The organism is Francisella sp. SYW-2, assembly GCF_008711475.1.
GTDB lineage: Bacteria > Pseudomonadota > Gammaproteobacteria > Francisellales > Francisellaceae > Francisella > Francisella salimarina.
Genome location: NZ_VXKO01000007.1, coordinates 1 through 57,671, shown reverse-complemented (window position 1 = coordinate 57,671; position 57,671 = coordinate 1). Strand labels below are relative to the sequence as shown.

Here is a 57,671-nt window from a genome sequence, read left to right as displayed (position 1 = left end):
TGAAGCTGGTGCAAGCGTTGTTGTATTTGGTCTAGGTGGGATTGGATTGAATGTGATTCAAGGAGCTAAACTGGTTGGAGCAGGGCAAATTGTTGGTGTAGATATTAATAATGATAAAAAAGAATTGGCTGAAAAATATGGTATGACAGACTTTGTTAATCCAAATGAGATTGATGAAGATTTGGTGCAACACCTTATTAGATTGACTGGTGGTGGTGCTGATTATAGTTTTGAGTGTATTGGTAACACTGAAGTAATGCGCCAAGCTCTTGAATGTGCTCACAAAGGCTGGGGTGAAAGTATAATTATAGGTGTTGCTGGATCTGGACAAGAGATTTCTACTCGACCATTCCAGCTTGTGACAGGCCGTACTTGGAAAGGCTCAGCTTTTGGTGGTATGCGTGGTAGAACAGATGTACCAATGATTGTTGACTGGTATATGGATGGTCGTATTGATATTGATAACCTCATTACTTCAAATATTAAGATAGAAGATATTAATAAAGGTTTTGAAGAAATGCATAATAATATAAGAACAGTAGTTACTTTTTAGATTATTTATATATTTAGTTGCTTTGACCAATCTCGCAAATGCTAGAATTTCTTGGCTTATCAGTAAGTTAATTGCTCAGGTACTACTTTAGGTATAGTAGGCTATATTTATAAGTTAGAGAAATATTTAGGTTAATTCATTATCAATATTGATAATGAATTTATTAAGTAAGGAATTATAGGATAAGAAGAATTTAGAGAATAAATTATTTATTGTTATAAACTTTAATAGCTTTGTCTAGAAGTTCTAGAGCTCTTTTAAGAGCCTTTTCTTCTAAGATGTATGCAATTCTTATTTCGTCTTTACCAAGACCTTTAGTCGCATAGAAATCTGCAGCAGGAGAGACCATAACAGTCTCTTTATTATCATCAAAGTCTGTTAATAACCATAATGCAAACTTCTCAGCGTCATCAATAGGTAGTTTTGCAATTACATAAAAAGCACCTGTAGGCTTTTCACAAACTACATTATCCATTTTTGAAAGAGCTTCAAAAGTGATGTCTCTTCTTTTTTGGTATTCTGTGTTTACTTCTTTTAAGTAATCTTCTGATACTTCATAAAGAGCAGCTGAACCTATTTGTTCAAGAGTTGGTACGCATAGTCTAGTTTGGCACAGTTTTGTAACTTCTTTGATGAAGTCTTTGTTTTTTGTACAAAGAGAGCCGATTCTAGCACCACAGGCGCTATATCTCTTAGATACAGAGTCAACGATGATTACGCGATCTTCAACACCTTTGATATTGCCAAAAGATGTACAAGTAAGACCATCATAAGTGAACTCTCTATAAACTTCGTCACTTATTATAAATAAGTCTTTTTCTTTAGCTACTTCTGCTAGTGTTTCTAACTCTTCTTTGGAGTATACAACACCAGTAGGGTTGCCAGGGTTAGAGATCATAATAGCACGAGTTTTGTCAGTTACACATGCAAGTATTTCTTCTTTTGAAGGTAAATGAAAGCCTTCCTCAGCTTTTGTAGTGATTGGCTTAATTGCCACGTCAACAGCAGTTGTAAAACCGTTATAGTTTGTATAAAAAGGTTCTGGTACAAGTATTTCATCACCAGCGTTACAAATTGCAATAGCAGCAAATATCAGAGCCTCTGAACCACCGTTTGTGATAAGGATTTCATCTTCAGTGAAGTCCATGTCAAATCTTTTGTAGTATTTTGATATAGCCTTGATTAAGCTAGGCTCGCCGTTAGCTACTGAGTATGCGATAGTCTCTTCATCAAAAGCTCTGATAGCATCCATAAACTCACTAGGAGTTTTGATATCAGGTTGGCCTATATTTAGGTGATAAACCTTTTTGCCTTGCTTTTGAGCGGCTATAGAATATGGCACTAACTTACGTACAGGAGAGGCTTGCATAGCCTTAACTCTTCTTGATAATTGCATTTAGTAAATCCTTTTTGTTTGATATTGGTTTAAGATATACAAGTTGATTATAATATATTTTCAAAGCTTAAAAAATTATAAATTAGTAAAAATAAGCTAATTATTCAACCTTTTTACTTATTGTTGATTTTACATCAAGTTTAACTTGTTTACCGGAACTATTTGTTGCTTTGATTTCATAAGCGCCGTCATCATACTCTATTTTTGATATTCCATGATATCCTTCACTTTCTAATCTTTTGAGTATACTTATCAATGTATTAATACTATTTCGATATTAAATGTTTAAATATAGTCTTGCAAGTGGTTTGATATTAATCGATTTAGAATTCTTACAAAAGCATATATAATAATTAAGTTACAATATTTCGAGTGATATTAGTATGCTACAACATCTGGCTATTAAAAATTTTGCGATCATAAAATCTACAGAAATTGACTTTAGAGAAGGTATGACTGTCCTGACTGGAGAAACAGGGGCTGGTAAGTCAATTTTGCTTGATGCTTTGAGCTTTGTGCTTGGTGCAAGGTTAGAAAAAACTTTTTTACAAGATGGTAATGTAACCGAAGTTTCGGCAACATTCTGTATCAAAGATAATAAAAAGGCAAAAAAACTTTTAGATGAGCTTTTTATTGATTATGAGAATGATGAGTGTACATTTCGGCGAGTAGTTAATAAATCTAAACAAAGTCGCTTATTTATAAATGGTAGTGTTGCCAAATCTACTGATGTCAAAAAAATCTCAGATAAGCTTATAAACATTTATAGTCAAAACTCTCATCAGGATTTGCTTGATCCCAAGTCACAACTAAGTTTGCTGGATAGTTTCGCAAATAATGATGATATATTGAGAAAAGTTTCAACGGTGTTTTATCAACTGCAAAAAGTAAATTCTGAGATATCAGAACTTCAGGAGTATGTTGATGGACAAAATAGCCAAAGAGAGTTATTGGAGTATAAGCTTGATGAGCTTGTAGCTCTAGAGCTTGAAGAAAATGAGTTCGAAGAGTTATCTAAGCATCAAAAGAATCTCTCGAGTGTTGATGATATTGGCTATAGTCTTAATCATATCTCTAATTTGATGTATGATTCAGATACTAATATTATAGCAATGCTAACAGAACTTGAAAAAGAAGTGTTAAAGTTAGATGAAACATCTTTCAAAAGTCTTCAGGAGCTGATTTCTCAAACTAAGGTGTATGCTCAAGAAAGTTATGATGAAGCACAAAATAGACTAGAATCCTTGGAGCAAGATCCAGAAGCACTATCAAGAGTCGAGCAGAGAATGGGTGAGATATATGATTTTGCACGTAAACATAAAGTTGAGCCAAACTATATGTATCAGTATATCCAAGAGCTTCATGGTGAGTTAGAGAGTTTTAGTCAAGACGGTGAAAGGTTGGCTCAACTAAATGAACAAAAGCAAAAGCTTGAGCAAGAATATGATAGCTATGCACAAGAGCTAAGCCAAGCACGCCAAGCCACAGCAAAAGAATTTTCTAAGCAAGTTGAGAAAAATATTCGCTCCCTAAATATACCGAAAGGTAGCTTTGTTGCGCAGATTCTATCATCTCAGAATAAGACATCTAAAGGTATAGATGAGTGTCAATTTATGATTAACTTTAATCTAGGTGAACAGCTTGCACCAGTTAGAAAAGTTGCTTCGGGTGGGGAGCTAAGTAGAATAGGGTTATCAATACAAGCAGTATCGGCTGCTAAGAGATCTTATCCAACTTTAGTATTTGATGAGGTTGATGTCGGTATATCAGGAGCTACGGCAGAGATTGTTGGTAAGTTACTAAAGAAGCTCTCAGAGAGACTGCAGGTGTTGTGTATAACACACCAGCCACAGGTAGCAGCTCAAGGTCATACACATTTGCATGTTACCAAGAAATATCTCAAAGATACTACAGAATCAAAAATTATCGAGCTAAATCAGCAACAGCGTATTGAAGAAATAGCTAAAATAGTAGGGGGAGTAGATATTTCAGAAAATACTCTATCACATGCTAGAGAGCTTTTGGGTTTATGATTGCCACCGGTCTTATTTTGATCTTTTGGATTATCTTTACAAAACAAGCAGACATTCCCAATTAGGTGTGAATCTTTGGGTTTTATTTACCCCATTTTTTATTGATGTTTGCACCACCACTTTTTTAGATTTATATAAACAGGTATATACATGATTTGTAGCAATGTTATATTTGAGTTATTAGAACATAGATACAAAGTGCAGTATAATTAGGGTTAGTAGTATTAAAATTTTAACTTCTAATTTGATTATACTGCCAAGAGCTATATTTATCAGAAGTTTGAGTAAAAGCACTTGGAGATATGTTTTCAGCTTGGTTAGTATCTAGTCTTTCAACATTTACTGAATTATTGACACTAGATTGCAATGAATCCATGGCACTATTATATTGCTCATAAGAGCCATTATAGTCACTATCGAACCCTTGACTTTCAATGCCATTAATTGAACTAGATACGTTTCTTTGTTCATTTTGAAGCTCTAAAGATCTTGCATTTGCATCTTGCCTATTTGTGTCATATATGTCTCTTTGTTGGTTGAAGTATTCAGCAGCTTCTGTAGCATTGTTATAGTTGCTACCTGCTTGGCTAGACATAGTCGCTTGTGTACTATCAATTCTACCTTGGTAGTAGTCGACACTATTTTGCCAAGATGTTGTATCAACACCATCTGCAGCATTATCAATTAGTCCTTGATAGTAGTCTAAATTAGACTGATTACTTTGTATGTTTTGATATTTTTGGTAATCACTGAAAGCAGTATCTGCATTGCTTTCAGCTGAGCTCATAGCACTTATAAGGTCATTGTATTGACTATCTTGTACTAAGGCTTCTGTTGTTCTATTTTGCCATGCTGTGACAGCGTTGCTATGAGCATTCATTAAGGCACTATCAAAATTTGCTCTTTGCGATTTATATGCTTCATAATCACTATCTTGATTTTCACTAGATGCATTGCAACCGCTTGGTAAGATACTACTGCTAGGAGCCACATAGGAACCACTATTGTTATAAAATTCAAAATTAAGCCCAAAATAGCCATCATTAATACTAGACTCTTCTTCAACTATAGATACTGAACAAGTCCATTTAAAAGTATTGTTTTCAATACTCGGTGAAAGAGCTATCTGATAGGTTTTTCCATTGATATTGCTTACACCTACGATTCTACCATTATGCCCAACTATATCACTCATAACATTGGCATTTTCATTACCAATGTCAGTATAATCTGTGATATCAAAACTTTGTAACTGCTGTTCAGTTGATACGCCATGGCTGATAAAAAAATCTTGAACATCTTTTTTATAATTATCTAAATTAGCAAGCGCTTCTGTAAGCTTAGCTCTAGTTACATAAATTGAATATGCTGGTATTGCTACAGCTGCTAAGATTGCGATAATTGCGATTACAACCATCAACTCAACCAATGAGAATCCTTTTTTGATATTATGGCTTGTCACGGTGATTAGATTAATAAAAAATTAATTTAATTATATATTATAAAAGTATAAATTCAATTGCATAATTTATATCAATATGCCAAATTTGAAATTATGAGATCGTTTGGTATCAATTTGTACCTGAGAGATATTTTGAAATAATACAGAATCAAAAATTATCGAACTAAATCAGCAACAGCGTATTGAAGAAATAGCTAAGATAGTAGGGGGAGTAGATATCTCAGAAAATACTCTATCATATGCTAGAGAGCTTTTGGGGCTAATAAAATAAATTAAAAAACACTATCTATTTTATTGTGGGCACAATGGTGTTGGTAGCTGGTTAGCTTGGAAGCCTAAGCTAGTGCATTCCCAAGTCATAGACTGGGCAGCAGTGTTGTAATATGGTGTAAGGGTAATGCTACCGCTGACAGGGGCTGTGAAGTCAATGATTATAGAGCTACTTGAAACAGAGGTTGTGTAGCTTAGAGAAGATGTCGATTCTGATGGAAGCGTTTTGCTATTAAAACTAGCATTAGCACCGCTGCCAGTAGAGTTGATGTTAGTCATATCTCCAGAATGCATTACTATTTCGGCTATATCCATTTTGGTTGAGCCTATGGCTGTTACAGCAGCCCCAACTTTTGAACGAATTACATAGTTTGAATATATTGGAAAAGCTACTGCAGCCAAGATTGCAATAATTGCAATCACAACCATCAGCTCAACCAAGGAAAATCCTTTTTGAAATTTAAGCATATTGTACAAAAATAGTTAGTCATTACATCAAGTATAAACTAAATATTTTTCTTTGTAGAGATAAACCAAATAAATTAATTGGATAAGGTGAAAGAATAAAGTATAAAGAAGAATATAAGAGAGAAATTATGCACCTTCACAAGGGCTTGGTAATAAAGCTTGCTCAATCTGTGCTTGTGCAGTTGTACCACCTAGTTCAGGAGAATTCGCATTAACCGCAGAACCACTTGCAGATATTGCAGCAGTTGTTGAGATACAGTTCCAAGTTACAGAACCACCGTTATCATTCGGAGAAAGTATAACACTTCCTGATACTGGACTTGTAAATGTAAGTGTAATATCACCAGCAGCGTTAACACCAGTACCATAAGCCATTCCACTCTTACTTTCACCAACATAAGTAAGGTTTGAATCACCACTAACACCGTTTGCTAAGTTCTCAGCTACTTGAGCTTTAAGACCACCAACTGATGCTAATGCAGTACCGATCTTAGCACGAGTAGTGTAGTTAGAGTACATAGGGATAGCAACTGCTGCCAAGATTGCGATAATTGCGATCACAACCATTAACTCAACAAGTGAGAAACCTTTTTGGATTTTTCTTTTCATAACTTATTTTCCTTTTAGTTTTTGTTTAAATTTTAACAACCCAGCAAATTAAACCTAATTAACTGTAAGCTACATTATATTCTCTAGATTATATTATGCAAGTATTTTCATTATTATTGCATTAATTTAATATTCCAAAATTTAATTTTAACTAAACTAATGATTTTCATTATCACTTAACAGCAATTGTCGTAATATTTAACTTGATAGTCTAGGTTTTATACAGCAATATACGATTTATTTATAACCTAACAAAATATGTTAGCGATATGATATTCTGCTATAATTAAAAGTTCTAATAAATATTGATTGTTGAGCTCTTATGCTTAAAGATGTACTAAAAACTAATTTCCAAAGTTTAAAAGAAACTTTCAAAAGACCGAAACAACATAACTATCAGCTACCTAATTATTTACAGCTCAGATACTTATTTGTACCTATATTAATCTTAGTGGTCTTTGCATTCTACAACTTGGATACTCCTGTTGAAAATTATATTAAGCATTCTATGCCAAAGGCTATTGACACCGCTTTTAGGCATATTACTGATGTAGGTAAGGCTGAATATATCTTGATAATATGTGGTCTGATAGTTTTAGTAAGACTATTTACCAATATTGATAAGCTTTCTGAAAGTGTCAAAGCTTCTTTTAATAAGATTTGTGTTTATTCAGGGTTTATTTTAGCAACTGTGGCGATTAGCGGTATTGTGGGGCAAGTGCTTAAAGTTATAATTGGTAGAGCTAGGCCAGAATTTTTCTTGGAGTATGGGTCACACTATTTCCAGCACTTTCATGCACCAGGTTATGATTTTGCGAGTATGCCTTCGGGGCATTCAATCACTGTTGGGGCTATGTTTATAGCGTTTTTTTATATTTTTCCAAAATTTAGATATTTATGGTACGTGCTTATAATTGTGTTTGCAGGTAGTAGAATTATAGTTGGCTCTCATTACCCAAGTGATGTGATTTTTGGAGTGGCTTTAGGCTGTTACTGTACTGCATATATATACTACTGGATGTTAAATAGAGATCTATTTCCCAACAAATTGTGATAGCTGATTTTGGTTAACTATATGTTAATTTAAGTTTATAAAAAGATTTCTAAAAAAGCTCCAAAGATTCTGATAAATTTGGTATCATATTGCATATCATTTTTATTCATTAAGCTAAGTAATCAAAAAATGACTTTAATCGATGGCAAAAAGCTTTCTATAGATCTAAAAGAGAGATTAGCAGAGCAACTTCAAGAGTATAAAGATCAAACAGGTATAGTTCCCAAATTAGTCGCAATAATAGTAGGTGATGATCCTGCAAGTAAGACTTATGTGGGCTCAAAAGAAAAGGCTTGTAAAAAAGTTGGAATAAATTCAGAAGTTATAACACTTCCTGATGCGACAACTGAGCAAGAGTTGCTTGAGCTTATAGACAAGCTCAACAATGACTCTAGCGTGCATGCAATTTTGGTACAGCTTCCGCTACCAACTCATATTAATAAGCAAAAAGTTATTTATGCAATCAAACCAGAAAAAGATGTTGATGGTTTTCATCCGACAAATGTTGGTAGGTTGCAACTTAGAGATAAGAAATGCCTAGAATCTTGTACACCCAAGGGAATCTTAACTATGCTCAAAGAATATGGCATACAGACAGAGGGAGCTCATGCTGTTGTTGTAGGGGCTAGTAATATTGTTGGTAAACCAGTTTCTCAATTATTATTAAATGCTAAGGCAACAGTTACAACATGTCATAGATTTACTCAAGATCTTAAATCTCATACTACTAAAGCTGATATACTAGTAGTAGCTGTAGGTAAACCAAACTTTATCACAGCAGATATGGTCAAAGATGGTGCTGTGGTCATAGATGTTGGTATTAACCACATTGATGGTAAAATAGTTGGTGATGTTGATTTTAAAGCAGTGAAAGATAAAGTTGCGGCAATCACTCCAGTACCAGGTGGTGTTGGTCCTATGACTATTACAGAACTTCTTTATAACACTTTTCAATGTGCTCAGGAATTAAACAGGTAGTATCTAGCAAAGATTTGGAGTTGTTAAGAGATTTTTATAGTAAAACTTAGTATAACCAGTTCATTAAAAAAGGAAGAAAAATGGCAGGCTTAAAATATGAAGATGCTGGTGTAAATATCGAAGCTGGGAATCAGGCTGTAGATAGAATGAAAAATCATGTGAAAAAAACATTCACAAAAGATGTCTTAACTGGTTTAGGAAGTTTTGGATCACTTTACTCACTAAAGAGTGTCATAAATAACTATGATGATCCAGTGCTAGTCCAATCAATTGATGGGGTTGGTACAAAAACAAAAGTTGCTGTTATGTGTGGCAAGTTTGAGAATCTTGGTTATGATCTTTTCTCAGCAGCGACAAATGATATTGTTGTAATGGGCGCTAAACCAATCACTTTTTTAGATTATGTTGCTCACGATAAGCTTGATCCTGTTATTATGGAAGAGCTTGTCAAAGGTATGTCAAAAGCATGTGCTGAATGTGGAGTATCTCTGGTAGGTGGTGAAACTGCTGAGATGCCAGGGGTGTATCAATCGGGTGAGATTGACATGGTAGGTGTCGTCACAGGTATCGTTGATAAGAATAAAGTCATCAATGGCGAGAATATCAAAGAAGGCGATGTGGTATTTGGTCTTAGTTCATCAGGTCTGCATACGAATGGATATTCATTCGCGCGTAAATTATTCTTTGATGTCGCTGGTAACAAACATACTGATACATATCCAGAGCTAGATGGCAAAACTATTGGCGATGTATTGTTAGAGCCGCATATTAATTATACTAATATTATCCATGATTTCTTAGATAATGGTGTTGATATCAAAGGTATTGCACATATTACAGGTGGTGGTTTTATAGAGAATATTCCAAGAGTGCTACCACAAGGATTAGGTGCTGAGATTGTTAAAGATAGCTTTGAAACTCCTGCTATCTTTAGAGTTATGCAAAGAATTGGCGATATTAGTGAGTTTGAAATGTATCGCTCATTTAATATGGGTATAGGTATGACTATAGTAGCTAGCCAAGATCAATTTGATAAGATGAAAGAGTTAGCCAGAAAGCATACAAATACCAAACTATATCAAATAGGTAAGATTACAAATACAGGCAAGGTGGAAATTATCTAATGATTGATAAACAAATCATCATCAATAATATACAAAATGTTTTAAAATCAACTGATCTTAATATCAAAGATAAATACACTGGTAAAGTTAGAGATATGTACTTTACTGATGATAAAAGTATTTTGATATCAACTGATAGACAGTCAGCTTTTGATAGGTCGTTAGGGTTTATTCCATTTAAGGGTCAGATTCTTGCTCAATCATCAGTTTGGTGGTTCAAAGAAACTGCTCATATTGTCAAAAATCATTTTATAGCTTCTCCAGATGCAAATGTCGTAATAGCAAGAAAGGCAAAGGTGTTGCCAATTGAGTTTGTAGTCAGAGGCTATATAACTGGCTCAACTTCGACATCATTGTGGACTCACTACAAAAATGGTAGTCGTGATTATTGTGGCAATATTCTCCCAGAGGGTTTGAAAAAGAATCAAAAGCTACCTCAAAATATCCTAACTCCAACGACAAAAGAGCAAGACCATGATAGACCGATTTCTGCCGAAGATATCGTCAAGGAGGGATGGTTAACTCAAGAGCAATGGGATTATGCTTCACAAAAAGCTTTAGAGTTATTTGAATTTGGTCAGCAAAAAGCCCTAGAACATGGTTTGATATTAGCAGATACAAAGTATGAGTTTGGAGTTGATGAAAAGACTGGCGAAATTATTCTGATAGATGAAATTCATACACCTGATAGCTCAAGATTTTGGCTAAAAAATAGCTATGCTGAGAGATTTAAAAATGGTCAAGAACCAGAAAATATTGACAAAGAATTTTTTAGATTATGGTTTGCAAAAAACTGTGATCCATACAATGATGATATCTTACCTCAAGCACCACAGGAGTTAGTGGTAGAGCTGTCTCAAAAATATATAACTCTCTTTGAGATGATAACTGGGCAGAAGTTTGAAGTGCCAGAGGATATAGAAAATATTAATTATAGAATTGCAAAAAATGTTACAGATTATTTAAATACGGAGAGTCAAGTGAATATTCTTCTAGTGGGTTCAGGAAGTAGAGAGCATGCAATAGCTGAAGCAGTTAAAAGAAGTGCTATTAAGAATCAGCTTTTTTGTATAAGTACAGCGGTAAATCCTGGTATTGATAGAATAGCTCAAGGATATAGAGTTGGTGATATTTGTAACTGTGAGGCAGTTCTTGAGTATGCAAAAGCAGAGAGTATTGATATAGCTATTATTGGTCCAGAGGCGCCACTTGAAGTGGGTCTTGCCGATATTCTTAAAGCAAATGGTATAGGTGTAGTTGGCCCAACTAAGAAACTTGCTCAACTTGAAACATCAAAAGGTTTTACAAGAGACCTAATCCGTGACTATGATATAGGAGCAAACCCTTTCTTTAGGAAGTTCTCAACTATGGATGGTGTGGAAGAGACTCTCAAGGAGTATAGAAATCAGTTCGTCATAAAAGCAGATGGTTTGATGGGTGGTAAAGGAGTTCTTGTATGGGGAGATCATTTACATACAATGAGTGATGCTCTTAAACATTGTCAGTCATTGATAGATTCAGGCAAGGAATTTGTGATTGAAGAGAAGCTTGTCGGTCAAGAGTTCTCTTTGATATCTTTCACTGATGGTGAGCATTTTATTCATATGCCAGCTGTACAAGATCACAAACGTGCACATGAAGGTGATAAAGGTCCAAATACAGGTGGTATGGGTACTTACTCAGATGCTAATCATAGCTTACCATTTTTATCAGATTCTGATATAGCTAGAGCAAAAGAGATAAATGAGAAAGTTGCAAAAGCATTAGCTGATAAATTCGGCGAACCTTATCAAGGTATCTTATATGGTGGTTTTATGGCTACCAAAGATGATACAAAAGTTATTGAGTATAATGCTCGTTTTGGGGATCCTGAGGCTATGAACTTACTGACTTTACTAGAAACAGATTTTGTTGAGATAGTACAAGCAATAACTAATGGTACTCTTGATAAGATACAAGCTGAATTTAAAAATAAAGCAAGTGTATGTAAATATTTAGTACCATTAGGGTATCCAAATCAGTCAGTCAAAAACTTTGAGATAGATATATCAAAATGCCCTGATAATGTAGAAATTTTCTTAGGAGCTGTAGATTTTAGAGGTGGTAAACTAATTGGTACAGGTTCTAGAGCAATAGCAGTATTAGGCTTAGGTGATACGATAGCAGAAGCAGAACAAAAAGCAGAAAATGCTGTCAAAAATATTTATGGTAAGCTATTTCACCGTCCTGATATAGGTACCAAAGAGCTTATTAATAAGCGTATTAAGCATATGAATTTATTGCGTGGTAATAAGTATCAGGAGCTATAGAAGTGTCTAGGCTAAAACTTGTTGTATTGGGTTCTACACGTGGGACTAATATGCAGGCTATAATAGATGCTATAGCTGATAGGCAAATAGATGCTGATATAAGTTTGGTTATCTCTAATAAGCAAGATTCTTATATTTTACAAAGAGCAAAAGATCGAAATATAGCTAATAAATTCATAGCTTCAAAAGGTCTATCAAGAGAGGCTTATGATAAGCTTCTTGTCGAAGAAATCCAGAAATATAATCCAGATTTGATTTTACTAATTGGTTTTATGCGTATTTTAAGTCCAGTCTTTATAAAGGCTTTTGAGGGTAAAATTCTAAATATTCATCCATCACTATTACCAAAGCATGCAGGATTAATGGATTTGGCAGTGCATCAATCAGTTATTGACGCTGGAGATAGTGTATCTGGATGTACTATCCATCAAGTAAGTGAAGAGGTTGATGGTGGTGATATAGTTTTGCAGTTGAAATGTGATGTAAGAAAAGATGATATTGCTGAAAGCTTAAAAGAAAAAGTACAAGCTCTCGAGAGTAAAGCTTGGATAGAGGTTATTAAGAATTGGAAGCAAATAATTCAGTAGTGTCATTCTACGACTTGATCGTAGAATCTAAGTAAGGTGTTGAGCATCATTATAAATGGATCCTATGGTCAAGCCATAAGATGACATATAAGGGAGAAAAAGAGATGAGTATAGATGTTGGTGTAATCATGGGCTCTAAATCTGATTGGAGCACAATGAAAGAGTGTTGTGATATTTTAGAGAATCTAGGCATTAGCTATGAATGTGAGGTTGTTTCAGCTCATAGAACCCCTGACAAAATGTTCGGTTATGCTGAGACAGCCAAGTCTAGAGGCCTAAAAGTCATAATTGCAGGTGCTGGCGGTGCAGCCCATCTACCTGGTATGGTTGCTGCAAAAACAGACCTGCCAGTCTTAGGCGTACCTGTGAAGTCTAGCACATTAAGTGGCAAAGATAGTTTATTATCTATTGTACAAATGCCAGCGGGTATTCCGGTTGCTACTTTTGCAATTGGTGTGGCAGGGGCTAAAAATGCCGCTCTTTTTGCTGCAAGTATTTTGCAACTTGTAGATTCTAAAGTAGGTCAAGCTCTTGCTAAGTTTAGAGCAGATCAAACTCAATCAGTACTAGATAATCCTAATCCGAGGGAACAGTAATATGAAAATAGGTATTATTGGAGCAGGTCAACTTGCAAGGATGCTAAGTATAGCTGGTACGCCTTTAGGTCTAGAGTTTCACTGTCTTGGTAAAACAGATGATTGCGCCGAAGAGGTTGTAAAAAGTGTAACAGATATTGATTTAGAACAAGTTAATGATGTTGTTGTATGGGCAAAACAGTTTGATGTGATAACTTTTGAGAATGAAAATATATCTCACGAGCTTATTAAAGCAATTAACCATGAGGTGAATGTATATCCATCTGCGAAAGCCATTGCTATCTCTCAAGATAGATTACTTGAGAAATCTTTTATGCAAGATCATGGTATAGCTACTGCTAAATTTGTAAATATTGATAGTCTAGATAAGCTTGAAAAAGCTGTACTAGATTATGGGTTACCGGCTATAGTCAAAACACGTAGATTTGGCTATGATGGTAAAGGTCAATTTATGCTAAAATCTCAAGAAGATGTATCAAAAGCTTGGGATGCTCTTAAAAATGCTCCAGACGGTCTTATTTATGAGGCTTTTGTCGACTTTGATTATGAAGTTTCACAAATATGTACGGCTGATATTAAAGGAAATATAGCTTTTTATCCATTAGCTAAAAATATTCATAAACAAGGTATTATAGTTGAATCAGAAGCACCTTTTGAAAATCTAGTGTTAGCTGAAAAAGCACAGCAGATAGCTAAAATATTGGTCAAAGAGTTTGCCTATGTTGGTACTTTAGCCATAGAGTTCTTTGTCAAAGGCGATGAGTTAATAGTCAATGAGATAGCTCCTAGAGTGCATAATAGTGGACACTGGAGTATTGATGGCTCAATTACTTCACAGTTTGAAAATCATGTTAGAGCTATCGCAGGTTTGATCTTGGGAGATACAACAAGTCGTAAAACTGTGATGTTGAACTTTATTGGAGGTATGCCAGCTACAAAAGATTTAGCAGCACTTGATAGAGTTAAGATTCATAGCTATAACAAGGAGCCGCGTAAGGGCAGAAAAGTAGGGCATCTAAATCTTAATTTAAATGATGAAACCGATGCTTATCAGCTATTACAAGCTAAAAAGCTTATAGAACTTTCTCAAGAGCTTTAATTTAAGATAAAAGCATTTTTTATCCAGTTAATATTTTTTTTGTTAATTGCTATTAAATCAAATCTACATTCGTAGTTTTCAAGCTTAGGATTCTTTTGTAAGAAAATATTTGCTGAATTAATAATTTTTTGCTGTTTACTGTAAGTTAGCATTTCTTCTGCTTTAGCAAATTTTGTTTTGCTACGATATTTTACTTCGATAAATACAAGAGTGCTTTGCTCTAAAGCAATAATATCAATTTCACCATAAGGTAAGGCTTTAAAATTTTGAGCTAGAATTTCTAGATTTTTAGCTTGCAAGAATTTAGAGGCTTGTTCTTCAGCTTTATTACCTATTTCAATTGTTTTCATATTTTTAGAAGTTTTTATAACTGTGGTATATGTTGTAGGAATAAATGTTGCTGGTAGATTAAAGATCTATAGCCACATTTAGCTTTGTTACTTTAATTAATCCCACTGTGTCGAAGTAGAGCTTCTTCATTTGGTTTACGCCCCATAAATGCTATAAAGTTATCCATAGCATCACGTGAAGAGCCCTTTGAAATTATGTTTTCTAACAAGTCATTACCAACTTTATTACTAAGGATTCCTTCATTTTCAAAACGTGAAAACACATCTGAAGAAAGTATTTCAGCCCATTTGTAACTGTAGTATCCAGCAGCATAACCTCCAGCAAAAATATGCGAAAATCCATTCTGGAATCTATTGTAGCTAGGAGTTTTAAGTAAGTTGACTCTTTCTCTAATGCTATCTAATTCATTTTGGACTTCAGTCGCGGTAGTTAATTTTTTGTAGTGGATATTCATATCAAATATAGCAAATTCAAGTTGTCTAACCATCATTAATGCAGACTGAAAATGTCTCGTACCTACAAGTTTATCAATTTGTTTGTTACTAAGGGCTTTACCATCGCGTGATCCGGATATAAGTGCTAGTCCTTCTTCGCACCAGCAGAAATTCTCCATGAATTGGCTAGGTAATTCCACAGCGTCCCATTCAACTCCATTGGTTCCAGAAATTGAAGCAACAGTTACACGTGATAAGATGTGATGAAGAGCATGACCAAACTCGTGAAATAATGTTACAACATCATTATGAGTTAGGTTTGCACCATCTTTCGATGGTGGTAAGAAGTTGCAATTAACATAAGCTACAGGTTTTTGAGCTAAGCCATTCGGCTGGATAAACGCTGTGCGTGAGCCATCCATCCATGCGCCACCACGTTTATTATCACGAGCAAAAAAATCACAAATTATACTGCCAATATATTCTCCATCCTTGAAAAAATCAAAAGTTTGTTGTTCATCTATATATTTTGAATAGCTTGAATTTTCTTTTATTTCTAAGTTATAGATTTTATTAAGTATCTTGAATAGTCCTTCCAAAACTCTCTCTAATGGGAAATATTCTCTAAGTTCTTCTTCTGTAAAGTCAAATTTAGCTTTTTTGAGTTTTTCAGAATAATATGCTGTATCCCATGGTTGAAGGCCATCTACAAGCCCAGCATCTTCAGCAAATCTGCGCAATTCATTAATTTCTTTTTTTGCTTGAGGCAATGATTTTTCAAGAAGGCTATTAAGTAGTTCAAGTACTTGGGTTGGTGTTTCTGCCATTTTGGTAAATAGAGAATTCTCTGCATAATTATCAAAACCCAATATTTGCGATTTTTCAGCACGTAGCTTTAGGATTTTTTCAATATTGTCATCATTATCGAAGTTTTTGTTATCTGCCTCTTTTGATGCTCTAGTACAGTATGCTTTATAGAGTTTCTCACGTAATTTGCGATTATCAGCTTGTTGCAACACTGCTAGGTATGTTGGAATATCTATTCCTAATGCATATTTTTCAGAAATATTTTTTTGTTTTGCTTTATTTATTGCTGATTCAATAGTATTTTGGGATAGTCCTTTTAGCTCTTTCTCATCATTTGTGGTGTAGAGCCAGTCCATAGTAGCATCTAATACATTATTCTCAAATTTTGTAGTTAGTTGAGCTAACTCTTGCGAGATCTCTTGCAATCTTTTTCTTTTTGATTCGTCAAGATTTACGCCTGATTGCTCAAATCCGACAATAGCTTTTTTTATAGCTTGTGCTTGTTCAGCATTAAGCTCGTGATTTTGAATTTGTTTATATAAATTGTATAAATCTTTATTTTGTCCAAGCTTGGTATAGTAATCGGTAAGTTTGCTTACAGCGTACTCGTAGCTCTCGCGTAATTCTTTAGAATTGCAAACAGCATTCATGTGAGCAATTGTAGAAAATGCTTGGCTTATTTTCTCATCATCTACTTCTAGTTGTAGGAGAGTTTGCCAGCTAGGATTTTGTTCTTGCAGTGCCTTTTGTAGATTGATTTCAGCATGTTCAAAAAGATAGTCTATTGCTGGCTTGACTTCATCAGTTTTAAATTCAGCAAGTTTCGGTAAATTAGATTCTTCTAGTATTGAATTCATGGTAGCCTCAAAATAATGTTTAGATATAATATTGATAAGTTATAATTTATATATGTTAGCTATATTATTATAATCAAGGTTTTTTTGCTATGATGACTTTACAAGAAGAAAAAATTCAAGCTCCAGTTTTTTTTAAAGAATATATAAATGGGCGAATTATTCTTAATATTGGTGAATATAATCATCCTTTGATTTTATCCTCTACAGAGGTACTAGAGTATCAAGATGAAATTAGTGACATAAATAGTATTAACAAGAGTCATCTTGATCTTGTGTTATCAACTGGCCCAGAAATTATCATTATTGGAACAGGCAAAAAACAGTTATTGCCTCCCATAGAAATAATTAATGAGTTAGCAAAAGCGGGTAGAAGTGTTGATTTTATGGCGAGTGATACTGCTTGTAAAACATACAATTTGCTTGTTAATGAGAATCGTAGTGTTAGCTGTATAATCATTTGATAAACAGCTGTTTATTTGGTGCAAATTAATGTTATAATCGATTTTGAGTGTATAACTTGTAAAAGGAGTAATTTGTATGAAAAAAATAATTAAACTTAGTCTATTGTCTTTATCAATCGCCGGTCTTGCTAGTTGTTCGACTGTTGCAGGTGAAAATTCTGCTGCTCAGGATCAAGCACCACAAGCTTCAGATGCTACAGCTGTTCAAGATTCTGCTACTAGTACAGCGCCTACAGCTAAGATAAAGTTAAAGAAAACTAACCAAGATGATATCAAAGCTACTATCTATACTACTTACAATAACAATCCTCAAGGAAGTGTAAGATTGCAATGGCAAGCTCCTGAGGGATCTAAGTGTTATGATACTAGTTTCCCTATCACTAAGTATGCTGAGAAAAATGATAAAACATGGGCAACTGTAGAAATTAAACAGGGTAATAAATATTGTAGCGGTAAATGGACAGCAAATGTTCTGTTTGATAAGCAAGTAATTGCTACTGATTCAATCACTGTATAGTCATTGTAAAAAACACAATATACTCTTTTCTAGAAAGCCTATTCTTTAAATTATAAAATCAGATTATTATTAAATAGCAGTTTTTGCTATACTAATTATTTATAAATAATTAAGGTAGTAGTTTTATGAAAAAGATTTTAATAGTATCAGTAGCTCTGTCGGCTATATTAAGTCTTAGTTCTTGTGGATCTAGTACTGCAGAGCAAATTCAGCAGCTTCAGCAAACTCAAAAACAATTAAGTGAACAAGCATCTCAGAATCTTGCCAATATTGATAGTCTACAGACTAAAATAGCTAAATATAGATTGCAAGCTGATGATCTGCAAAAAAAATCAGATAAGCTAGGTAGTGATATTGATGATCTGAAGAAAGCGTATAGTAACTTTAGTGATCCAAATAATGATAGTGCAATAGCAGTTAACAAAGAGCTGGTTCAGAAGACTCTTCAAAAAGCTAAAATTGATGAAAAAATAAATGAGTATCGAACTCTTGCAAATGGGTATCAATCTCAGATAAATAATCTAAAAGCTACTTCACAAACTCAGGCCAATCAGGCATCTAAAATATCTCAACAAATAGCGGAACTTAAATCTCATACAAAATAATGAGGTATTTTATTATCTTGATTTGTTAATCTTCTTTACTTAAAGCTTCTAGCTGATAAAATATATGCTTATGAATACTGTAGAGATAGATTTAACTTATGAAGAAAATTATATCTGTTCTGCTGATATGTGTGATTTCTGTATCAGCTTTAATGTTAACAAGTTGTGCTGCTGATAGTGAAAAGATGGCAAATTTACAAGATAATCAGCGACAGCTAGAGCAACAAACGCAAGTGCTTCAAAAAGAAGCTCAGGAAGCTGAGCAAAGAGCTGAAAAATATGAAAAACTATCGCAAAAATATAAAGGTCTATTAGACCAAAAAGTGCAGGAGCTCAATCAGCTTCAAACTGAATACTCTAAACTTAGTGAAGAACGTAATGAACAAGTAGCAGCTAAAAAACAAGAGATAAAAGACAAGCTCTTAAAATCTGCACAAGATTCGACGGTTCTTAAGAAGAGATTTAAACGATATACTAAAAAAGCGAGTGTATATAAAGAAAAGTCTTTGAAGCTTGAAGAGCAAGCAAAGCAGACGCAAGATAATCTTGAAAAAACAACTCAAGAGATAGAGCAACTTAAAGGTCAATCAGTGGTTGAGAACAAAGCAAACTAAAAGTGATAGGTAACAATATAATGAAAAAATTTTTACTATTAATATTAATAGCTACGGGATTAGCAAGTTGTAGTACATATAATAACTTTATTGATAAGCTATATAGCTCAGATGATTCAATACAAGTTAATCCAGATGATAATCTTGATAATCCTGATCAAGAAGATCGTCAAGATAGCTCCGAAGATAAACCAACAGCTTCTCTAAATATGACTTATAAGCCTGAATCTCATGAAATAGAAGCTAAGATTATAACTAATTGGAATGGTGCTCCTCAGGGTACTATCTACTTGACATGGAGAGCTCCTAAAGATACAAACTGTTATAGCACTTCTTTCCCTATTACTAAATTTAAAGATGCTCAAGACTATACTGTTGATAATCAGAGTGTTCTTAGTGATGATAAAGTTTGTGATGGTACTTGGACTGCTACGGTTGTTAATAAATCTGATAATTCAGAACTAGCTAAGTCTACAATTGAGATTAAATAAATTTTTCTAGTAATTTCAAATACTACAATATTTCTTATTAATATGAATTTCTAACACGAGAATTAATTGTGAAAAACTTTGTCAAAAAGATTAATTTTAACGACTATATATTTTATTTTCTTGCTATTTCACTATTTTGGGTATTTTTAATGCCTTTTATGAAATATACTCCACTAAATTTAGTGCCGGTATCATCAGGGGGTAAGATTACTCATTATTTTAATGATACTTTTAGTGCGAATATTTATCTATTTTTAGATAGATATTATATTTTTTTCTATACGCTTTGTATTGCTAGTGTCGCTATTTTGCTAAATAAGCAAAGTCTTTCTAAACTTATACAAGTATTCTTGAGCTTTGGCAATCTAGTAAGATATTCAATTTTCATGTTTTTTATATTCGGCATTGTATCTTCGGCTTTTGCTATTTCTCCTTCAATTGCATTCAAAGGTGTTAGCGTAACATTTTTACAATTTATCTGCGTATTGTTTATTGCAGGTTATGTGAAAGATAATTTTAAGTCTATACAATATTTTTATGTGATTATATTGCTCTCTTTGATTTTCTTCGGAGGAGCATTATTTTTACAGCTATCATTGGCTAATTATTCGGTCTATGGAGCTGTGGTTGCAGGTAGCATCCAAAAAGTTTTATTATTCATATATAACTGTCTAAATCCAAGATTTTTGGATAATTACTTTAGTTGGTTTTTACCTTTGTTATTATTACCATGGTTTATTGATTTAAGACCTATTTACAAGATAGGTTCTTTTATAGCGTTAACTATAGTTTGGTTCGTATTGATAAATCATGCTTTTAGAACAATATTCGCTGAGTATATTGTAATAATACCTTTGCTTTTTATTTTTGCTCGTAAGTATTTTAAGATAGTTGTCTTGATACTTGGCTTAACTCTGGTTTGTGGAGGTTTGCTAGACTTGTTCTATACTCATTTTATATCAGCGGTTGATAATACTAATATTAAGTCATCAGCAGATCTTATTAGAGGAGGTTTTAGTGGCAGGATTCCTCTATGGAATGAAGCATTCTGGATAGGTGTAGAACATCCTCTTACTGGAGTAGGGCAATGGAATTACCTTGCAATTACTAAGCGACCAGATGGATATCCTCATAATTTACTACTAGAAATATGGTCGCAATGGGGTATTCCAGCTTTTATTGCTGCGATTATAGTTATTATTACAGCGGTTAAAAATTTACTTAAAAAACGTATAGATATTTGTGTTAACCCTTATCACTGTATGTTTGTGATGATGCTAACAGCTGGAATGATAGATGGCATGTTAAATGCTATGTTTAAAACATCGCTAGGATTATTTGGTTGTGTGTTTGTATTTGGCTTTTGCGTATCTATTTTTGTAAAACAATCTAAGCAGAGTACTGATGTGTCAGTTGTAAGCTATATAGTAGTTGGAACATTAATATTTGCTAGTATATTTTGTATAACAATATTACCTCTTATATTTCCACCTATGTGGATTTAGGTCTTGGCTTAATTAATATTATTGAAACTATATTTTAAAATTTAAAAGGATTAATTATTTTTATCATGTTGAAATAAATTCAAGATGGCAAGGTATACTGCTTATACATAATAGGCTAACAATATTTTCTATTTAAGGGGGTTTATTTATACAAATTATTAATTATCTTCTTCCCAAGGTACAGCGTAATCACATTCTGTATTTGGGCATGCTTTTTGTTCACCATCTTTTTTAGTTGTTTTATGTAAAAGTATTGGTGATTTACATTTTGGACATTCTTCTTTTATTGGTGGATACCAGTAAGCATTTTTACATTTAGGGAAGCCTGAGCAAGCATAAAATACTTTGCCTTTGCGAGATTTTTTCTCAACAATGTGATTTTTATTGCATTTTGGACACACTACGCCTGTATCTTTTGGCTTCTCAAGTGGCTCCATGTGCTTACAAGTTGGATAGTTTGAGCAACCAATAAATTTACCATAACGTCCTTGCTTGATATGTAAATCTGATCCGCACTCTGGGCACTTTCTATCTTCGACAACAGTAGGTTCTTCTTTTTCTATTTCTTTGCCGTCACTGTCGACACGACGAGTATATTTACAGGTTGGGTAGTTTGTGCAGCCTATAAATCTACCATTTTTGCCTAAGCGAGATGATAGTTTGCTGCCGCATTCAGGACAGTCTTCGTCAAGCTCTTCAGTAACTACATCTTTACGAGATACATCTTCAGCAATTTTGTTTATTCTCTCAATGAAAGGCTTCCAGAAGCTGTTTAATACGCTAAGGTAATCATTTTTATGATGCGCAATTTCATCTAATTCTTTTTCTAAACCAGCAGTATAAGAGTATTCAACATATTTTTTGAAATATTCTGTCAAAAATTTATTTACGACACGACCTTTATCGGTAGGTATGAAGCGACGTTTTTCAACTTCAACATAGTCTCTTTGTTGGAGTGTTGAGATTATAGTCGCATAAGTCGAAGGTCTACCAATGCCATACTTCTCTAGGGCTTTGACTAGAGATGCTTCAGTGTATCGAGGTGGAGGTTCAGTTGAATGAGCTTTTGTTATAATATCTTTAAGAGGAACTTTTTCACCTTTTTCAAATTTTGGTAAAGTTTGTTCATCATTAGACTCTTTTTCATCTTCATCTTTTTCGACATTGTAGATTTTTAAGAATCCTGCATCGACAATTACGGTACCAGTTACTCTAAACTTGTGTTTTTCATTTTCTGTGATTAAATCAACAGATGTGCTATTCAATGTTGCGTGCTTCATCTGACAAGCAATTGTTCTGTTATATATTAGGCTATATAACTTAAATTCATCAGTAGTTAAATAAGGTTTCATAGACTCAGGAGTTCTACTAGCAGAAGTTACACGAATTGCTTCATGAGCCTCTTGAGCGTTTTGTGATTTTTTACCAAACACTCTTGGTTTAGATGGCAACATATCCTTATCAAACTTAGATTCAATGAAACTTCTGATATCATTAAGAGCGTCATTAGATAAGTTGGTTGAGTCTGTTCTCATGTATGAGATAAGACCAACAGATTCGCCATTGCCTAAGTCCATACCTTCATAAAGCTTTTGAGCCGTAGACATTGTTCTCTTAGCAGTGAAGCCTAGCTTTTTTGAAGCTTCCTGTTGTAATGTTGATGTTATAAATGGAGGGTATGGGTTTCTTCTAGTTTTTTTCTCAGTAATACCTTCTACTATCAAAAAACCATTAGCATCTTTTGTGATGGTTACTTTTGCATTTTCAGCATCTTTTTCTGCTGTGAAAGTGAACTGTTCAACTTTAGTGCCGTCAAACTCAGTCAGATTTGCAAAAATTTGTTTTTGCTTGAATATATCAGCAGTCAAGCTCCAGTAATCTTTTTTAACGAAATTCTCACGCTCAATTTCACGTTCAACTATCATTCTAAGAGCAGGGCTTTGAACTCTTCCAGCAGATAAACCACTAGTTATTTTACGCCATAGTAGAGGTGAAAGGTTAAATCCTACAAGAAAGTCTAATGCCTGACGAGCTTTTTGAGCATTAACTAAGTCCATAGATAGTTCTTTTGGATTTTCTATAGCATTCGTTACAGCTGATTTTGTGATCTCATTAAATGTAACACGATAAACATTTTTATCCTTCAGTAAACGTGCATTTTTAAGTATTTCTTGTACGTGCCAAGATATGGCCTCTCCTTCTCTATCTGGATCGGTAGCAAGATATATATTTTCTGCATTTTTTGCAGATTTTTTTATTGCATCTAAATGTTTCTTGCTCTTTTCACTTGTTGTAAATTTGATTTTAAAATTATCGTTTACATCAATTGATGTATCTTTAGAGGGTATTTCTCGAACATGACCAAATGAAGCCAAGATATCAAAATCGTTGCCAAGATATTTTTTTATAGTCTTCGTTTTGGCAGGAGACTCAACAATTACTAAATTTTTTGCCATTTTAAACCTTTGAAATAATTTTGTATAAAAAGAGTATTTTTGCGAATACTCGCGAATGAATTAATAAAATATAAGAAAACACTCAGCTTATCAATAGCTAATGTATAAAAGTTGGTTTTATAGCAGGCAAATATAGACTATAATTTCCTAAGTACTCTATATAATAAGTTAATTTATATATTTTAAGGTTTTTTTAAAATGAATCAAAAATGTGCAAAAGTTGTGTCTTTGTTGCAACAAAAAGGTGGCTCGGGAAAAACAACAACGGCAATTAATATTGCGTGTGGCCTAAAAGAGCAAGGCTATAAAGTTGCTATAGTTGATATGGATAAAGATAAGCCTGATGCATACATGTGGATGACAAAAAATAATGATGCTGGTGATTTTGTTTATAACCTTGACGAGAAGAATGTAAGAGAAAAGGTTATAGAATTAAAACAAAACTTAGACTTTGTTGTTATTGATACTCCACCTAATTTCCAAACTGCAGCCCTAAAGTCAGCTTTGCTCTCTGACTTGGTGGTTATACCATGTTCTCCAAGTGGAATGGACTTATCAGGTCTGATAGAGGCTAAGGATTTGGCTTTAACAGCTGAAAAGCCATACAAGTTTTTTGCAAATAGAGTGCAGATGCAATCGAATATGGCAAAGAGTTTACTAGAGTTTTTTGAAGAGGATGGAAATTATTTTGAAGCTTATGTATCTCAAAGTGTTAAGTTTATAGAAGCTGAAGCTGAGGGTGTATATGTGGGTGAGTATGCAAAGCAAAGTAAAGTACATATTCAAGTTAAAAAATTAGCTAGAGAAATAGTTGAGTTTTTTGGGGAAGAAAAATAATGGCCAAGAAAGTTTCTTTAATGAATCGTAAAACTAATTCTAAAGTTCATGATGCAGTAGCTCAAGAAAAAAAAGATATTCTCAGAGCTATGCAACTACAAGAGCTTAGTGATCAAGCAAGTAAAGTGGGCCAGCTTTTTGAATTACCTTTGAATCTTGTTAAACCTGATGCTAATCAGCCAAGAAAGACATTTAAAAACATTGATTCTCTTGCGGGAAGTATCCGAGAAAATGGTGTTATTCAGCCAATTATTGTTACTGCTAAAAAAAATGATGGAGCACATCATATCATTGCTGGAGAGAGAAGATATTTAGCAAGTCAAAAAGCGGGATTGACAACTATACCGTGTATTGTAAGGCAAGAAGAGTCTGATGCAAGTATTATTTTATTACAGCTTTTAGAAAATGATCAAAGAGAGAATGTATCACCATTTGAAGAAGCAGATGCATTAAGAGATCTGATCGAAAATAAGAATGTCAAAAAATCTGATATAGCTAAGGTTTTAGGTCGAGATAATAGTTGGATATCGATGCGTCTAAAAATAGCTGATGCAGAAGATAATATCCGTGAATTATCAAATAAAGGTATTATTGAGGATGTAAGGACTCTATATGAGCTTAAAAAGTTCGCGGAAGAAATACCTCAAGGGGCTGAAGAGTTTGTAAAGAAAGCTTTAGAAAATAAAATATCAGGCTCGTATCGTAGTGCTATTACTAGATATAGAGATAACTGGAAGCGTAAAGCTGAGGTCCTAGATAGTGAAAAAATTGATGTGATAAATATCAAAAACATTTCTAAGGATGGTAATCTTTTAACTATAAAAGGTGCTCGTGGTGGATCTAAGAATCATAGCTATACTTTTGAAATGACAGAAGAGTTTAAAAAAATACTATTTGATGCACTAATAAACTAATGTAAATATAAGATGAAAATAGCAATATTACAAACAGATCACATTCCAGAGCATCGACGTGGAGTTGCAGGTGGTAATTATCCTGATATGTTTGCCAATCTTTTTTTTAAGTTATCAGTGGTTGTTGATTTTGATATTTATGATGTAACTATCCAAGAATATCCCGATAATTATGATGAATATGATGGTTTTATTATTACAGGCAGTAAAGCTACAGCTTTTGATAATCTTTCATGGATAGTTAAGCTAAAAACAGAGATAAAGAATCTCTATCAGCAAAACAAAAAAATGATAGGTATATGTTTTGGACATCAAATTTTGGCTCAAGCCTTAGGTGGTAGAGTCGAGAGAGGGCCTATGGGGTTTGCTGTAGGGGTACGTAATGTTGAAGTTCTTACAAAAAAACCATGGATGAGTCCATTTCATAATTATTTGAGTCTATTGTTTTATCATCAGGATATGATAGTCGAGTTGCCTGAGGATGCAGAGCTAATAAGCACAAGTGACTACTGCAAGGTACAAATGTTTTGTATTAATAATCATGTTTTGGGGATACAAGCACACCCTGAGATGCTAAAAGTGCATAATCATGCTCTTATAAAAGAATATCAAGATGATATAAAAAATGAGTTTCATCATGCTTTAGAAAGTTTGAGGATTAGGGATAATAGTTTGATAATAGCCCATTGGATGGCTAATTTTTTTGAGTATAAGGATTAGATATGCAACAAATAGGTAGAATTGTAGTCTTCGGGGACAGCCTTTTAGATAATGGTAATCTTATGAAGACACTAGATATACCGGGTAAACCATATCATAATGGAAGATTTTCAAATGGTCTTGTTTCGACTGAGGTACTGGCCGATATTTTAGCTAAAGATCAAAAAGTGCAAGAAATTAAACATAAAAGTTATGCAATATGTGGAGCGTTGACTCATGGCGGTAATCCTTCATCTCTATTGCGATATCATTCGTTTGCAGTATCTGATCAGGTTGCTAGATTTGAGAATGAAGAAGGTCGTTTTGCTAATGATGACTTGGTTATTGTGAATGGTGGAGCAAATAACTTCATGTTCATGGTATACAATGAAATACCATATATAAATTTGATGCCGAAGTTCAGAGTAGCAAGAGATTTGAGTAAAATCGTCCGTAAAGTTATAAAAATGGGAGCTAAAAATATAATCTTGTGGAATATTCCTGATGTGACTAGAGCTCCGGGGTACAAAGAGTATCTTTCTAACTGGGTTGGTAAGTTCTTTAAATCATATTTGAAGACTAATGTGAATTTGCAAAATGGACTATTAAGAAATCGTGTTGCAGAGTTACAGATGCTTTTTCCCAATGTTAATCTTAAGCTTTTTGATTTCTTTACCTTATTAAACGATTGTATTGATTCTCCAAGAAAATATGGGTTTGAGAATGTTACTGATGCATGTATTGATAGCTATGGCGGTGCAGATTCTTTAGGTAATATCCAGTATGATATAGATATACTTGGTGATCCTGAAAAATACTTGTGTTGGGATTATTGTCATCCAACAGCAAAAGCTAATAAGGTTGTTGCTAATAGGATGCTAGAGTTATGGAAGCATGATATTTAGATTTAATAATAGAATCTCTTAAACCTTTTTGTGAATTCAGTTAAATGCTTATGCCAGATACTTTAACTACTGATTTTGATCCGGAAAACTATCTAAATGCTTTAATTGTAGGAAAATCTCAAGTTAAAGACTGTGATGAGGAGTCTGAATATCATAGTCATTCTAAAGCTCAATTAATATTGCCAACTAAGGGTCTTATTCAGTCAAATGTCGAGGCTAATGTTTGGGCAGTACCTTTAGGCAGTGCATTATGGATTCTTAGTTATGTTTATCATAGTAATTTAATCACAAAAGGTGGTGAAGTGTGTATGGCTTTCGTAGATGAGTCAATGCTTGCTAATATGCCGAAGAAAGCTTGTGTGCTATACATATCTCCTCTAATAAAAGAGTTGATTCTATACTTATCACAACAAAGAGTTTTAGACCAATTGAATTATGAAAATCAAAAAATAGCTAGTGTTTTAGTTGACCAATTATCAAAAATGTTACCAACATTTTATAATTTTTCTTTACCTTCAGAAAAGGTTTTACAAGAAGTAGCTCTTCAATGGCTCAATAAACCAACAAAATATAAATATATATATGATATGGCTTATGAATGTTCTGTTAGTAGTAAGACTTTGGCAAGGAAAATCAAAAAAAATATAGGGATGAATTTTAGTGATTGGAAAAAACAATTGCATATTGTTGTAGCGCTACAAAAATTATATGAAGGTTATTCAGTAAATTGGGTTTCTGAGTACTTAGGGTATGAATCGACGAGTACTTTTGTTACTTTCTTTAAGAGGATTTTTAAATGTTCTCCTAAAAGATATGTTAAAGATTATTGTCAGAGTGATTTTTAAATATCATCAACGTTTATTTTTTCAGGATTTGCAACAAAAAGTGAAAAGACAATCATAATGATTGTCACACAAAGACAAATAATAAGAGGTAACTTCCAGCTAGAAGTTATTTGATGGAATGTCCCAGTTATAATAGGGCCTAAAGCGGCTAATATATAGGCTATTGATTGAGATTTACCAGAAAGGACAGCGGCTAGTTGTGTATTACTAGTTCTTATACCTATTAATATTAAGCTGACCATAAATGCACCACCAATTCCTACTCCTAGCATTATAATTGCAATAAAAGTAAATACATTAAGTAAAAGCAATAAAGTTCCTAAAAAATTACATAATGCAAATACTAATGTAAGAATATTTTTGTTTTTTAATATTCTCATAAGAGGAGTTATCATCAATACAGGAAGGCTTGATGATATTTGAAATAACCCTGCTAAATAACCAGCATTCTGAATAGAGTATCCTTTGCTTTCTAGAATGGAAGGAATCCATGTGGAAAGAGTGTACATAAGTATACCGCTACATGATAAGAATATACTTATTTGCCATGCGATCTTAGATTTCCAGATGTGGCTATGGAGATTTGTGGAGTTATTATTTTTTGGTAATAGGGTTTTATTCTTAAGCTGAGGTAGCCATATAATTAAAGTTATTATACCAAGTATAGCAACACTTGATAGTGCTAGTGTTAAGCCAGAATTGTCTGAGTAAGAGAGTCTTTGTGCTAGATGCATAATTGGTATCATTAAACTAATGGTTAGCTAAGATCCTAGCCCCATCATTAATCCATACACGGATATCATAATGGGTATATTGTTTGGAAATTTTTTCTTTATAAAAACTGGGATAAGAACATTAGATATGGTGATACCAATACCGATAATGATGGTACCTAAAAATATTGAATATATATTAATATGAGAGCGTATTAATATACCAAGAGTTATCAATATTATAGATACTATTAAGCTTGTTTCCAACGAGAGTTTTTTTGTAAAAGAAAAAATAAATACAGATAATGTTGCAAAAATTAGTAATGGTAGGCTAACTAATAGTCCGGCGGTTACTGGAGAAATATTAATTGTATTTACAATATTTGTAAGTAGTGGTGATACTGATGTAATAGGGGCTCTTAAAATAGAGGCTATTAGAACAATTCCAATAAAGCAAATAAATAACTGTTTAGTATTTTTCATTTAATTATATTGATATGTTTTGGTACTTATATCTTATGATATTTATTTTTTTAGGAGGGACTATTTATTTGGTTTAGAGGACATTTCAGCTGTGAAGAACCATCTTAATAAAATATCTACCCTTTAAATCCGTCAGCCACTATATAGAATTCTCTAGATTTGGGTCTTGATGATTTAGGTTTGAACTGTACAACTTTGTTAAAAGATTCTCTCACTAGTTTAATATACTCATCACTACCTTGACCTTGAAATACTTTTGCAACAAATGAGCCGTTCTTGTTGAGATTAGTATTGGCAAAGTCTAAGGCCAGCTCAAGGAGGTGGATAGATCTAGCTTGATCAGAAGTTTTGTTACCACTAAGATTAGGAGACATATCAGATATTACACAGTCAATTTTTCTATTATTGATGAGTTGAATTAGTTTATCGTAAGTTTCATCACTTGAAAAATCACCTTGAATAAATTCTACTCCAGCAATTGGAGTCATATCAAGCAAATCTAAAGCAATAAGTTTACCTTTATTTCCTATGAATTTTATTACTTGCTCTGACCAACCTCCTGGAGCAGCTCCAAGATCAACTATAAACATATTCTGCTTAAATAAATTGTATTTATCTTGTATTTCAAGGATTTTAAAACTTGCTCGACTACGATAGCCAAGTTTATTAGCTTGAGCAACATAGTAATCAGAAGTATGCTCTTGAATCCATTTTTTAGTAGTAGAACCTTTAGACATGGTTATCTTAGAATTTTTTCTTTATATTGTATGGATATTTTGTACATAAATAAAGCATGCTGATGATATTGTTTTTGTGTATATCAAAAGCTTATAAAATATGTGTTTTAGAGTTATAATTAGTCTATTGGGATTCTCGTGTTTTGAGTTTGAAATGTATAAAAGAATATTTGTGCTGAGTTTAGTGGGTTTGTCTATGGTTTCTTGTACTATAAAAGAAGATATTCAGGACAATATTGATCACTATGATAAGTTAACAAGGTATAGTAAAGCTAGAGAAGTTAGTTATAGTAAGCATACAAATGATATCGATGGAGCTAGATTTTTAGTTGCGAACTATCCAGATCAAGTTATTCGTCTAGATGGAAAGGATTTTAATGATAGGTATAAGAAGTTGATTGAGTATCTTAAAGATAAAGATTATACAATCATGATTAATGAGAAGTTACCTCAAACGGCTACTATTATCGCGGAACTTAATAAGCCTCTTCCTGATATGAAGTATATGGGGGTTATTATGGAACAGGATTCAAAAATGGGCCAAACTGTATATAGTATTTTTTACGGAGGGAATGAGTTTAAAGCTAGGCAGTTCTATACTGACTATAAGAAAACACTATGATTTTTTGGTAAATAACGAAGCAAGTATCAGAAGTATTACGCCACAGGTTATTGCTGAATCAGCTATATTAAAAGATGGCCAGTGATAATTACCGATATGAAAATCTAAGAAGTCGATGACATAACCTTGAAAAGCTCTATCATAGAAGTTACCTAGAGCTCCTCCTAATATAAGTGAGAATGAGATTAGATTAAGTTTTGCACTAGTTGGTTGTTTGATTATCAAATATATAAGCACAATTGCAGCGATTAATGAAATAGTGGCAAACATAATCATTTGCCATGATGTTTGATCATTGCTTAGTAAACTGAATGCAGCTCCATGGTTGTATAATAAAGTAAAATTAAAGAAGCTAGTCACTTTTACAGGTTGTGCAAATTCTAATTGCGTATTAGCCAAATATTTTGTGCATAAATCAGCAATTATAATAGCAATTGCTAAAATAAAATATTTAAGCTTATATTTAAGCGAACTCACGTGATTCTCCGTCTTCAGTAGTAATATTTTCAATACAGCGACTACAGATATCTTGATATTCTTGATTTTGACCTACAGTGGCACTACGGTGCCAACATCTTTCACATTTCGGTTCTTCAATCTTATTAACTTCAACATTTAGGCCTGTGATATTTGATTCAATAGAGTTATTTGTTCTTTCCTCAATAGCTCTCAGACTCGCTTTTGATGATATCAGTAAAAATCTAAGCTCATTACCAAGTTTCTCTAAAAGCTTATAATTGTCATTATCTGCATAGATGATGATTTCTGCTTCTAATGATGCTTTAATTACATCTTCATTTCTTTTAATCTCAAGTATTCTATTAACTTCTGAGCGTATTTCTTGAATTTTTGCCCAGAATTCTAGATTTAACTCATCTTGGTTATTAAATGATTTTAGATCAGTATACCACTCACAAAGTTGAATAGGTAGGTCAGTAGTCTTTGGTGTAGCCTCCCAAATTTCATCAGCTGTATATGAAAGTATAGGAGACATCCATCTTACTAGAGCATGTACTATATGATATATGGCAGTTTGAGCTGATTTACGTGGATGGCCATCTGCTTTTGCAGTGTATTGTCTATCTTTGATGATATCTAGATAGAAGCTACCCATTTCAATAGAGCAGAAGTGATGAATCAACTGGGCTACAGTATGAGTTTGATATTTATCGTAAGCTTCAATTATTTTGTCTTGGAATTCTTTTGTTTTAGCTATTGCCCATTGATCTAACTTGACTAGTTTGTCAAACTCAATAATATCTGTTTCTGGATTGAAGCCTTCTAGGTTTGATAATAAGAATCTAGCAGTATTGCGTAATCTACGATAAGTGTCAGCAGTTCTTTTTAGAATTTGATCAGAAACAGCCATTTCACTCTTGTAATCAGTAGATGCTGTCCATAGACGAAGTATATCTGCACCTAAAGTATTATAAATATCTTGAGGTGAGGTTACATTGCCTAGAGATTTGGACATTTTGCGTCCATGTTCATCAACTACAAAACCATGGGTGAAAACTTCTTTATATGGTTGGCTACCTTTAGCAGACATAGCAACTAATAGAGATGTTTGGAACCAGCCACGATGTTGATCAGAACCTTCTAAATATAAATCGGCCGGGTAGCTTAAATTTTTGTCTATATCTAAAATGCACATACTTGATGAGCCAGAGTCAAACCATACATCCAAAGTATCTTTTACGCGCTTGTATGTATCTGTTTCAGATATGAATTCACTATCGTCTGCATTAAACCACGCTTCAATACCACCTGCTTCTATCTTTTGAGCTACTTTGTCAAGTATTTTGATAGTGTTAGGGTGTAATTCTTCAGTATCTTTGTGAATAAATAGAGGTAATGGTACCCCCCAAGTTCTTTGACGAGATATACACCAATCTGGTCTATCTTTAATCATACCCTCTATACGGGCTTGTCCCCAGCTAGGAGCCCAACTAGTTTCTTTGATTGCCTCAATAGCCTTTTCACGCAAACCTTCTTTTTCCATACTAACGAACCATTGAGGTGTGGCTCTAAATATCAAAGGAGTCTTATGACGCCAGCAATGAGGATAGCTATGTTTAATTTTGTCAAAATTCATTAAGCGCTTCTTTTCACCTAAGAGCTCAATGATTCTGTCGTTGGCCTTAAAGACAAATTCACCGGCAAAGAGCTTAGTATTTTCACTATAACAACCGTTGCCTTTTACAAAAATTTCCATAGATAAATCATGTTGTACGCCTAATGCAAAATCCTCGACACCGTGAGTTGGAGCTGTGTGAACCATACCTGTACCAGAATCATCTGTTACATGGTCTCCGTGTAAAATTGGTACATGACGACTATAGAAAGGATGTTCTGCTATGATTCCTGTTAGCTTGTTGCCGCTTGTATTAGCTATAACCTGAGCATTTTCGATTGCATATCTCTTGATAGTCTGCTCAACAAGGTTCTCAGCTAGTATGATGTATGAGTCTTCAACTTTGATTAGACTATAGTTAAGTTCGTTGTGAACAGCTATGGCTTGGTTCGCTGGTAACGTCCATGGAGTAGTTGTCCAAATAACTGCAAAAGCATCATGATTCAGTGACTCAAGACCAAAGGCTTTAGCAAGCTTCGCTTTGTCTTTAATTTTGAACTTTACATCAATGGCTGGAGAAACTTTGTCCATGTATTCTACTTCGGCCTCTGCAAGTGCTGATCCACAGTCAGTGCACCAATGTACAGGCTTAAAACCTTTACTTAAATGACCATTTTCAATAATCTTTGCCAATGTTCTAATCATGTTAGCTTCATAATTAAAGTCCATAGTCAGGTAGGGGTTATCCCACTCACCTAATACACCTAATCTCTTGAAATCTTTCTTTTGTATTTCTACTTGTTTTTTTGCATATTTACGACATTCTTTTCTAAATGCATTTTCAGATATTTTTTGTCCAGCTTTACCGTGCTTTTTCTCTACTTGTAGCTCTATAGGCAGGCCGTGACAATCCCATGTTGGGATATAAGGGGCATCATACCCACTTAGTGTTTTTGATTTGACAATTATATCTTTCAGAATCTTATTAACAGCATGTCCAACGTGTATACTTCCATTAGCGTATGGAGGACCATCATGTAATACAAACTTATCTCGACCAGCAAAATGTTCTCTGATTTTTCTGTAAATACCTTGTTTTTCCCACTTGTTAAGAATCATAGGTTCTTTATTTGCCAGGTTGCCTTTCATTGAGAAAGAGGTTTTTGGAAGGTTTAAGGTGTCTTTGTAGTCACTCATGAGGGTTCCTTAGATATTTATAAATAGTTTATATTCTGAAATTAAAATTACTTAAGCTGAGATTATAAAGTACAAAGGTTATTATGTTAATACTCTTTATAATGTAGTTATTAATTTTTTTGCAGTTTCTGTATCTTTAGAAATCTGAGCTTTAAGTTCATCAAACGAGTTAAATTTTTTTTCTGGTCTAATAAAGTCAATAATTTCAGTTGTTATGTGTTTGCCGTAAATATATTCATTAAAGTTGAATATGTGTGTTTCTAGAAGATTGTTTTTACCATCAATAGTAGGTCGAGTGCCAGCATTTGTAACTCCATAGAATATTTCGTTACCAATATGAACCTTTGATAAATATACTCCTTTTAATGCTGAATTCTTGAGTAGCTTCTGATTTACAGTGTGAAACCCGATTTTTCTACCGTTTTTTTGTCCGTGTAAAACTCTCGAATTAATCTTTAGTGAGTTTCCAAGTAATTTGTTTGCTTGTTTGATATTATGTTCGGCAATAGACTGTCGAATTTGGCTACTACTTATACGGTGATTATCAAGATTAAGTGTAGAAATTCTATCAACTGTAAATTTGTGAGTCAGGGAGTATTGTTTTAATAGTTCATAGTTGCCAGTTCGGTTTTTGCCAAATTTGAAATCATCGCCAACTATTATATGTTTTGTATTTAGCTTTTTAACAAGAAATTCCTCGATAAATTCTCTTGCTTCTATATTTGCAAATTTTTCATTGAATTTTTGGCAGATTATATATTCAACTCCTAACTTACTGAGATTGATAATCTTATTCCTAAAATCATATATTCTCGAAGGCGCAATTTCTTTGAGAAAGAACTCTTTAGGTAAAGGTTCAAAAAACATAATACAAGGTACTAGGTTGTTTTCCTTAGCTATATTGATAAGCTTTTTTATGATTGCTTGGTGTCCTAGATGAACACCGTCAAATGAGCCTATAGCTACAGCTTTGGCTGAAGAATTATTAGTTTTGGTTAAGTTTGTAATAATTTTCATTATAAAAAAGAAGGTTTAAAGCTATTTTATTTAGGAGTATAATAGCCTATAGTATTCATTTTTTGTTGAAAAAAAGCAACTACTGATAGATACTTATCTATTAGATGTTTAGGTTATCGTATAACACAAATTATTATTGAGTGGTTTAAATCATGGCACGTGAGAAAAGAGTTAGAAAATTAAGGAATAAGATTGGTAAGGTTTTTGCGATTGAGACAAATCTTACTGGTAGGCAATTATTAAATAATCGTGTTTTAAATAAAGATGTTGCTTTTAGTCAAGAGGAAAGAATTGCATTTGATTTAATCGGCTATCTTCCTGAGAAAGTTGAAAGTTTGGACGAGCAAGCCGCTAGAGTTAAAAGGCAGCTTGATCAAAAGCCAAATGCTCTTGAAAAATATGTGTTTTTGAATAGGTTGCATGATTTAAATACAACTCTTTTTTATCATTTTGTCCGCGAAAATATCGAAGATATAATGCCTACTATATATACACCTACAGTTGGGGAAGCAGTACAAAAGTATAGTAGCTCATTTAGAAAACAGAGCGGACTTTTCTTATCTATAAGCCACAAAAAACATATTGCTAAGATCTTAGAAAGGTACGAGTATAACAGTATTGACTTAGTTCTTGTAACAGATGGTGAAGCTGTTCTTGGTATTGGCGATCAAGGTATTGGTGGTATGAATATTAGTATCGGTAAAATCATGGTTTATGTTGCCGCTAGCGGTATAGATCCAGCGAGAGTTTTACCAGTTCAGTTGGATATGGGTACTAATAATGATCAGTTGCTAAGTGCACCTGGCTATCTTGGTATACGCCTACCAAGGGTTTCAGGTGAGACTTATGATGAATTTATTGAAGAATTTGTTAGTCAGATTAAGACAAGGTTTCCTAACGTATTTTTGCACTGGGAAGATCTGGGTCGTGATAATGCTACACGTATCCTTGAGAAATATAAGGATAAGCTATGTACATTTAATGATGATATAGAAGGTACAGGTATTGTGGCAGCAGCTAACTGTATAGCCGCTGTCAAGACTGCTAATGCAAAAAGGATAGAGGTGGGAGAGTTGACTCCCGAAGAAGCTATAAGTGGTATATGTGATATTAGAATAGTTATCTATGGTGCTGGAAGTGCAGGATGTGGTATTGCAAGACAGCTTGCAGATGTAATATCAGATAGAGCGGGTGTATCTATCGAAGAAGCTATGAAGAGTATCTATTTGGTTGATAGATATGGTTTGGTATGTGATAAGTTAAGAGCGAAAAGAATTACACCTGAACAGAAGCCTTTTGTTAAATTTAGTGATGAGATTGATACCTGGAAAATCGAAGATCCAAGTTATATAACATTAGAAGAAGCTGTCAAAAATACAAAATGTGATATTTTAATTGGAACCTCAGGTCAGCCAGGATCATTTAATGAGGAAATCATTAAAACAATGGCTAAAAATAATAATTATCCTATTATTATGCCTTTATCTAATCCAACTTCGCTATGTGAAGCATTACCTGAAGATATTATTAAGTGGACAGAAGGTAGGGCACTGATAGCCGCAGGTAGTCCATTCCCAGATGTAACATATAATGGGTGTAAATATAGAATTTCTCAAGGTAATAATGCCTTTATATTTCCTGGTTTGGGTCTTGGTTCAGTTGCAGTGCATGCAAAAATTCTTACAAAAGGTATGATTAGAGCTGCTTGTTACAGGTTGAGTGAATTATCTCCAATGGTAATCAATGAAGACATAACACAGCCATTGCTTGCTAAAATATCTGACTTAGTTGAAGTAACGAAAGAGATAACTAAAGCAGTAGCTAAGCAAGCTATTTTGGAAAATGTTCATGGTGTAGACGTTGATTTGGAAGATCTTACAGAGGAAGAGTTTGATAGTGAGGTAGAAAGATTAATTAATTTATCGTCTTGGACACCAACTTACGCTCCTTATATGCCTATCTAAAACTAATAAATCTTATCTTATATTGATGCATAAAATTTGTTGAAACTAACCATAAAATTATGCTAGACTCAAAAAGATTTTTCTATGTCACTAGTTAAATATTTTTTGAGGAAGAGTTGTGGTAGGTAGATTGAAAAGAACTTGTATGTTGGTTGGCAGCTTACTAGCTTGCTATGGTTATGCTTATTCAGAAGACTCCCCACAAGTGGTTTCTCAGGGAGGGCCTCTGGGAGTTACAAGTATTGGAGATCAGAGTCTTGGTCAATCATCACAAAATAGTACAAGCTCAGCTTCGACTTCAGCAAATGCTTCTCAGCAGTCAAGTGGTAGCGTGAATGAGAGAGAGTTATTGCTTAGTTTACAGAAGCAGGTTCAACAGCTTCAAGGTCAGTTACAGCAGTTAAAATCACAAAATGGTAATGGTGGTTTAAAAAATACATCTAATGGTAGCTCATCGTTTACTACATATAGTTCAAAAGTAGATGGCAATAAAAATCCTGGATCTCTTGGTGGTAATGGTGAAGGTAGAGATTTAAGTCGAGCTTTAGTGTCAGATAGTGATCCTTCTGATATTATGCAAAATGTTAGTGCTAGCGATTCAATTGTAAGTTTAGGAGATCAGCCAGCTGGAGGTATTTTCAGCTCAAATGGTGGTATTGACGTAGGTGGGGCTCCAGCAATTACTACACAAGGTCAGGTAACCTACTTAGGTTCATACTCTGGTAACAACAGTATTCCTATTGGACAGATTTCTTCAAACCTATTTGCATCTACATTATTAGGTCAAAGAGAAAAATTTGATGATTATTCGGTATTCTTTGGAGGCTTTATTGAGGCAGATGCACAAGCATGGTGGGGTAGTGGTATTTCTAAGTGGGATCCTAGTAATAATCGACTCTCTAGTAATGGGCAGAATATATACCTAACAGCAGCAAATCTATATTTCTTATCAAATTTAGGTCACTATGTAACAGCTCAGTTTGATTTTGATACAGATGAGTCAGGAAGCTTTGGTCTAGGTAATGCTTTTGTTATATTTGGTAATCTTGATACTTCACCATTCTTTGTTACAGCTGGTAGAAATAAGCTGACAGTTGGTTCTTATGGTGGTGGTGGATCCTGGACTGGAGGTATCACTGGTTTCTTGGCACCGGGATCACCTACTAACGTTTCTCTTAACTATAAAGATAGCGTATGGAACGCAGCTGTTGCAGTATTTGGTTCAGATGATAAGCATGCGAATTTCTCGACTGGTTTATTCTATGCAGATAGTTGGACACCGAATTTAGCGGCCGGTTTCAACGTTGGTTATGTATACAATATTGCAGGTGCTGGAAATAGCTCTATTCCATTAGCTCTAGATAATCTGAATAGAAAAGGAGATACAGTTGGTGCTATTAACGTTGATGGAAACTTGGCTTATAGTATGTGGGGAGGAATATTTCAGATAGGTGCTGGATGGGCAAGTACTACAAATGCAGAAGAGTTTAACGGCGTTGGTAATGGTAATGTGTTAGCAGGTGCATGGTATGGAGCGCTCAACTACGCAGCTATGCTAGGAGGTAGAAATACTAACTTTAACGTTACTTATGGTCAATCATACAATTCTCAAGCAATACCAATGGGTACAGCAAATGCATCACCAAACTTTGGTAATACTGCAACAGGTATTAAAGAGCAGCTTATTTTCTCTGCTCAGAGAGCGTACTTTGATGATAACGTTCTATTCGGTCCAGAGTATGCATATCAGAAACTATATAGTGGTGAACATCTGAATACAATTACTCTCGATATGTCAGTATACGTATAGAAATATATTATGAATGCTTAAAAAAAAGATATATGCTTCAGCATTAATTTTTTCAATTTTTGACATCTCTTATGCAGATGATCAGCAACAGTTGAGTCAACAGGAAGTTGCTCAATTAGCAAGTCAAATTAAATTTCTACAAGCAGAGATCAATAATTTAGGTCAGCAAGAAAATACAGAAGTCAAGGTTGGCTTAGGCTCGCAACAAAAAGCTAATATTGAATTTAGTGATTTTGATAAAAATGTAAGAGTTAGAGAGCAGTATTTGCAAGAGCAAATGGTTATAGGCGCCCCTGCTAATAGCGATAGCGATCAGGTCGATGTTGGTGATCAAGTTAAGATTACTACGCAGGGTGAAGTTACTTATGTGGGCTCATTCTCAAGTAATAACACCGTACCGATTGGTCAGTTACCAAGTAACCTTTTTGCATCAAGTATTCTTAGGCAGAGAGCATTCTTTGATGATTATGCAATTTTTTTCGGTGGATTTATTCAGGCAGATGCTCAGACATGGAATGGTAGCAATATTACAACAAGGTCAGGTGGAACCTTTGACGGTAATGGCGAAAACATATACCTAACAAGTGCAACACTATATTTTTTGGCAAATCTTGGGCATTATGTAACCGCTAATATGGATTTTGTCGCTGATCAAAATAATAACTATGATCTTCAGGATGGTTTTGTTATTTTTGGTAATCTTGACACAACACCAGTATTTGTATCTGTTGGTAAGTATAGACCTTCTGTTGGATCTTATGGTGGTGGTGGTCCATGGACAAATAGTATTACCGCGAACATGTTTAGACCAAATAGAATTACCAATGCAGCTATAAACTATAGAGGTGACACCTCAAATGCCAACTTTACGCTTTTTGATGCGGAGAATCATGCAACTTTTTCATTAGCATACTTCGATGCTGTAAAAATTGATAATCTAGGGCAAATTGGTTTTAACCTAGGGTATATGCATGATATTAGAGGAGCTAATAGTAGATTTAGTTTTATAAATAATCGTGTTGGTGAGTTTAATGTCGATACAGCAATTAGTATCCAGAGTATACCTTTTTTACCTGGTAATCTAAATCTTGGGGCAGGTTGGGCAACGACTACTACGCAAAGTACACAGTTTAACGGTTATGGTAATGCTTATGCAGGAGCTTTTACAGTACAGGCTGCGTATACATTAACATTGTTTGGTAAGGGGCAAAATATTAACGCCAGTTATGGACACTCTTATAATGCTGATAATATTCCTATGCCACTATCTGCAGGGGTTGGGACTTTCAAAACAGCTTCAGGGATTAAAGATCAGATTTTGATATCTACCCAAAGGTCTTTATTTGATGATAATGTACTGGTTGGCCCAGAGTACTCTTGGCAAAGCTTGTATAATGGTCAGAAAATGAATACGTTCACTATAGATTTATCTGTGTATGTTTAATATGAGCTTTAGCTTTATAAAAATCGATAAATAGAGTAAGATTAGTAATTAGTATATATAATAAATTTATAGGACATATATGTCTTTCTTGGTTGCAATAGTTGGTAGAGCCAATGTTGGTAAATCTACTCTTTTTAATGTTTTAACAAACTCTCGTGATGCATTGGTTTTTGATTTTGAGGGAGTAACTCGTGATCGTCAATATGGTCAGGCTAAATACGATGGCTTAGATTATCTTGTTGTCGATACTGGTGGTATATCAGATCAAGATGCAGGTTTTGATGAGTTTATGGCAAAACAGTCTCAGATGGCAATAGATGAAGCGAATTTAGTTTTCTTTGTGGTTGATGGTAGATCAGGTTTAACAGCTGGAGATGAGTATGTTGCCGATCTTTTGCGTCAGAAAGATAAGAAAGTAGTAGTTGTCGTGAATAAAGTAGATGGTGTTGAAGAAGAGTCTGCAATGGCGGATTTTTATAAATTTGGCTTTGAGAAAGTATTTTCAGTATCAGCAGCACATCGTAGAAACACCCAAAAACTTATCGATAAATTTCTTAAAAAACCTCTGAATGAATACTATCTGGACTACACTCAGACACAAGAACATAAGGAGCAACTGCGCCATGGTATACACTTCTCGCTTATTGGGCGTCCTAATGTAGGCAAATCAACACTTACAAATAGAATGCTTGGAGAAGACAGGGTGGTGGTTTTTGATATGCCTGGTACTACTATCGATAGTGTTAGTATTCCGTTTGAGCGCCATGGGCATAAATACACTATTGTTGATACAGCAGGTGTGCGTAAAAGAGGTAAGGTAAAACAGACATTAGAAAAGTTTTCTGTTATTAAGACTCTACAAGCAATACAAGATTCAAATGTTGTGGTTGCTGTGGTTGATGCAAGACAAGGAATTTCAGATCAAGATTTAAGTTTGATACATTTTGCTATCAAGAATGGTAGAGCACTTGTGTTGGCTATAAATAAGTGGGATGGTATGACTGAAGAAGATCGCAATCAAGTTAAACAAGATTTGAAGCGAAAATTATTCTTCTTAGAAGATTATGTCGATATGCACTTTATTTCAGCATTGCATGGTACAAATGTGGGGCATTTGTTTGAGTCTATAGATACTGCATATAATTGTGCGAATAAAAAAATAACTACAGCAGATGCAACTCGTCTGATGCAACTTGCTGTTGAGGCTCATTCACCCCCGATGGTTGGTAAATTTAGAATTAAGCTTAAGTATGCTCATGTTGGTGGGCATAATCCTCCTGTCATCGTTATACATGGTAACCAAGTTAATAGATTACCTAATTCATATAAAAGATATTTAGAAAATTTCTTTAGAGAAGCTTTAGATTTTCGTGGTACTCCTATAGTATTTGAATTTAAACAGTCAGACAATCCTTTTGCAGATAGAAAAAATAAGAGAACAAAAGATGAAGGCAGTAAGAGTAAAAAAGCTAAATAAAATTGCTGAAGAAGTAACGATTAGTATTAGTGGTGCAAAAAATGCTCTGCTACATTTAATTTTTGCAGGATTGATTCCAGATACTAAGACCAAGTTTTGTAATGTACCTACAACTCTTTTAGACTATAAAGGAGCTAAGGAAATTTTAAAAAATGTTGGTGCTAGAGTTGTAGAGAAGGGAGAGTGTGTAACTATTGATACTAGTTCTATCTCGAATGAACCTCTTGAGTTATGCGGTGAGATGACATCTAAAACTAGATGCTCACTGATGCTACTAGGCTCTATGTTGAAGAAGAAGGGTCGTGTAAGAATTGGCTTTCCTGGAGGTTGTAGCTTTAGTGAGAAAAGACCTTTTGATATTCATCTTAATGGGTTGGAAGCTCTTGGTGCAGAAGTGAAGTTGGCGGATGATTATATAGATGTTATCTATAAGGAAGAAAAAGACGCTGAGTTTAAAATGCTTTTTCCTTCTGTTGGTGCTACTATGAATTTGGTCATGTATGCTGTCATAGGTAGTTCTGAGGTAGTTCTTGAAAATGTTGCCTTAGAGCCGGAAGTTGTTACTTTAATTGACTATCTAAATCAATGTGGTGCAAATATTTATTTTGATACTGATAGTAGGAAGATCAGAGTGATTGGTGTTTCTAGGTTGTCAGGATGTGAGTTTGAGATAATTTTTGATCGAATTCAAGCTATGACCTATGCTGCTATGGCTTATTTATATAAAACAAATGTTACAATTACGAATATTAATACTAATGATACTTATAACATTGAAAAGCCTCTTGAAAAGCTCACAAATATAGGTGCTAGATGGGAGTATGATCAAGCTGGTAATAGTATTAAATTCTTCGGTAAAGATAGCATTATAAAAGGTGATGACATAATAGCAGCACCTTTTCCACATTTTCCTACAGATTTGCAGCCTATATTTGCAGTTATGTTATTTATGGCAAATAGTTCAAGTACTATTCAAGATACCGTATATCCTGAACGCATCAATTATGTGTACCAGATCCGTAAGATGGGTTTCAATATTTCAATAGATAATAATTTAATAAAAATAATCCCTGTTAGCGATTTGGAAAATATACGTCCTGCTGTAATGAGTGTAAAAGATTTGCGAGCAGGCATGGCATGTTTAATGGCTGGATCATTGTTGGATGAGTTTTCGACTATTAATAATGCTCATCAAATTTTTAGAGGGTATAATAATCTTATAGAAAACATGTCTCATTTTATGCAGATTGAGATTTTAGATGGTAATGTTTAGGTAGTAGATGTCAAAATATATATCTTTAGAACAGTATAATACATATCGCATAAAATCTTATGCTAAGCATGTTTATTTTCCAGATAATGAAAAAGAGTTATTAGAAATTGTGAATAGGCATAATCAGGTATTTTTTCTTGGTAACGGTAGTAATGTTATTTTTTCAAAAGAATATTATGATGATGTTGCGTTTGTGGTATTTTGTGAAAATTTTAATTCCTTTAATATTGATGATAAATGTGTAAAAGTTCAAGCAGGAGTCTTATTACAAGATCTTGCACTTGCGACCTATGAGGCTGGTTTAAGCGGCATAGAGACTTTTTATGATGTTCCAGCTAGTGTAGGTGGTGCACTGATTATGAATGCCGGTGCTTATGGAGATGAAATATATACATATGTGAAAAGTGTTACGATTCTGGATCTCAAAACAAAAAAAATAAAGAAATATCTCAAAGACGATATTGAGTATGGTTATAGATACTCTATGTTTAAATATTTTAATGATATTTGTATCTTATCAGCGGAGTTTGAGTTTGAATCAAAATCTAAGCAAGAGATTAAAATGAAACTTGATGATATCTATTCGAGAAGATTATTGAATTTGCCTCAAAAACCTACAGCGGGAAGTGTTTTTAAGAGACCTCAAGCAAATATGCCTGTAGGAGTTATGGTTGAAGAGCTGGGACTTAAAGGTAAGCAAGTTGGAGGAGCTCAGATATCCCCTAAACATGGAGGTATTATAGTTAATAATGGTCATGCTACGGGTGAAGATATACTGCGACTTATAGAGCTCATAAAACGAGAGGTTTTAGAACACTATAGTATTGAACTACATGAAGAACAGATTGTTATTTAATATCTTTAGTTAAAAGCTCTTTTTTATATGTCTAATATCGAATATACTTTGTTTAGGAAAAATATTTTTAATAAATTATGAAAATAAAGATTTTATCTTCTTTCATTATGGTATCTTTATTTTTTAGCAGTTCTTTTGCTGATACTATTACAGCTAAAGCTAATCAAGCAGTTAATGTAGACACGAGTGATAATCCGTTACGAGATTATGCTCAAAAAACATCTATAAATACAGATTCAGCAATTAATACGGCGCCCACATCATCTAATAACACTCAGATTCTCGATACAAATCAGATTGATGATAATGTTCCTAAGGCAAATGATTATGGAGATGCATTGAGTAGTTTGGTTGATACAAGTGATGATGATTATGATAAGCTGATTGCACAAGCAAATGCTATTTTAGCAGATAGCACACCATCTGAAACCAAAAAAAAGATTGATGCTTTCAATAAAGAGTTAGAAGAAAAATCCCGAAAAGAAAAGGATGAGTTTCTTAAAAGTACAGCAAGTAATACTTTGAGTAAAGCGAGCGATATAGTTAATAGTAATCAAACGCAGAAAGTCGATCAGAAATTTGATAAATCCTATAATACATATTCAGAAAAATCATCAGGTGATTATATAAATGAAAATGTTAAAAACTATGATGAGGATTATAAGCCAAAAAACTATGATGGACTTCTTGAAAGTATCAGTACTCCTAAGGATATTGAAGAATCTTTCAATGATATAGATGAAGATGATAACGATAATTTCAAATATAAGCTAAAGGATGGTTATCCTATCGAACAGATAACTACAGTGGGATTATTAGATGGAGAACAAAAGCGTTATAAAAAATGTTTAATAATGAAGACTTATGGTGGTGGTACATGGAGAACGTATTGCCAGCCACTTAAAAAGCCTACTAAATGTCCTGATTATGACTGGCAACAGCTGTCATCTATGTCTATCTTGTATTGTTAAATGTTTGTAAAATTTTAGAAGTGTATTAGTTTTTCTTAAATTCAGTTATTTGCTTTTTGAGCTCATCTAGACTTATTCTATTAGGATTTGCACGTGGAGCAGTATTATTATTTTCACTCTTTCGAACTGCATAACCATATAGAGCTTCTATTTCTAATTGTAGATTTTGTTTGAATCTATCAATAAAAGTATTCCACATATTTTTACCAGTCAAACAAGTATGCATATTTGTATCTGCTAGAGGCTCGTTTAGGTGTCTTATATCCTCAAATACAGTCTTAACATTTTCATAAGTAAATGTAATAAGATCTGATTCGATGGCGGGGGTTTTGTATCTACTTGCTTGTAAGGTATTTCCCCAAGTTAGTAGATCGATCATATCATTTGTATGCTTTGACTTACTAATAGTTGCAAAAGCCTTTTTCATGGAGTCAAAAGATTTATCGCCAAAGGTCGAAAATAAAAGGATACCATCATCATTTAGTAGCTCATAGTAGTCATCTAATTCTTGAGCTAAATTATCGGTTAGATGGATAATACTATTTGATATAATTATATCGAAAGATTGGATTTGATCTTGGTTTTTATGTATTCTTGTATTAGGAAAGCGACTTTGTAAACTGTTTAAATAATCATCATCACAATACCCAGTTACCAAGATATCTGATGGATTAAGCTTTATGAAGTCAAGTCTTTTGAGTAGCCTATGAGCTATCTCATTTTTAATAAAAGATTGTCGATATAACTTTCTGTTGGATATTCTATTTAAGAAGAGATTATAATTAAACATAAGTGATCGCAATAACATATTTGTATGAAGATTATAACAAAAATACTGCAAATACTCTCTATTCAGAATTGTTTATTATGTAGACAGTCAGCAGAAGATATAGTTTGTAATTACTGTTTACATAATCTAGAAGAAGACTTGAATACACAGCAGTACAAGTTAGATTTTGATATTGAGTATGATTACTATCATCTACTTAGTTATACTACAGAAGTTAGATATTTATTGCAAAAGTTTAAGTTTCAAAAAGATTTGTTAGTAATGCGGGTGTTCAGTAAGCTTATGCAGAAATGGTGGGATAAGATGAACGATAAATACTTTGCTGATGTTGATGTCATTGCTACAGTGCCCATACATAGGCTTAGATATGTCTATAGAGGGTTTAATCAGTCTGAGCTTCTTGCTAGTGAATTAGCAGAATATGCTGATATTAGAACAGTGTTTTCAAATTGCTCACGTACGAAATATACAAAGTCACAAGCTAAATCATCCAAGCAAAAAAGAGCTTCACAGATAAAAAATGTATTTAAACTTAAGGAACCAGTAAGAGCCAAGCATCTTTTAGTTTTTGATGATGTGTTAACGACAGGGGCAACGATTAGAGAATTTATAGAAACTATATCAGAAGGTAGCCAAATTGATAAGATATCTATAGTTACACTGGTGCGTCCAGAATAAGTAATATGGAATGTAGCTAATCCGAATAACTTTTGAAGCCGTTTTGTTATCCTATGGCTTGACCATAGGATCCACGTATTATGGGTTTTAAACTTGGATTCTACAATCAAGTCGTAGAATGACATTTTTTTTCTGGTGAATTATGTGCTATAAGAAAATGTTATAAATATTATAAAATCAATATATTTAACAATCATATATAATTTTGTAATAATACTATCAACAAATTAAAAGATTATATGAAAAGGTATCAAAATGAAAAAGTTAGTTTTATTGGTAGTTTCAATTGTGGGTTTAATAAATATAAGTTTAGCTAGTGGTTTACATGAAATAAATAACTTCTCAAGTAGTTCATTTCCGCCACCAGTTATGATACTAGCGGAGTAAAGCCTACTCAGGAAGTTTAAGTTTGATTTTACCACCTAGAATATGAGCATGAATATGAAAAACCATCTGCCCACCTTCTTTACCTGTATTAAAAACAGTTTTAAAACCTCTCAAACCAAGTAGTTTAGCAACTTTAGGTATGCTTAACATGAATTTACCCATAAGCTCTTCATCTTGTTCAGTTAGCTCATTCAGGCTAGCTATATGTTTCTTTGGAATAACTAAAACATGAGTATCAGCAGCTGGATTGATATCATGGAAAGCAAAAACATTTTCATCCTCATAAACTTTCTTTGATGGAATCTCTCCAGTGATAATCTTACAAAAAATACAATCAGACATTTATTTCTCCTTTTTAAAAATATAATAGGCCAAACAAACAACACCTGCTATCAATATGGTTGTACTATGAGTAGTGATTAAATCCTGCAATTTAGTCAGAGAGCTAGTATCTTTAGTTATATTTGCTATAGCGCCTGTAGATATTAATAAAACACTTGCACCCAATGCAAATCGATGCTTTTTCTTAGGCTCTTTAGCTTTACTAACTTGGTGTGATGGCGTGGTTTTTAAATTCATCTGCGTATGTTGTAATATATCAAATACCATACGTGGCAGTTCTGGTAGCCTATCACTAACTCTAGGCATATTCTCTAGCGAACGATGATAAAAACCTCTTAATCCCATTTGTTCTTTCATCCATTTCTCTAATATTGGACGAGATGTTTCCCATATATTAAGTTCTGGACATAGTTTTTGTCCAAGACCTTCAACATGAAATAGAGTTTTCTGCAACAATGTAAGTTGAGGTTGTATATTCATGTTGAAACGACGAGCAACAGCAAATAGCTGCATCAAAGTATAGCCTAGTGAAATTTCTTTCATAGGTTTTTCAAAAATTGGCTCACAAACTGTTCTGATAGCAGACTCCAATACATCTTCACGTGTATCACTAGGAACCCAGCCTGACTCTATGTGTAGTTCAGCTACTTTGCGATAGTCACGTTTAAAAAATGCCAAAAAATTACCTGCTAGATAACGCTGGTCATCACGATTAAGTGTACCAACAATACCAAAGTCGATAGATATGTATTTTGGATCTGCTGGATTTGTGACATCGATAAACATGTTACCAGGGTGCATATCTGCATGAAAGAAACAATCATCAAATACTTGAGAATAGAATATTTCTACACCTCGCTGTGCTAATAAACGGCGATCTACCCCTAGAGCATCGAGAGTTTCGATATCAGATACTCTGACACCACTGACACGTTCCATAACTATTACTGTAGAGCTAGTATATTCCCAATATATCTTAGGTACATAATGTATAGTTGAGCCCTCGAAGTTTCTGCGTATTTGAGATGCATTAGATGCTTCGCGTACTAGATCAAGTTCATCAAAGAAGCTTTGATTAATTTCTTTGACAATTTCGACAGGCTTGAAACGCTTAATTTCTTTTAGTTTGCTAAGTAGCGTTGCAAAGAAAAGCATCAAAGAAGTATCAAGTTTTAGGATTTTCTCTATACCTGGTCGCAATACTTTAACTACAACTTTTTCATCATTTTGAAGTACTGCACCATGAACTTGAGCAACTGAAGCAGAGGCTAGCGGGGTGCTTTCAAAACTTTTGAATATCTTAGTTATTGGTTTTTTTGCAGCATTTTCAATTTGTTGAGCAGCAATATCGTTATCAAAAGGAGGCACGTTATCTTGGAGCTTAGAGACCTCTTTTATAACTTCAGGAGGAAGCAGGTCAGCACGGACAGATAACGCTTGTCCAAACTTAATAAATATAGGTCCAAGTCTCTCTAATGCCTCTCTAATTCTGACACCGTGCTCTAGTTTGCGTATTCTTGGAGAGTAATAAAAAGGGTTTACTAAAAGTATAAGCTTAAGACTTCTTATTTTAGTTGCTCTAATTGGTTCATTGAGAAGGCAATACCTATTTATAATATAAAAAATATATATAAGTCTTAGAAATTTTCTAATCATTGTATAAGCTCTGTAATAAGTTTAGTTTGGCTTCTATTCTATCAGTAGCCTGTTTTAGCTCTTGAACTTGACGATAAAAAATATTTATCTCATTTTGTGATATTAATGTTCTTTTTTCTTCAGTTAAAAAATCTTTAATATCAACTATAGTTTCTTGGCGTGATGTTCTAAGGTATTCTTTCGCTTTAGTAAAAGGTTTCGCTATCGTTGCTGCAAATTCTGGACTAGTAATCTCAGATATTTTATAAACTAAATCAATATCAATAGCACTTATGAACTTATTAAACTCATTTAGGTCTTTAAGACTACCTTGATAATCAAGTTTATTGGCAATTATAAGTTCTTGAAGATTTTTGTTAAATATCAGTTCAAGTATATAAGCCAGTTTACCTTTTAGCACATTTTTAGAATGCTCATCAGTAGCATGGATTTTTGATTTTTCGACTTTTAATGTAACCGAAAAATCAATATCAGTAATCTCTACCCTTAATGTTTTATTATTAAGAGGTAGCAATAAACCACTCATTTGTGGGTCAAGTTTAGATAATAATATTAGGACCCTATCTATTATTTGAATCATTTTAGTACTTATATCCAATATGTAAAGCTACGATTCCACTAGTCATGTTCTGATATTCCACATTATCAAAACCAGCATCATACATCATTTGCTTTAGTGTTTCTTGATCTGGATGTTTGCGGATTGATTCAGCAAGATATTTATAACTTTCAGCATCTTGAGTGATGATTTTGCCTAAAAAAGGTAAAGCTTTGAAAGAGTATTCATCATAAACCTTAGACAGCATAGGTACTATGGGTTTTGAGAATTCTAGTACTAGTAATCTTCCACCAGGTTTTAATACTCTGCACATTGATGCTAGAGCTTTAGCTTTGTCAGTGACATTTCTTAAGCCAAAAGATATTGTTATACAGTTAAAATAATTATCAGGAAATGGTAGAGATTCAGCATTAGCTTGAACATATTCAATATTACCTACACACCCTTTATTGGTAAGCTTCTCTTTACCCACTTCTAACATTGATGAGTTGATGTCACTCAAAACCACTTTACCCTGTGAGCCTACCATTTGACAGAATTTATATGCTAAATCACCAGTTCCTCCAGCTAAGTCAAGAACTCTGTCTCCTTTGCGTATGCCAGTCTTTGCAATAGTTTGTTTTTTCCAGATGCGATGGATGCCAAAAGACATTAAATCATTCATTAAGTCATACTTAGCCGCTACTGAGTGGAAAACTCCGGCAACTTTTTTTTGTTTTTCTTCCCAAGGTACTTCTGTAAAACCGAAATCTGTTGTTTTATTTTCTTTAGACATTTAAACTAAAAATTATAATATTAAGATATAATTTCATTATAGCAGAATATCAAGTATTTGTATTGGCAAGATACCATTAAATAGGGAGTGTAATAATGTATATATTATCTGGAGATATCGGTGGAACTAATACTAGATTAGAGGTTTCTCTTCTAGAAGATGGATTAACACAGAGCATTGCCATCAGGAAGTATAAAGGAGCAAACTTTAATTGTTTGTCTGATATTATTGATAAGTTCTTACTAGAAGTTGATCTAGTGGGGCAGATTGATTCTGTGTGTCTTGCTGTTGCTGGATTTGTCGCAAATGGAGAAGTTCAAGTAACAAATTTACCATGGTTAGTCTCAGAGCAGTATATCTCAGAAGGCCTTGGGATAGATAAAAGTAAAGTTAAAGTTATAAATGACTTTGAAGCCATAGGTTATGGTATAGAATCTTTAGATAGAGAAAAAGATCTTATTACTCTCCAAGAAGGTAAAAAAGATGATGAAACATTGTGTGCTGTAGTCGGTGCTGGTACAGGTCTAGGTATGTGTCTAGTTAGTTATGATAAAGATCATAATCCTAGAGTGTACAAAACTGAAGGTGGGCATGTTGACTTTTCACCAGTTGATGATGAGCAAATTCAACTCTTTAGATTTATGCGTAGAACGTTTCATCGTATATCACCAGAGAGATTTTGCAGTGGCTATGGTATTTTCAATATATATAAGTATGTTGTACGTAATCCTTTATATGATCAGCCAGAGTGTCAATCGCTACGAAGAGAATTATTTAGCGTATCAGATTCTGATAAAGCAGCAGTTATTGTTAAGTATGCCATAGAGCATAGAGAACCTTCTGCGTTGAGAACTATAGATATATTTTTAAGTATATATGGATCAGTGGCAGGTAATTTAGCATTATCAAGTTTACCTTTTAGAGGGTTGTACATCGCTGGAGGTATTGCACCTAGACTTATCAAACAAATCAAAGAAAGTAAGTTTTTAGAGAAGTTTAGAGATAAAGGTAGAATGTCTAGTATGATGAAAGATTTTCCAGTTCATATAATTATGAATACAGATGTTGGTTTAATTGGTGCGCGTACTTATGCAGCCGGCTTAGTCAAAGTAGAGTAAAATTATTTTTTTTCTTTGAGATATTTTGAAAGTCTCAGTACTCCCAACCATATTAGATAAGCTACTACACATCCTGCTATTGCTACATAAAAAGTAGCAAATACGAAAAAGATCCCAACTAGTATAGCTAATTCAGTAATAAAAAATATAGCTAATATAGCAATCAGGCAAATACAGCTGAAAACATTCCTGTATGTACAGATTTTATTTGCTGAATTTGGTTCTTGGTTTAAGCTTTCTTGATTCATGTTATTTATATATCGTTATAATAGGTTAATTATACAGTTGGTAATTATTGCATTGCAAATGAAATATTAAGATTATCTTTTTATATGTTTTGATAGATAAATAGACTGAATTATTAAGAAAATAAAAGTTATGCCAAGAAGGCCAAAAAGTTTAAAGTTCATCCATATATTCGTTGAAAAAAAGTAAGCAACAAATAAGTTAAGAGTTCCTAGCACTGTAAAGTAAGCACCCCACATATTGTTGATTTCTCTCCATTTATGTCTTTTAAACTCAACGGCTTCTTTGAGAATTTTTTGCATTGGTGTTTCTTTCATTGTATATGTTGATATTATCAAACCAACTCCTATTAACCAGTTGATTATGCTAACTTTCCATTTGATAAACTCTTCATTATGGAAGTATAAAGTGGCTCCGCCAAATACCACAACAAGTACAGCTATTAGAATTTGTGCTTTAGCAATTTTTCTATGAACAAGATATTCCCAAATTACTTGAGCAACTGTAACTATTATTAATGCGGCAGTAGCATAAAAAATGTCATAAACCTTATAAACTGTAAAAAATACGATTGCTGGCAGCAAATCATTAATCATTTTATTCATTTGTATTATTGTTAAGTGTTGTATAATGTCATAAAAGTATAACTCTTGTTGCTAAGATAATGAAGAAATTAATTGAACTATATAGTTATGGTAATAATGTAACTGAATTAAAAGAGATAGCTAATATTTTGGATAGTGATGGTGTTCTTGCTGTACCAACTGATTCAGGATATGCTTTAGCTTGTAGGATGAAATCAAAAAAGGCTATAGATAAGATCATCAAAATACGGGAATTAGACGGAAAACATAACTTTACTTTATCTTGTAAAGATTTATCTGAAATATCTGAGTATGCAAGGGTTGATAATAGCGCCTATCGAATTCTAAAAAGATATACACCAGGGCCTTTTACTTTTATCTTAAATGCAACAAAAAAGGTATCATCATTATTGGTTACTAAATCTAAAAATACAGTTGGTATAAGGGTAAGTGAGCATTATGCTCTTCAGGCAATATCAGCAGAAATTGGTGAGCCATTAGTGATTGGGAGCTTTATTTTACCTGGGCAAGATCATGTTGTTACTGACTGCTCAGTTATTGATGATGAAGTTATGAATTATATAGATGTGGTTATAGAGTCGGATTATTGTGGTTATGAGTCAACTACTGTTGTGGAAATGCTTGAATTACCATATCAGATTTTAAGACAAGGTGCCGGAGAAATAGATCTCTAATCCTAAATGTCATAGATATTGAACATTAATAAGATAGTTAAATATGAACTCTTACAAAACTATATTTGAAAATTTAGAGTTTGAAATTTCACCAATAAAAAAATCTCGCTTTATATCTTTTGTCTACAAGGTAGCTAGTCACGAAGAAGTGCTAGAGGCAATAAATAATGCAAAGATTATTTATCCTGGAGCTAATCATTATTGCTGGGCATACTCTTTAGTAGATAATAATCAGCTTAGATTTAGTGATGATGGTGAGCCAAATGGTTCAGCGGGTAAGCCCATACTTTCACATATTCAAGGTCTTGGTATATCAAATGTTTTAGTTGTGGTTGTAAGATATTTTGGGGGGACGAAGCTTGGTGTTGGTGGACTTGTTAGAGCGTATGGGCAGGCCGCTAAAGAAGGGTTGGCTTTAGCCAAAATTATCGATGTAGAGCCACAGAGTGAAATTTTAATAGAATATGATTACTCAGAAACAGCAAATGTCGATAATCTACTAAATCGCTATAATATTCAGATTATAAAGGAGAACTATTCTAATTTGATATCTAAAGTTATTAAGATATGTACATCCGAAAAATCTATCTTTTTAGAAGAAGTAACAAATATAACTAAAGGTAGAGTGAAGGTGATAGAGTACTAAATCGTTTAAGTTTGAACTCTACTATTACGAATAAGCATATATATAAATGAGCCAAATAAGCAAATAACCCCACTAAATATAAATACGAACATAAAATTATCATTTGTTGATTGTAGTATTATCCCAGTAATAAGCGGGGCAAGTCCAGCACCAACAAAATTAGCAAAATTCTGTAATCCACCAATTGTTCCTACTAAGCTATATGGAGAGATATCAGCAACTAATGCCCATGTTGGAGATATCCGTAGCCCCAAACAGAAAATAGTAACACTTATTACACATACTATAATAAAGATGTTGTCTATAAATGGTAGCGCTAAGATTGCTATAGATGCAACTAGACATCCGATGATTATAGGTGTTAATCGTGAAAATACTGCTGTAAATCCTTTTTTTATCATAAGATCGGATACTATACCACCTAACATTACAGAAGCAATTCCTGAAATGAAAGATATAGATGTTGCTATACTCATTTGAGAAAGGCTTAGGTGTTTTACTTTAATAAAATAAAAAGGTAACCATGTTAGAAATAACCAGTAAGCGTAAGATGAACATAGATTTCCTATACATAAAAAAACTACATTCTTATTCTTTAGTGCATCAGAGATAGAAACCTTTTGAGTCCTTTTGTAAGTTGGTCTACATTCAATAGTTTCTTCTGTATGTAGAAGTTTCCAACCTAATGCAGCTAGCAATCCGATAATACCTAACAAAATAAACATACCGCGCCAATCTATTAGTAGCATTAAACCAACTAGGATTAATGGTGCTAGGATGTTAGCTAATCTAGGACCTAGAGCTACTATTGATGACATTAGCCCCCTTTGAGAACTTGGAAAACGATGTTGTATTATTCTAGTAGCGACTATGAAAAAAGGTGCTTCTGCGAGACCAAGCAATATCCGTGTTAGTAATATTGAATAAAATCCTATTACTAAGCCTCCTAATACACAAGCTACAGACCATGCAACCATACTTATTAGCATTACTTTATTTACACCAAGACGATCAACCATGTATCCCGCCGGTAGACTAGCGATAGCATACGGCCACATAAATGCTGATAACAATATTCCCATTTCTGTTGGTGTTATATTAAAAGCATTAGCAATTTCTGTATTTGCAATACTTAGAGTAGATCTGTCAATATAATTTAATAATGCTAAAAAGAATAATAGAAAAATTATTAAAATATTATAGTAGGATTTTTTCATTACTAAATACTTAGCTTATTTAACACGCATACCAGGCTGAGCACCTTCATGCGGTTCTAGTATGTATATTCCTTTGCCATCACCAGCTGCTAGAACCATACCTTCTGACATTCCAAATTTCATTTTCCTAGGAGCTAAGTTCGCTACCATTACAGTATGTTTGCCTACCAAATCTTCTGGCTTATATGCTGATTTTATACCTGCAAATACTTGTTTTGTAACACCGCCTAGATCTAATATTAGCCTAAGTAGTTTGTCTGCACCTTCAACATGTGATGCTTCTGCAATTCTAGCTACACGAAGATCTACTTTCATGAAGTCATCAAAGGTGCATTCTTCAGCTATATCAAGTTTAGGCCCTTCTTTTTTAGGCTCTGTCTGTTCTTGTGATTGCTCTTTTTCTAGCATTTTTTTAGTATCCTCTAAAATCTTGTCTACTTTTTCTTTTTCTATACGTTTAGCAAGTGGTTTGAATTTGTTGATTTTATGATTCTTTAAGAATGTTGGAGTATCATTCCAGTTTGCAATTTCTATATTTAAAAAAGCTTCTGCTTTTGCAACAATGCTAGGAATTATAGGTTTTAGATATGAGACTAAAACTTTGAACATATTTATTCCTTGTGAGCATACTTGATGGACTTTTTGCTCTTGATCTTCTTCTTTAGCTAGTTGCCATGGCTTATGATGATCTATGAATTGATTTGCTTTATCTGCCAAGGCCATTATTAGTCTTACAGCATGCGCAAATTCTCTTTTCTCAAAAGCTTCTGTAATTGCGTGATGATTTTTAGCAAACTCTTCTTCCAACTCTTTATCAAAGACTTCATTAGCTAAAGTTGCATCAAATTTTTTGTATATAAAGCCAGCACAACGACTTGCTATGTTTACTACTTTACCGACTATATCAGAATTTGATTTGGTGACAAATTCTTCAAGGTTTAAATCTATATCATCTATACGAGATGTTAGTCTAGAGGCGAAATAGTATCTTAAATAGCTAGGCTCTAAATTATCTAGATAAGTTCTTGCTTGAATAAATGTACCACGAGATTTTGACATTTTTTTGCCATTTACGGTTAAGAACCCATTTGCGAAGACACTTGTAGGAGTTTTGTGACCTGTAGATGACAATATCGCTGGCCAAAAGAGTGCATGGAAATAAATAATATCTTTACCAATAAAATGATAAAGCTCGCTTTCACAAGAGTTATCTCCCCAAAATTCATTGAAATCAACATTACTTTTGTTGCAATAATCTTTGAAGCTTGCGATGTAGCCCATCGGAGCATCTAACCAAACATAGAAGAACTTCTGTTCATTTGTGCCAGGGATTGGATAGCCAAAATATGGCGCATCACGAGATATATCCCAGCTTTGTAATCCTTGTTCAAACCATTCTGCTAATTTATTAGCTACTTCTGGTTGTAGGCTTTTATTAGATTCAATCCAATTTTTAATATCTTTTTCTAATGCGGGTAGGTCAAAAAAGAAGTGTTCAGAATTTTTTTGTATTGGTGCTTTTCCTGATACTACTGATTTTGGGTTTATTAGTTCTGTTGGATCATAGGTTGTACCGCAAACCTCACAACTATCTCCGTATTGATCTTCAGCCTTACATTTTGGACAAGTGCCTTTTACAAATCTATCAGGTAAAAACATCTTTGCTTCAGGATCATATGCTTGAGCTATTTCTTTTTTTGATATGAGTTTTTGAGCATTCAGCTTACCGTAGATATCTTCAACAATTTCTTTGTTTATTGGACTATGGGTTGAATGGTAATTATCAAATTCAATTTCGAAGCTTAAAAAATCTTTTTGGTGATTGTTTGAGTATTTTTCAACAAGTTCTTCTGGCGTGATACTTAAGCTTTTAGCCTTAAGCATTATTGGAGTACCGTGTGTATCACTGCCGCATACGAATATACATTCATTACCTTGTAGTTTTTGGAATCTAACCCAAATGTCTGACTGTATATATCCAAGCATATGGCCTAAATGAAGATCGCCATTTGCATATGGCAGTGCATTAGTAACTAGGATTTTTCTCATAATAAAAATACTTATATAATTTATATATGTTTAGAGTAATGGTTGTATTATAAAGTTTTTTCAAAATTTTGTTTAGTAATATATTAGTAAAAATAATAGTTAATGTAAAAAAAGATAGGAGTACTCTTGACACATTGTTATATGTATATATAATATCCTCTCACATGGTTTAGGAGAGGTGGCCGAGTGGCTGAAGGCGCTCCCCTGCTAAGGGAGTATAGGCGTTAAACCCTATCGAGAGTTCGAATCTCTTCCTCTCCGCCATCAAAAAAGTTTTCGATCTTTTCAAAATCGGGTGCTTAGCTCAGCTGGGAGAGCATCGCCCTTACAAGGCGAGGGTCGGGGGTTCGAACCCCTCAGCACCCACCACAAAATAAAAAGCGACTTAGGTCGCTTTTTTTATGTCTTAAATTTTTGTATATCACTTTTATTGGATTTTACTTTTTCTTATGTGCCTGGTGCATAGAGAATGTCTTGTAATTTATGTTTTATCGACCATATTGGATGCTTCTAAGGTAAGTTTCTGAGATCTGTTTATTAATAAATGATTTTTTTAGTTTAGTTATGAGGATAAAAGTCATTTAAATTTGCTAATAATCTAAGTAGGAATAGTTCGGGGTATATTTGTATGTGAGTTCAATTGAAATTCAATCTTATTGATTTTCAGATTCAAAACTATGTCTGCAAGTTTTTTAATATCATGTGATTTGTTAGAGTTATATTTATCAAAGGTGTAAGTGCTATATCTGGACTTATGTGAGTTTATTGTTGTTTTGTGTGCAATTTTATAGACTTGAGTATTATGAAGTTAAACAAAGTACTGTTTTTATATTTAGTATGGCGCGGTGTCTTAACAGTAGATTAGATTGATTTCAATATCATAAACATTAGTAGGAGCAAATTAATATTTATTACTGTATATTGAAAAATAAACTTGTTAATAAATTTATTTCAAAAAAATCTTAACAACTTTTAAATATAATTGCCGCTAGAACTGAGGTATTAAGTATTAAAATTAATGATACGTGTAATCAATATAAAAGTGATCAGGTTAGTAGGGATAGTAAGTCTTGGTATATTTATTGAAAGGAAGTTAAACAATATTTTCTAAATAGTGTGAATAAGAGCTTTTTATTCTAAAGCATAGTGGATAAGCTTTAAGATGGTTTAAAAGTTTATGTAGAGGTTGGTTTTTGGGGTTGAAATAGCTATTGAAATAAAAAAGTTGTAAAAACTTTAATTTTTTTGAAGAAAGTAGTTGCATTTTGGAAGAGTGATGCGTATTATATGTCTTCACCGGCTGACGAGTGATGTTAACGGTTGGGAGCTAAGGCTTCTAAGATATTTAAGAGATATATTATATACAAACACTTTGTTAAAGAATTTGAGTATCAGTAGTTAGAGTCAGAATTTGAGAATTAAACTGAAGAGTTTGATCCTGGCTCAGATTGAACG

56 protein-coding genes and 2 tRNA genes (1 of these 58 running past the window's edge) are annotated in these 57,671 nt (G+C 33.6%); 35 read left to right on the top strand and 23 right to left on the bottom strand.

The window, feature by feature from the left end; genetic code table 11:
• Nucleotides 1-553, top strand: partial view of an S-(hydroxymethyl)glutathione dehydrogenase/class III alcohol dehydrogenase gene (locus F3D57_RS04055; RefSeq protein ID WP_013922200.1) — the 3' end only. Its footprint begins 560 nt before the window's first position; 553 of the gene's 1,113 nt are visible here — the last part of the coding sequence; its start codon lies beyond the left edge, outside the window; its stop codon occupies nt 551-553.
• Nucleotides 554-758: 205 nt separating this feature from the next.
• Here F3D57_RS04055 and F3D57_RS04050 read toward each other — a convergent pair whose 3' ends face one another.
• Together F3D57_RS04050 and F3D57_RS04045 are read right to left on the bottom strand one after the other, a co-directional pair.
• Nucleotides 759-1,949, bottom strand: a complete 1,191-nt coding sequence (locus F3D57_RS04050) for a pyridoxal phosphate-dependent aminotransferase (RefSeq protein WP_146421840.1) — start codon at nt 1,947-1,949, stop codon at nt 759-761.
• Between the two features lie 100 nt (nt 1,950-2,049).
• Complete coding sequence (locus F3D57_RS04045; RefSeq protein ID WP_191092348.1) at nt 2,050-2,205, bottom strand: PepSY domain-containing protein; 156 nt, start codon at nt 2,203-2,205, stop codon at nt 2,050-2,052.
• A 127-nt stretch (nt 2,206-2,332) separates the two neighbouring features.
• Here F3D57_RS04045 and recN point away from each other — a divergent pair, with 127 nt between their 5' ends.
• Nucleotides 2,333-3,982 carry a DNA repair protein RecN gene (gene recN / locus F3D57_RS04040; RefSeq protein ID WP_150465291.1) on the top strand — a complete coding sequence of 550 codons (1,650 nt, stop codon included), beginning with the start codon at nt 2,333-2,335 and terminating at the stop codon, nt 3,980-3,982.
• Between the two features lie 232 nt (nt 3,983-4,214).
• Here recN and F3D57_RS04035 read toward each other — a convergent pair whose 3' ends face one another.
• From F3D57_RS04035 to F3D57_RS04025, 3 genes are all read right to left on the bottom strand, one after another.
• Entirely contained in the window at nt 4,215-5,444 is a 1,230-nt protein-coding gene (locus tag F3D57_RS04035; RefSeq protein WP_150465290.1) for a prepilin-type N-terminal cleavage/methylation domain-containing protein, read from the bottom strand.
• Between the two features lie 291 nt (nt 5,445-5,735).
• The gene (locus tag F3D57_RS04030; protein ID WP_150465289.1) at nt 5,736-6,182 is read right to left on the bottom strand and encodes a prepilin-type N-terminal cleavage/methylation domain-containing protein; all 447 of its coding nucleotides are present in this window, start codon (nt 6,180-6,182) and stop codon (nt 5,736-5,738) included.
• A 126-nt stretch (nt 6,183-6,308) separates the two neighbouring features.
• A complete protein-coding gene (locus F3D57_RS04025) occupies nt 6,309-6,791 on the bottom strand; it encodes a prepilin-type N-terminal cleavage/methylation domain-containing protein (RefSeq protein ID WP_150465288.1) in 483 nt (160 codons plus the stop codon).
• A gap of 322 nt (nt 6,792-7,113) precedes the next feature.
• Here F3D57_RS04025 and lpxE point away from each other — a divergent pair, with 322 nt between their 5' ends.
• The 7 genes from lpxE to F3D57_RS03990 all read left to right on the top strand — a co-directional run bounded on the left by lpxE (nt 7,114) and on the right by F3D57_RS03990 (nt 14,538).
• Entirely contained in the window at nt 7,114-7,845 is a 732-nt protein-coding gene (gene lpxE, locus F3D57_RS04020) for a lipid A 1-phosphatase LpxE (RefSeq protein WP_150465287.1), read from the top strand.
• A 129-nt stretch (nt 7,846-7,974) separates the two neighbouring features.
• Nucleotides 7,975-8,823, top strand: a complete 849-nt coding sequence (gene folD / locus F3D57_RS04015) for a bifunctional methylenetetrahydrofolate dehydrogenase/methenyltetrahydrofolate cyclohydrolase FolD (RefSeq protein WP_150465286.1) — start codon at nt 7,975-7,977, stop codon at nt 8,821-8,823.
• A gap of 80 nt (nt 8,824-8,903) precedes the next feature.
• Entirely contained in the window at nt 8,904-9,947 is a 1,044-nt protein-coding gene (purM, locus tag F3D57_RS04010; RefSeq protein WP_150463642.1) for a phosphoribosylformylglycinamidine cyclo-ligase, read from the top strand.
• On the top strand, nt 9,947-12,256 hold the full coding sequence (locus tag F3D57_RS04005; RefSeq protein ID WP_150465285.1) for a phosphoribosylaminoimidazolesuccinocarboxamide synthase: 2,310 nt from the start codon (nt 9,947-9,949) through the stop codon (nt 12,254-12,256). Before purM ends, F3D57_RS04005 begins: the two co-directional genes overlap by 1 nt.
• Before the next feature lie 2 nt (nt 12,257-12,258).
• The gene (purN, locus tag F3D57_RS04000) at nt 12,259-12,843 is read left to right on the top strand and encodes a phosphoribosylglycinamide formyltransferase (protein ID WP_150465284.1); all 585 of its coding nucleotides are present in this window, start codon (nt 12,259-12,261) and stop codon (nt 12,841-12,843) included.
• Between the two features lie 104 nt (nt 12,844-12,947).
• Nucleotides 12,948-13,439: a 5-(carboxyamino)imidazole ribonucleotide mutase gene (purE, locus tag F3D57_RS03995; protein WP_150465283.1), complete on the top strand. Its 492-nt coding sequence runs from the start codon at nt 12,948-12,950 to the stop codon at nt 13,437-13,439.
• Between the two features lies 1 nt (nt 13,440).
• Nucleotides 13,441-14,538 carry a 5-(carboxyamino)imidazole ribonucleotide synthase gene (locus tag F3D57_RS03990; RefSeq protein WP_150465282.1) on the top strand — a complete coding sequence of 366 codons (1,098 nt, stop codon included), beginning with the start codon at nt 13,441-13,443 and terminating at the stop codon, nt 14,536-14,538.
• On the opposite strand, the gene F3D57_RS03985 is transcribed toward F3D57_RS03990, so the two are convergent.
• Nucleotides 14,535-14,888 (bottom strand): YraN family protein, encoded by a 354-nt coding sequence (locus F3D57_RS03985; protein ID WP_150465281.1) that lies wholly within the window; start codon nt 14,886-14,888, stop codon nt 14,535-14,537. The two genes, F3D57_RS03990 and F3D57_RS03985, sit on opposite strands and share 4 nt — an antisense overlap.
• Nucleotides 14,889-14,980: 92 nt before the next feature.
• Nucleotides 14,981-16,987: a M3 family metallopeptidase gene (locus F3D57_RS03980; RefSeq protein WP_150465280.1), complete on the bottom strand. Its 2,007-nt coding sequence runs from the start codon at nt 16,985-16,987 to the stop codon at nt 14,981-14,983.
• Nucleotides 16,988-17,076: 89 nt separating this feature from the next.
• On the opposite strand from F3D57_RS03980, the gene F3D57_RS03975 reads away from it, so the two are divergent.
• From F3D57_RS03975 to F3D57_RS03950, 6 genes are all read left to right on the top strand, one after another.
• Nucleotides 17,077-17,448, top strand: coding sequence for an Mth938-like domain-containing protein (locus F3D57_RS03975; protein ID WP_150465279.1), 372 nt, complete (start codon nt 17,077-17,079; stop codon nt 17,446-17,448).
• A 76-nt stretch (nt 17,449-17,524) separates the two neighbouring features.
• The gene (gene lpnA, locus F3D57_RS03970; RefSeq protein ID WP_013922217.1) at nt 17,525-17,965 is read left to right on the top strand and encodes an outer member lipoprotein TUL4/LpnA; all 441 of its coding nucleotides are present in this window, start codon (nt 17,525-17,527) and stop codon (nt 17,963-17,965) included.
• A 125-nt stretch (nt 17,966-18,090) separates the two neighbouring features.
• Entirely contained in the window at nt 18,091-18,570 is a 480-nt protein-coding gene (locus F3D57_RS03965; protein WP_150465278.1) for a hypothetical protein, read from the top strand.
• Between the two features lie 98 nt (nt 18,571-18,668).
• Nucleotides 18,669-19,184, top strand: coding sequence for a hypothetical protein (locus F3D57_RS03960; protein ID WP_150465277.1), 516 nt, complete (start codon nt 18,669-18,671; stop codon nt 19,182-19,184).
• A gap of 20 nt (nt 19,185-19,204) precedes the next feature.
• Nucleotides 19,205-19,675 (top strand): TUL4 family outer member lipoprotein LpnB, encoded by a 471-nt coding sequence (gene lpnB, locus F3D57_RS03955; RefSeq protein ID WP_150465276.1) that lies wholly within the window; start codon nt 19,205-19,207, stop codon nt 19,673-19,675.
• Between the two features lie 149 nt (nt 19,676-19,824).
• Complete coding sequence (locus F3D57_RS03950; RefSeq protein ID WP_150465275.1) at nt 19,825-21,180, top strand: O-antigen ligase family protein; 1,356 nt, start codon at nt 19,825-19,827, stop codon at nt 21,178-21,180.
• Between the two features lie 158 nt (nt 21,181-21,338).
• Here the strand turns inward: F3D57_RS03950 and topA are convergent, their stop codons facing one another.
• Nucleotides 21,339-23,636 carry a type I DNA topoisomerase gene (gene topA, locus F3D57_RS03945; protein WP_150465274.1) on the bottom strand — a complete coding sequence of 766 codons (2,298 nt, stop codon included), beginning with the start codon at nt 23,634-23,636 and terminating at the stop codon, nt 21,339-21,341.
• Nucleotides 23,637-23,834: 198 nt separating this feature from the next.
• Here topA and F3D57_RS03940 point away from each other — a divergent pair, with 198 nt between their 5' ends.
• Genes F3D57_RS03940 through F3D57_RS03920 form a run of 5 tightly spaced genes read left to right on the top strand, consistent with a single transcriptional unit; the run spans nt 23,835 to nt 27,836 of the window.
• Entirely contained in the window at nt 23,835-24,473 is a 639-nt protein-coding gene (locus F3D57_RS03940) for a ParA family protein (protein WP_146421859.1), read from the top strand.
• Nucleotides 24,473-25,387, top strand: a complete 915-nt coding sequence (locus F3D57_RS03935; protein ID WP_150465273.1) for a ParB/RepB/Spo0J family partition protein — start codon at nt 24,473-24,475, stop codon at nt 25,385-25,387. The genes F3D57_RS03940 and F3D57_RS03935 overlap by 1 nt, the downstream gene beginning before the upstream one ends.
• A 12-nt stretch (nt 25,388-25,399) precedes the next feature.
• Nucleotides 25,400-26,107 (top strand): glutamine amidotransferase-related protein, encoded by a 708-nt coding sequence (locus F3D57_RS03930; protein WP_150465272.1) that lies wholly within the window; start codon nt 25,400-25,402, stop codon nt 26,105-26,107.
• A gap of 2 nt (nt 26,108-26,109) precedes the next feature.
• Nucleotides 26,110-26,991 (top strand): SGNH/GDSL hydrolase family protein, encoded by an 882-nt coding sequence (locus F3D57_RS03925; RefSeq protein ID WP_150465271.1) that lies wholly within the window; start codon nt 26,110-26,112, stop codon nt 26,989-26,991.
• A 50-nt stretch (nt 26,992-27,041) separates the two neighbouring features.
• On the top strand, nt 27,042-27,836 hold the full coding sequence (locus F3D57_RS03920; protein WP_150465270.1) for an AraC family transcriptional regulator: 795 nt from the start codon (nt 27,042-27,044) through the stop codon (nt 27,834-27,836).
• Here the strand turns inward: F3D57_RS03920 and F3D57_RS10360 are convergent.
• The 3 genes from F3D57_RS10360 to F3D57_RS03910 form a co-directional block, all read right to left on the bottom strand.
• Nucleotides 27,833-28,570, bottom strand: a complete 738-nt coding sequence (locus F3D57_RS10360; RefSeq protein ID WP_224728150.1) for an MFS transporter — start codon at nt 28,568-28,570, stop codon at nt 27,833-27,835. The two genes, F3D57_RS03920 and F3D57_RS10360, sit on opposite strands and share 4 nt — an antisense overlap.
• Before the next feature lie 27 nt (nt 28,571-28,597).
• Nucleotides 28,598-29,032, bottom strand: a complete 435-nt coding sequence (locus F3D57_RS10355) for an MFS transporter (protein WP_224728149.1) — start codon at nt 29,030-29,032, stop codon at nt 28,598-28,600.
• Between the two features lie 116 nt (nt 29,033-29,148).
• Nucleotides 29,149-29,769, bottom strand: a complete 621-nt coding sequence (locus F3D57_RS03910; RefSeq protein WP_146421864.1) for an RlmE family RNA methyltransferase — start codon at nt 29,767-29,769, stop codon at nt 29,149-29,151.
• 154 nt (nt 29,770-29,923) lie between these two features.
• Here F3D57_RS03910 and F3D57_RS03905 point away from each other — a divergent pair, with 154 nt between their 5' ends.
• Nucleotides 29,924-30,391, top strand: coding sequence for a hypothetical protein (locus tag F3D57_RS03905; protein ID WP_150465269.1), 468 nt, complete (start codon nt 29,924-29,926; stop codon nt 30,389-30,391).
• On the opposite strand, the gene lspA is transcribed toward F3D57_RS03905, so the two are convergent.
• The 3 genes from lspA to ribF form a co-directional block, all read right to left on the bottom strand.
• A complete protein-coding gene (gene lspA / locus F3D57_RS03900) occupies nt 30,386-30,868 on the bottom strand; it encodes a signal peptidase II (RefSeq protein WP_150465268.1) in 483 nt (160 codons plus the stop codon). The two genes, F3D57_RS03905 and lspA, sit on opposite strands and share 6 nt — an antisense overlap.
• Complete coding sequence (gene ileS / locus F3D57_RS03895; RefSeq protein ID WP_150465267.1) at nt 30,855-33,662, bottom strand: isoleucine--tRNA ligase; 2,808 nt, start codon at nt 33,660-33,662, stop codon at nt 30,855-30,857. Before ileS ends, lspA begins: the two co-directional genes overlap by 14 nt.
• Nucleotides 33,663-33,758: 96 nt before the next feature.
• Nucleotides 33,759-34,679, bottom strand: a complete 921-nt coding sequence (ribF, locus tag F3D57_RS03890; RefSeq protein ID WP_146421868.1) for a bifunctional riboflavin kinase/FAD synthetase — start codon at nt 34,677-34,679, stop codon at nt 33,759-33,761.
• Nucleotides 34,680-34,828: 149 nt separating this feature from the next.
• On the opposite strand from ribF, the gene F3D57_RS03885 reads away from it, so the two are divergent.
• From F3D57_RS03885 to F3D57_RS03855, 7 genes are all read left to right on the top strand, one after another.
• A complete protein-coding gene (locus tag F3D57_RS03885; RefSeq protein WP_150465266.1) occupies nt 34,829-36,643 on the top strand; it encodes an NAD-dependent malic enzyme in 1,815 nt (604 codons plus the stop codon).
• A 118-nt stretch (nt 36,644-36,761) separates the two neighbouring features.
• Entirely contained in the window at nt 36,762-38,453 is a 1,692-nt protein-coding gene (locus F3D57_RS03880; RefSeq protein WP_150465265.1) for a DUF3573 domain-containing protein, read from the top strand.
• Nucleotides 38,454-38,466: 13 nt separating this feature from the next.
• Entirely contained in the window at nt 38,467-39,897 is a 1,431-nt protein-coding gene (locus tag F3D57_RS03875; protein WP_150465264.1) for a DUF3573 domain-containing protein, read from the top strand.
• Between the two features lie 79 nt (nt 39,898-39,976).
• A complete protein-coding gene (der, locus tag F3D57_RS03870) occupies nt 39,977-41,374 on the top strand; it encodes a ribosome biogenesis GTPase Der (protein WP_150465263.1) in 1,398 nt (465 codons plus the stop codon).
• A complete protein-coding gene (locus F3D57_RS03865) occupies nt 41,343-42,647 on the top strand; it encodes a UDP-N-acetylglucosamine 1-carboxyvinyltransferase (RefSeq protein WP_013922239.1) in 1,305 nt (434 codons plus the stop codon). Before der ends, F3D57_RS03865 begins: the two co-directional genes overlap by 32 nt.
• A 7-nt stretch (nt 42,648-42,654) precedes the next feature.
• Nucleotides 42,655-43,503: a UDP-N-acetylmuramate dehydrogenase gene (gene murB, locus F3D57_RS03860; RefSeq protein ID WP_013922240.1), complete on the top strand. Its 849-nt coding sequence runs from the start codon at nt 42,655-42,657 to the stop codon at nt 43,501-43,503.
• Nucleotides 43,504-43,580: 77 nt separating this feature from the next.
• Nucleotides 43,581-44,474, top strand: coding sequence for a hypothetical protein (locus F3D57_RS03855; protein ID WP_150465261.1), 894 nt, complete (start codon nt 43,581-43,583; stop codon nt 44,472-44,474).
• A gap of 25 nt (nt 44,475-44,499) precedes the next feature.
• Here F3D57_RS03855 and F3D57_RS03850 read toward each other — a convergent pair whose 3' ends face one another.
• Nucleotides 44,500-45,264, bottom strand: a complete 765-nt coding sequence (locus F3D57_RS03850; RefSeq protein ID WP_191092346.1) for a biotin synthase — start codon at nt 45,262-45,264, stop codon at nt 44,500-44,502.
• 24 nt (nt 45,265-45,288) lie between these two features.
• Here F3D57_RS03850 and F3D57_RS03845 point away from each other — a divergent pair, with 24 nt between their 5' ends.
• Complete coding sequence (locus tag F3D57_RS03845) at nt 45,289-45,942, top strand: ComF family protein (RefSeq protein WP_150465259.1); 654 nt, start codon at nt 45,289-45,291, stop codon at nt 45,940-45,942.
• Between the two features lie 255 nt (nt 45,943-46,197).
• A complete protein-coding gene (locus F3D57_RS10425) occupies nt 46,198-46,329 on the top strand; it encodes a hypothetical protein (protein WP_263478290.1) in 132 nt (43 codons plus the stop codon).
• A gap of 3 nt (nt 46,330-46,332) precedes the next feature.
• Here F3D57_RS10425 and F3D57_RS03840 read toward each other — a convergent pair whose 3' ends face one another.
• Genes F3D57_RS03840 through ubiE form a run of 4 tightly spaced genes read right to left on the bottom strand, consistent with a single transcriptional unit; the run spans nt 46,333 to nt 49,661 of the window.
• Nucleotides 46,333-46,671 carry a histidine triad nucleotide-binding protein gene (locus F3D57_RS03840; RefSeq protein ID WP_146421877.1) on the bottom strand — a complete coding sequence of 113 codons (339 nt, stop codon included), beginning with the start codon at nt 46,669-46,671 and terminating at the stop codon, nt 46,333-46,335.
• Entirely contained in the window at nt 46,672-48,327 is a 1,656-nt protein-coding gene (ubiB, locus tag F3D57_RS03835) for a ubiquinone biosynthesis regulatory protein kinase UbiB (protein WP_150465258.1), read from the bottom strand.
• Nucleotides 48,320-48,907 (bottom strand): SCP2 domain-containing protein, encoded by a 588-nt coding sequence (locus tag F3D57_RS03830; RefSeq protein ID WP_150465257.1) that lies wholly within the window; start codon nt 48,905-48,907, stop codon nt 48,320-48,322. Before F3D57_RS03830 ends, ubiB begins: the two co-directional genes overlap by 8 nt.
• Nucleotide 48,908: 1 nt before the next feature.
• Nucleotides 48,909-49,661 carry a bifunctional demethylmenaquinone methyltransferase/2-methoxy-6-polyprenyl-1,4-benzoquinol methylase UbiE gene (gene ubiE / locus F3D57_RS03825; protein ID WP_150465256.1) on the bottom strand — a complete coding sequence of 251 codons (753 nt, stop codon included), beginning with the start codon at nt 49,659-49,661 and terminating at the stop codon, nt 48,909-48,911.
• A gap of 95 nt (nt 49,662-49,756) precedes the next feature.
• Between ubiE and glk the strand changes: the two genes are divergently transcribed.
• Nucleotides 49,757-50,779, top strand: a complete 1,023-nt coding sequence (glk, locus tag F3D57_RS03820; RefSeq protein WP_013922248.1) for a glucokinase — start codon at nt 49,757-49,759, stop codon at nt 50,777-50,779.
• A gap of 2 nt (nt 50,780-50,781) precedes the next feature.
• On the opposite strand, the gene F3D57_RS03815 is transcribed toward glk, so the two are convergent.
• Nucleotides 50,782-51,027 carry a hypothetical protein gene (locus tag F3D57_RS03815; protein WP_013922249.1) on the bottom strand — a complete coding sequence of 82 codons (246 nt, stop codon included), beginning with the start codon at nt 51,025-51,027 and terminating at the stop codon, nt 50,782-50,784.
• A 72-nt stretch (nt 51,028-51,099) separates the two neighbouring features.
• Nucleotides 51,100-51,630: a septation protein A gene (locus F3D57_RS03810; RefSeq protein ID WP_150465255.1), complete on the bottom strand. Its 531-nt coding sequence runs from the start codon at nt 51,628-51,630 to the stop codon at nt 51,100-51,102.
• Nucleotides 51,631-51,689: 59 nt separating this feature from the next.
• Between F3D57_RS03810 and F3D57_RS03805 the strand changes: the two genes are divergently transcribed.
• Together F3D57_RS03805 and F3D57_RS03800 are read left to right on the top strand one after the other, a co-directional pair.
• A complete protein-coding gene (locus F3D57_RS03805; RefSeq protein WP_150465254.1) occupies nt 51,690-52,304 on the top strand; it encodes an L-threonylcarbamoyladenylate synthase in 615 nt (204 codons plus the stop codon).
• A 43-nt stretch (nt 52,305-52,347) separates the two neighbouring features.
• Entirely contained in the window at nt 52,348-52,950 is a 603-nt protein-coding gene (locus F3D57_RS03800; RefSeq protein WP_150465253.1) for a YigZ family protein, read from the top strand.
• A 5-nt stretch (nt 52,951-52,955) separates the two neighbouring features.
• On the opposite strand, the gene F3D57_RS03795 is transcribed toward F3D57_RS03800, so the two are convergent.
• Together F3D57_RS03795 and metG are read right to left on the bottom strand one after the other, a co-directional pair.
• A complete protein-coding gene (locus F3D57_RS03795; protein WP_150465252.1) occupies nt 52,956-54,167 on the bottom strand; it encodes an MFS transporter in 1,212 nt (403 codons plus the stop codon).
• A gap of 15 nt (nt 54,168-54,182) precedes the next feature.
• Nucleotides 54,183-56,216, bottom strand: coding sequence for a methionine--tRNA ligase (gene metG / locus F3D57_RS03790; protein WP_150465251.1), 2,034 nt, complete (start codon nt 56,214-56,216; stop codon nt 54,183-54,185).
• Nucleotides 56,217-56,388: 172 nt separating this feature from the next.
• On the opposite strand from metG, the gene F3D57_RS03785 reads away from it, so the two are divergent.
• Nucleotides 56,389-56,480, top strand: a tRNA-Ser gene (locus tag F3D57_RS03785).
• Between the two features lie 29 nt (nt 56,481-56,509).
• A tRNA-Val gene (locus F3D57_RS03780) sits at nt 56,510-56,585 on the top strand.
• Nucleotides 56,586-57,671: the final 1,086 nt, after the last annotated feature.

Coding starts and splice junctions, on each gene's coding strand:
- lpxE (WP_150465287.1), top strand. CDS start 7,114: ATGCTTAAAGATGTACTAAAAACTAATTTCCAAAGTTTAAAAGAAACT.
- F3D57_RS03830 (WP_150465257.1), bottom strand. CDS start 48,907: ATGATTCAAATAATAGATAGGGTCCTAATATTATTATCTAAACTTGAC.
- lpnB (WP_150465276.1), top strand. CDS start 19,205: ATGAAAAAATTTTTACTATTAATATTAATAGCTACGGGATTAGCAAGT.
- F3D57_RS03795 (WP_150465252.1), bottom strand. CDS start 54,167: ATGAAAAAATCCTACTATAATATTTTAATAATTTTTCTATTATTCTTT.
- F3D57_RS03810 (WP_150465255.1), bottom strand. CDS start 51,630: ATGAATAAAATGATTAATGATTTGCTGCCAGCAATCGTATTTTTTACA.
- ribF (WP_146421868.1), bottom strand. CDS start 34,679: ATGAAAATTATTACAAACTTAACCAAAACTAATAATTCTTCAGCCAAA.
- F3D57_RS03875 (WP_150465264.1), top strand. CDS start 38,467: ATGCTTAAAAAAAAGATATATGCTTCAGCATTAATTTTTTCAATTTTT.
- ubiE (WP_150465256.1), bottom strand. CDS start 49,661: ATGTCTAAAGAAAATAAAACAACAGATTTCGGTTTTACAGAAGTACCT.
- F3D57_RS03930 (WP_150465272.1), top strand. CDS start 25,400: ATGAAAATAGCAATATTACAAACAGATCACATTCCAGAGCATCGACGT.
- ubiB (WP_150465258.1), bottom strand. CDS start 48,327: ATGATTAGAAAATTTCTAAGACTTATATATATTTTTTATATTATAAAT.
- F3D57_RS03965 (WP_150465278.1), top strand. CDS start 18,091: ATGAAAAAGATTTTAATAGTATCAGTAGCTCTGTCGGCTATATTAAGT.
- F3D57_RS03975 (WP_150465279.1), top strand. CDS start 17,077: ATGATGACTTTACAAGAAGAAAAAATTCAAGCTCCAGTTTTTTTTAAA.
- F3D57_RS03980 (WP_150465280.1), bottom strand. CDS start 16,987: ATGAATTCAATACTAGAAGAATCTAATTTACCGAAACTTGCTGAATTT.
- F3D57_RS03950 (WP_150465275.1), top strand. CDS start 19,825: ATGCCTTTTATGAAATATACTCCACTAAATTTAGTGCCGGTATCATCA.
- F3D57_RS03935 (WP_150465273.1), top strand. CDS start 24,473: ATGGCCAAGAAAGTTTCTTTAATGAATCGTAAAACTAATTCTAAAGTT.
- F3D57_RS03850 (WP_191092346.1), bottom strand. CDS start 45,264: ATGTTTAATTATAATCTCTTCTTAAATAGAATATCCAACAGAAAGTTA.
- recN (WP_150465291.1), top strand. CDS start 2,333: ATGCTACAACATCTGGCTATTAAAAATTTTGCGATCATAAAATCTACA.
- F3D57_RS10360 (WP_224728150.1), bottom strand. CDS start 28,570: ATGCATCTAGCACAAAGACTCTCTTACTCAGACAATTCTGGCTTAACA.
- F3D57_RS04050 (WP_146421840.1), bottom strand. CDS start 1,949: ATGCAATTATCAAGAAGAGTTAAGGCTATGCAAGCCTCTCCTGTACGT.
- F3D57_RS03845 (WP_150465259.1), top strand. CDS start 45,289: ATGAAGATTATAACAAAAATACTGCAAATACTCTCTATTCAGAATTGT.
- lpnA (WP_013922217.1), top strand. CDS start 17,525: ATGAAAAAAATAATTAAACTTAGTCTATTGTCTTTATCAATCGCCGGT.
- topA (WP_150465274.1), bottom strand. CDS start 23,636: ATGGCAAAAAATTTAGTAATTGTTGAGTCTCCTGCCAAAACGAAGACT.
- F3D57_RS03865 (WP_013922239.1), top strand. CDS start 41,343: ATGAAGGCAGTAAGAGTAAAAAAGCTAAATAAAATTGCTGAAGAAGTA.
- F3D57_RS03905 (WP_150465269.1), top strand. CDS start 29,924: ATGTATAAAAGAATATTTGTGCTGAGTTTAGTGGGTTTGTCTATGGTT.
- purM (WP_150463642.1), top strand. CDS start 8,904: ATGGCAGGCTTAAAATATGAAGATGCTGGTGTAAATATCGAAGCTGGG.
- F3D57_RS03920 (WP_150465270.1), top strand. CDS start 27,042: ATGCCAGATACTTTAACTACTGATTTTGATCCGGAAAACTATCTAAAT.
- murB (WP_013922240.1), top strand. CDS start 42,655: ATGTCAAAATATATATCTTTAGAACAGTATAATACATATCGCATAAAA.
- folD (WP_150465286.1), top strand. CDS start 7,975: ATGACTTTAATCGATGGCAAAAAGCTTTCTATAGATCTAAAAGAGAGA.
- F3D57_RS03800 (WP_150465253.1), top strand. CDS start 52,348: ATGAACTCTTACAAAACTATATTTGAAAATTTAGAGTTTGAAATTTCA.
- F3D57_RS03940 (WP_146421859.1), top strand. CDS start 23,835: ATGAATCAAAAATGTGCAAAAGTTGTGTCTTTGTTGCAACAAAAAGGT.
- F3D57_RS04025 (WP_150465288.1), bottom strand. CDS start 6,791: ATGAAAAGAAAAATCCAAAAAGGTTTCTCACTTGTTGAGTTAATGGTT.
- F3D57_RS03910 (WP_146421864.1), bottom strand. CDS start 29,769: ATGTCTAAAGGTTCTACTACTAAAAAATGGATTCAAGAGCATACTTCT.
- F3D57_RS04030 (WP_150465289.1), bottom strand. CDS start 6,182: ATGCTTAAATTTCAAAAAGGATTTTCCTTGGTTGAGCTGATGGTTGTG.
- F3D57_RS10425 (WP_263478290.1), top strand. CDS start 46,198: ATGAAAAAGTTAGTTTTATTGGTAGTTTCAATTGTGGGTTTAATAAAT.
- F3D57_RS03855 (WP_150465261.1), top strand. CDS start 43,581: ATGAAAATAAAGATTTTATCTTCTTTCATTATGGTATCTTTATTTTTT.
- F3D57_RS04005 (WP_150465285.1), top strand. CDS start 9,947: ATGATTGATAAACAAATCATCATCAATAATATACAAAATGTTTTAAAA.
- F3D57_RS03985 (WP_150465281.1), bottom strand. CDS start 14,888: ATGAAAACAATTGAAATAGGTAATAAAGCTGAAGAACAAGCCTCTAAA.
- F3D57_RS03815 (WP_013922249.1), bottom strand. CDS start 51,027: ATGAATCAAGAAAGCTTAAACCAAGAACCAAATTCAGCAAATAAAATC.
- ileS (WP_150465267.1), bottom strand. CDS start 33,662: ATGAGTGACTACAAAGACACCTTAAACCTTCCAAAAACCTCTTTCTCA.
- F3D57_RS10355 (WP_224728149.1), bottom strand. CDS start 29,032: ATGAAAAATACTAAACAGTTATTTATTTGCTTTATTGGAATTGTTCTA.
- der (WP_150465263.1), top strand. CDS start 39,977: ATGTCTTTCTTGGTTGCAATAGTTGGTAGAGCCAATGTTGGTAAATCT.
- F3D57_RS03925 (WP_150465271.1), top strand. CDS start 26,110: ATGCAACAAATAGGTAGAATTGTAGTCTTCGGGGACAGCCTTTTAGAT.
- purE (WP_150465283.1), top strand. CDS start 12,948: ATGAGTATAGATGTTGGTGTAATCATGGGCTCTAAATCTGATTGGAGC.
- F3D57_RS03960 (WP_150465277.1), top strand. CDS start 18,669: ATGAAGAAAATTATATCTGTTCTGCTGATATGTGTGATTTCTGTATCA.
- F3D57_RS03805 (WP_150465254.1), top strand. CDS start 51,690: ATGAAGAAATTAATTGAACTATATAGTTATGGTAATAATGTAACTGAA.
- F3D57_RS03990 (WP_150465282.1), top strand. CDS start 13,441: ATGAAAATAGGTATTATTGGAGCAGGTCAACTTGCAAGGATGCTAAGT.
- metG (WP_150465251.1), bottom strand. CDS start 56,216: ATGAGAAAAATCCTAGTTACTAATGCACTGCCATATGCAAATGGCGAT.
- glk (WP_013922248.1), top strand. CDS start 49,757: ATGTATATATTATCTGGAGATATCGGTGGAACTAATACTAGATTAGAG.
- F3D57_RS03840 (WP_146421877.1), bottom strand. CDS start 46,671: ATGTCTGATTGTATTTTTTGTAAGATTATCACTGGAGAGATTCCATCA.